This window comes from Vibrio sp. Vb1337 (genome assembly GCF_033338715.1).
GTDB classification, from domain to species: Bacteria; Pseudomonadota; Gammaproteobacteria; order Enterobacterales; family Vibrionaceae; genus Vibrio; species Vibrio alginolyticus.
The window spans coordinates 1-57,671 of the sequence record NZ_JAWOTD010000001.1 but is presented as its reverse complement, the minus strand read 5'-3'; the positions used below and the strand labels follow the sequence as shown (position 1 = coordinate 57,671).

General features: G+C 44.3%; 44 protein-coding genes (1 of these 44 running past the window's edge). 22 read left to right on the top strand and 22 right to left on the bottom strand.

What is annotated here, in order from left to right; translation table 11 throughout:
* The 4 genes from R7E42_RS00220 to R7E42_RS00205 form a co-directional block, all read left to right on the top strand.
* Positions 1-879: the 3' portion of a J domain-containing protein gene (locus R7E42_RS00220; RefSeq protein WP_318072249.1), read on the top strand. 96 nt of this gene lie to the left of the window's left edge; only the last 879 of its 975 coding nucleotides appear in the window; its start codon lies off the left edge, out of view; its stop codon occupies positions 877-879.
* A 177-nt stretch (positions 880-1,056) separates the two neighbouring features.
* Positions 1,057-1,239 (top strand): hypothetical protein, encoded by a 183-nt coding sequence (locus R7E42_RS00215; protein ID WP_005377960.1) that lies wholly within the window; start codon positions 1,057-1,059, stop codon positions 1,237-1,239.
* A 411-nt stretch (positions 1,240-1,650) separates the two neighbouring features.
* Positions 1,651-2,043 carry a SulA-like leucine-rich domain-containing protein gene (locus R7E42_RS00210; RefSeq protein ID WP_005377962.1) on the top strand — a complete coding sequence of 131 codons (393 nt, stop codon included), beginning with the start codon at positions 1,651-1,653 and terminating at the stop codon, positions 2,041-2,043.
* Between the two features lie 204 nt (positions 2,044-2,247).
* The gene (locus R7E42_RS00205; protein WP_318072248.1) at positions 2,248-3,351 is read left to right on the top strand and encodes a phosphoribosylaminoimidazolesuccinocarboxamide synthase; all 1,104 of its coding nucleotides are present in this window, start codon (positions 2,248-2,250) and stop codon (positions 3,349-3,351) included.
* Positions 3,352-3,429: 78 nt separating this feature from the next.
* Here R7E42_RS00205 and R7E42_RS00200 read toward each other — a convergent pair whose 3' ends face one another.
* The 3 genes from R7E42_RS00200 to R7E42_RS00190 all read right to left on the bottom strand — a co-directional run bounded on the left by R7E42_RS00200 (position 3,430) and on the right by R7E42_RS00190 (position 8,453).
* Positions 3,430-5,103: an alkaline phosphatase D family protein gene (locus tag R7E42_RS00200; RefSeq protein WP_138939964.1), complete on the bottom strand. Its 1,674-nt coding sequence runs from the start codon at positions 5,101-5,103 to the stop codon at positions 3,430-3,432.
* A 329-nt stretch (positions 5,104-5,432) separates the two neighbouring features.
* Positions 5,433-5,810: a hypothetical protein gene (locus tag R7E42_RS00195; protein WP_005388859.1), complete on the bottom strand. Its 378-nt coding sequence runs from the start codon at positions 5,808-5,810 to the stop codon at positions 5,433-5,435.
* A 288-nt stretch (positions 5,811-6,098) separates the two neighbouring features.
* Positions 6,099-8,453, bottom strand: coding sequence for a helicase-related protein (locus R7E42_RS00190; protein WP_318072247.1), 2,355 nt, complete (start codon positions 8,451-8,453; stop codon positions 6,099-6,101).
* A gap of 213 nt (positions 8,454-8,666) precedes the next feature.
* Here R7E42_RS00190 and R7E42_RS00185 point away from each other — a divergent pair, with 213 nt between their 5' ends.
* The 3 genes from R7E42_RS00185 to R7E42_RS00175 all read left to right on the top strand — a co-directional run bounded on the left by R7E42_RS00185 (position 8,667) and on the right by R7E42_RS00175 (position 12,833).
* Positions 8,667-10,355 carry an NAD-dependent malic enzyme gene (locus R7E42_RS00185; protein ID WP_005377977.1) on the top strand — a complete coding sequence of 563 codons (1,689 nt, stop codon included), beginning with the start codon at positions 8,667-8,669 and terminating at the stop codon, positions 10,353-10,355.
* Positions 10,356-10,509: 154 nt separating this feature from the next.
* Positions 10,510-11,244 (top strand): vancomycin high temperature exclusion protein, encoded by a 735-nt coding sequence (locus tag R7E42_RS00180; protein ID WP_149191894.1) that lies wholly within the window; start codon positions 10,510-10,512, stop codon positions 11,242-11,244.
* 218 nt (positions 11,245-11,462) lie between these two features.
* Entirely contained in the window at positions 11,463-12,833 is a 1,371-nt protein-coding gene (locus tag R7E42_RS00175) for an SLC13 family permease (RefSeq protein ID WP_017634863.1), read from the top strand.
* Positions 12,834-12,994: 161 nt separating this feature from the next.
* Here the strand turns inward: R7E42_RS00175 and R7E42_RS00170 are convergent, their stop codons facing one another.
* The gene (locus tag R7E42_RS00170) at positions 12,995-14,314 is read right to left on the bottom strand and encodes a GGDEF domain-containing protein (protein WP_318072246.1); all 1,320 of its coding nucleotides are present in this window, start codon (positions 14,312-14,314) and stop codon (positions 12,995-12,997) included.
* A gap of 336 nt (positions 14,315-14,650) precedes the next feature.
* Between R7E42_RS00170 and R7E42_RS00165 the strand changes: the two genes are divergently transcribed.
* The gene (locus R7E42_RS00165; protein WP_005377984.1) at positions 14,651-15,475 is read left to right on the top strand and encodes a DUF2797 domain-containing protein; all 825 of its coding nucleotides are present in this window, start codon (positions 14,651-14,653) and stop codon (positions 15,473-15,475) included.
* Between the two features lie 90 nt (positions 15,476-15,565).
* Here R7E42_RS00165 and R7E42_RS00160 read toward each other — a convergent pair whose 3' ends face one another.
* Together R7E42_RS00160 and R7E42_RS00155 are read right to left on the bottom strand one after the other, a co-directional pair.
* Positions 15,566-16,801 carry a cysteine desulfurase-like protein gene (locus tag R7E42_RS00160; protein ID WP_318072245.1) on the bottom strand — a complete coding sequence of 412 codons (1,236 nt, stop codon included), beginning with the start codon at positions 16,799-16,801 and terminating at the stop codon, positions 15,566-15,568.
* Complete coding sequence (locus R7E42_RS00155; protein WP_005377989.1) at positions 16,785-17,441, bottom strand: 2OG-Fe dioxygenase family protein; 657 nt, start codon at positions 17,439-17,441, stop codon at positions 16,785-16,787. The genes R7E42_RS00160 and R7E42_RS00155 overlap by 17 nt, the downstream gene beginning before the upstream one ends.
* A gap of 359 nt (positions 17,442-17,800) precedes the next feature.
* Between R7E42_RS00155 and trxB the strand changes: the two genes are divergently transcribed.
* From trxB to cydC, 3 genes are all read left to right on the top strand, one after another.
* Complete coding sequence (trxB, locus tag R7E42_RS00150; RefSeq protein WP_005377991.1) at positions 17,801-18,760, top strand: thioredoxin-disulfide reductase; 960 nt, start codon at positions 17,801-17,803, stop codon at positions 18,758-18,760.
* 103 nt (positions 18,761-18,863) lie between these two features.
* On the top strand, positions 18,864-20,651 hold the full coding sequence (gene cydD / locus R7E42_RS00145) for a heme ABC transporter permease/ATP-binding protein CydD (RefSeq protein WP_318072244.1): 1,788 nt from the start codon (positions 18,864-18,866) through the stop codon (positions 20,649-20,651).
* Positions 20,644-22,365 carry a heme ABC transporter ATP-binding protein/permease CydC gene (gene cydC, locus R7E42_RS00140; protein ID WP_318072243.1) on the top strand — a complete coding sequence of 574 codons (1,722 nt, stop codon included), beginning with the start codon at positions 20,644-20,646 and terminating at the stop codon, positions 22,363-22,365. Before cydD ends, cydC begins: the two co-directional genes overlap by 8 nt.
* A 97-nt stretch (positions 22,366-22,462) precedes the next feature.
* Here the strand turns inward: cydC and R7E42_RS00135 are convergent, their stop codons facing one another.
* The 3 genes from R7E42_RS00135 to R7E42_RS00125 form a co-directional block, all read right to left on the bottom strand.
* Positions 22,463-23,794 carry a D-serine ammonia-lyase gene (locus tag R7E42_RS00135; RefSeq protein WP_318072242.1) on the bottom strand — a complete coding sequence of 444 codons (1,332 nt, stop codon included), beginning with the start codon at positions 23,792-23,794 and terminating at the stop codon, positions 22,463-22,465.
* A gap of 83 nt (positions 23,795-23,877) precedes the next feature.
* The gene (gene serC / locus R7E42_RS00130; RefSeq protein ID WP_213871581.1) at positions 23,878-24,972 is read right to left on the bottom strand and encodes a 3-phosphoserine/phosphohydroxythreonine transaminase; all 1,095 of its coding nucleotides are present in this window, start codon (positions 24,970-24,972) and stop codon (positions 23,878-23,880) included.
* 137 nt (positions 24,973-25,109) lie between these two features.
* The gene (locus R7E42_RS00125; protein ID WP_005389614.1) at positions 25,110-26,378 is read right to left on the bottom strand and encodes a DUF945 family protein; all 1,269 of its coding nucleotides are present in this window, start codon (positions 26,376-26,378) and stop codon (positions 25,110-25,112) included.
* A 186-nt stretch (positions 26,379-26,564) separates the two neighbouring features.
* On the opposite strand from R7E42_RS00125, the gene R7E42_RS00120 reads away from it, so the two are divergent.
* The 3 genes from R7E42_RS00120 to R7E42_RS00110 all read left to right on the top strand — a co-directional run bounded on the left by R7E42_RS00120 (position 26,565) and on the right by R7E42_RS00110 (position 29,839).
* Positions 26,565-28,505, top strand: coding sequence for an ATP-binding protein (locus R7E42_RS00120; protein ID WP_318072241.1), 1,941 nt, complete (start codon positions 26,565-26,567; stop codon positions 28,503-28,505).
* Positions 28,502-28,999 carry a response regulator gene (locus R7E42_RS00115; protein ID WP_005378005.1) on the top strand — a complete coding sequence of 166 codons (498 nt, stop codon included), beginning with the start codon at positions 28,502-28,504 and terminating at the stop codon, positions 28,997-28,999. The genes R7E42_RS00120 and R7E42_RS00115 overlap by 4 nt, the downstream gene beginning before the upstream one ends.
* A 291-nt stretch (positions 29,000-29,290) precedes the next feature.
* Positions 29,291-29,839: a hypothetical protein gene (locus R7E42_RS00110; RefSeq protein WP_005378006.1), complete on the top strand. Its 549-nt coding sequence runs from the start codon at positions 29,291-29,293 to the stop codon at positions 29,837-29,839.
* Between the two features lie 192 nt (positions 29,840-30,031).
* On the opposite strand, the gene R7E42_RS00105 is transcribed toward R7E42_RS00110, so the two are convergent.
* On the bottom strand, positions 30,032-30,619 hold the full coding sequence (locus R7E42_RS00105; protein ID WP_005378007.1) for a TfoX/Sxy family DNA transformation protein: 588 nt from the start codon (positions 30,617-30,619) through the stop codon (positions 30,032-30,034).
* A 369-nt stretch (positions 30,620-30,988) separates the two neighbouring features.
* Between R7E42_RS00105 and R7E42_RS00100 the strand changes: the two genes are divergently transcribed.
* The 5 genes from R7E42_RS00100 to R7E42_RS00080 all read left to right on the top strand — a co-directional run bounded on the left by R7E42_RS00100 (position 30,989) and on the right by R7E42_RS00080 (position 36,706).
* Positions 30,989-31,909, top strand: coding sequence for an HDOD domain-containing protein (locus tag R7E42_RS00100; protein ID WP_005378009.1), 921 nt, complete (start codon positions 30,989-30,991; stop codon positions 31,907-31,909).
* A 146-nt stretch (positions 31,910-32,055) separates the two neighbouring features.
* The gene (locus R7E42_RS00095) at positions 32,056-32,961 is read left to right on the top strand and encodes a lysine exporter LysO family protein (protein WP_033905125.1); all 906 of its coding nucleotides are present in this window, start codon (positions 32,056-32,058) and stop codon (positions 32,959-32,961) included.
* 208 nt (positions 32,962-33,169) lie between these two features.
* Positions 33,170-33,682: a hypothetical protein gene (locus tag R7E42_RS00090; protein WP_017634875.1), complete on the top strand. Its 513-nt coding sequence runs from the start codon at positions 33,170-33,172 to the stop codon at positions 33,680-33,682.
* 211 nt (positions 33,683-33,893) lie between these two features.
* The gene (panP, locus tag R7E42_RS00085; protein WP_213871580.1) at positions 33,894-35,540 is read left to right on the top strand and encodes a pyridoxal-dependent aspartate 1-decarboxylase PanP; all 1,647 of its coding nucleotides are present in this window, start codon (positions 33,894-33,896) and stop codon (positions 35,538-35,540) included.
* 311 nt (positions 35,541-35,851) lie between these two features.
* Entirely contained in the window at positions 35,852-36,706 is an 855-nt protein-coding gene (locus tag R7E42_RS00080) for a MurR/RpiR family transcriptional regulator (RefSeq protein WP_005378021.1), read from the top strand.
* 76 nt (positions 36,707-36,782) lie between these two features.
* Here the strand turns inward: R7E42_RS00080 and R7E42_RS00075 are convergent, their stop codons facing one another.
* Complete coding sequence (locus R7E42_RS00075) at positions 36,783-38,027, bottom strand: iron-containing alcohol dehydrogenase (protein ID WP_017820842.1); 1,245 nt, start codon at positions 38,025-38,027, stop codon at positions 36,783-36,785.
* 377 nt (positions 38,028-38,404) lie between these two features.
* Between R7E42_RS00075 and R7E42_RS00070 the strand changes: the two genes are divergently transcribed.
* Both R7E42_RS00070 and R7E42_RS00065 read left to right on the top strand, forming a co-directional pair.
* The gene (locus R7E42_RS00070; RefSeq protein ID WP_005378026.1) at positions 38,405-38,671 is read left to right on the top strand and encodes a GrxA family glutaredoxin; all 267 of its coding nucleotides are present in this window, start codon (positions 38,405-38,407) and stop codon (positions 38,669-38,671) included.
* Between the two features lie 175 nt (positions 38,672-38,846).
* Complete coding sequence (locus R7E42_RS00065; protein WP_005378028.1) at positions 38,847-40,529, top strand: aspartate:alanine antiporter; 1,683 nt, start codon at positions 38,847-38,849, stop codon at positions 40,527-40,529.
* Positions 40,530-40,607: 78 nt separating this feature from the next.
* Here the strand turns inward: R7E42_RS00065 and fabV are convergent, their stop codons facing one another.
* The 8 genes from fabV to R7E42_RS00025 all read right to left on the bottom strand — a co-directional run bounded on the left by fabV (position 40,608) and on the right by R7E42_RS00025 (position 52,968).
* Positions 40,608-41,810: an enoyl-ACP reductase FabV gene (fabV, locus tag R7E42_RS00060; protein WP_005388648.1), complete on the bottom strand. Its 1,203-nt coding sequence runs from the start codon at positions 41,808-41,810 to the stop codon at positions 40,608-40,610.
* A 174-nt stretch (positions 41,811-41,984) separates the two neighbouring features.
* Positions 41,985-44,267: an acyl-CoA dehydrogenase gene (locus R7E42_RS00055; RefSeq protein ID WP_318070523.1), complete on the bottom strand. Its 2,283-nt coding sequence runs from the start codon at positions 44,265-44,267 to the stop codon at positions 41,985-41,987.
* A gap of 71 nt (positions 44,268-44,338) precedes the next feature.
* Entirely contained in the window at positions 44,339-44,974 is a 636-nt protein-coding gene (locus R7E42_RS00050) for a TetR/AcrR family transcriptional regulator (RefSeq protein ID WP_005378033.1), read from the bottom strand.
* Between the two features lie 718 nt (positions 44,975-45,692).
* On the bottom strand, positions 45,693-46,844 hold the full coding sequence (gene nhaA / locus R7E42_RS00045) for a Na+/H+ antiporter NhaA (RefSeq protein ID WP_005378034.1): 1,152 nt from the start codon (positions 46,842-46,844) through the stop codon (positions 45,693-45,695).
* 330 nt (positions 46,845-47,174) lie between these two features.
* A complete protein-coding gene (locus R7E42_RS00040; RefSeq protein WP_005378036.1) occupies positions 47,175-48,299 on the bottom strand; it encodes a lipocalin-like domain-containing protein in 1,125 nt (374 codons plus the stop codon).
* Entirely contained in the window at positions 48,299-50,752 is a 2,454-nt protein-coding gene (locus R7E42_RS00035; protein WP_005378038.1) for an ABC transporter permease, read from the bottom strand. Before R7E42_RS00035 ends, R7E42_RS00040 begins: the two co-directional genes overlap by 1 nt.
* A complete protein-coding gene (locus R7E42_RS00030) occupies positions 50,733-51,404 on the bottom strand; it encodes an ABC transporter ATP-binding protein (RefSeq protein ID WP_005378040.1) in 672 nt (223 codons plus the stop codon). Before R7E42_RS00030 ends, R7E42_RS00035 begins: the two co-directional genes overlap by 20 nt.
* 187 nt (positions 51,405-51,591) lie before the next feature.
* Positions 51,592-52,968 (bottom strand): MATE family efflux transporter, encoded by a 1,377-nt coding sequence (locus R7E42_RS00025; protein ID WP_005378048.1) that lies wholly within the window; start codon positions 52,966-52,968, stop codon positions 51,592-51,594.
* Between the two features lie 94 nt (positions 52,969-53,062).
* Here R7E42_RS00025 and R7E42_RS00020 point away from each other — a divergent pair, with 94 nt between their 5' ends.
* A complete protein-coding gene (locus R7E42_RS00020) occupies positions 53,063-54,514 on the top strand; it encodes a DUF2867 domain-containing protein (protein ID WP_064353822.1) in 1,452 nt (483 codons plus the stop codon).
* 30 nt (positions 54,515-54,544) lie between these two features.
* Here the strand turns inward: R7E42_RS00020 and R7E42_RS00015 are convergent, their stop codons facing one another.
* The 3 genes from R7E42_RS00015 to rsuA form a co-directional block, all read right to left on the bottom strand.
* Positions 54,545-55,207: a DUF2913 family protein gene (locus tag R7E42_RS00015; protein ID WP_005378053.1), complete on the bottom strand. Its 663-nt coding sequence runs from the start codon at positions 55,205-55,207 to the stop codon at positions 54,545-54,547.
* Positions 55,207-56,409 (bottom strand): Bcr/CflA family multidrug efflux MFS transporter, encoded by a 1,203-nt coding sequence (locus tag R7E42_RS00010; RefSeq protein ID WP_213903546.1) that lies wholly within the window; start codon positions 56,407-56,409, stop codon positions 55,207-55,209. Before R7E42_RS00010 ends, R7E42_RS00015 begins: the two co-directional genes overlap by 1 nt.
* A gap of 437 nt (positions 56,410-56,846) precedes the next feature.
* Positions 56,847-57,548, bottom strand: coding sequence for a 16S rRNA pseudouridine(516) synthase RsuA (rsuA, locus tag R7E42_RS00005; RefSeq protein ID WP_213987220.1), 702 nt, complete (start codon positions 57,546-57,548; stop codon positions 56,847-56,849).
* Positions 57,549-57,671: the final 123 nt, after the last annotated feature.

The window sequence follows — 57,671 nt, the reverse complement described above, 5'->3', positions numbered from 1 at the left end:
TACGAGTACGCACAACAATTATTGGCATCAAACGAAGCTGAAGCCTCACCAGAAACGCGCTACTGGCTAGAGCAATCCGCCAACCAAGGTTACCTCCCTGCACAAAAACAGCTCGCGAACGACTTTGCTAAAGGGATAAATGGCGAAAAAAATGAAACACAAGCGTTATATTGGCTAACCTCTATCGCACTCAATGACCCAACCGATCGTGGCTTTCTTCTCGCCGATTTTATTCAGCGCAATCCAGATAAGGTCACAACTTCTCAATTGACTGAAGCCTTGTATCAAATGGCTTCTCAGCATAATCCAGCAGCAGAACAAGCTTATAATCAACTGTTAGAGCAGCGCTTCAACCAACTGCGAGCTAAACAAGTCTCGCAAATAAAGTCGCTCGATAAAAAGGCTGAGCAAGCACAGGAAGAGAAAAGCACAGTTGCAAACCCCAAAGTAGAACACTCGCAGTTTTTATGGCTGATCTGGCTAGCGGCGATACTCATCATCAGCGGCTTAAGTTTTCTCGTAATCAAGAAACTTAAGCAGAATAGAAAAGCGCTTGAAACCAAAGAGGAAAGCCAAAATCAACGAATGGCGAAAAAAATAAAAGAGCTAGAGTTTACGAACAAGCAACTGAAACGCCAGCTAGAGAAAGTATTCAAAGAATTTAAGAAATCCAAAACCCAGGCAGAGAACCATAAGCTAAGCGTCGCGTGTGCTATGTTTGGCTACACACCACAACACATCCCTGATTTACAAGCAATCAAGCTACGCTATAGACAGCTATCAAAGCTTTATCATCCTGACACAAGAGGCAGTGAAGAAGAAATGAAGCGACTCAATCATGCCTTTAAGCTCGTCTCACAAAATGTTACAAAACAGTAAAAATAGGTCAGGATACTTTGGCTAGCATGCTTTTAGACCTATATAATCAAGCGCCGCAATCGATCTCCCTCTCAAACAAATTAACAGACATTTAACTTAAGTCGCGCTTTTATGCCATAATGCCCGGCGCAAAATAACACCTAACGACTCAAATTAATCTAGGTGGGGAGAAAATCAATGTTCACTGAAGAAGGCACCTGTGATTGGTGTAAAAAACCTAGCCTTGTAACTCGTCACGATTATTTAGATGGCAAGCACCACTACTCATGTAAAGCTTGCTACGATATGGCGAAAATCGACGTGCGCCTATTTAACCAAGGCGAATTACAAATGCGCGAACGCTTGCAACGAGCGAGCTAAGCAAGACGGAATCAACGGAACTGATTTTCAAAGGCGCCTTTTAAGGCGCTTTTTTGATCGGCCAAGCCCTATTTCCAATCTCTATCTCGTATTCCCTCCTATCTTACATAGCACGTCGCATCGGTTATCAGCCCTCTCCCACTGTATACAAACCATTGTCCGTGAAAAACACCTGTATATACAGTAGTAAACCCCTGTATGTCTCTCGTCCAGTTTTCTACTCACCTCACATTTTTAAATTGATGTTAGACATATCAAAAATGAAAAACAACCACATAAATTCAATTACTTAGAATCAAATCCTTTTATTTCCTTCTCAAAAAACCGCAAATAACTTTTGAGAAACTGGTTGATCAGGTCACCAAAACAAACTACTGTATACACATACAGCATGTATAAAGGAACAGTAAGATGCAGTTACAAAGTCAATCTCATACATACTCTCGTTACAACGTATTGGCACAAGCAACTAAGCCCATGGCCGTTTCGGATCAGCTTCTATCTAAGCTGGCTGTTTTATCGCAGCAGAAACAATGGATTTTGTTTACAGCAGACTGCCCTCGTCCAGACTTTGAACAACTCACTGCTTCTAATATTTGCTGTAAAAACGTTATTCAAATGAAGCCCTCTCAACAGCTTTCAGAAGTCGAGATCGTGATCAAAGCCATCCGATCAGGCAATGCCAGTGCTGTTGTTGCATCAAATAAAATTGCACTTATGAATCAATCTATGTTGCGCGACATGGCGCAGCGCTATCAGTGTGAAGTCTTTTTCGTCGAAGGCAGAGTTAATAAGTACCACTAATAAGTTCGACGTTATCCATCCTGCATCTCGCCTCCTTTTTAAGGGGGCATTTTTTTGTATTAAAGAAAACAAGCAAACGTTTGCTTTTTCTCTGGCGAGTTAAAATAGTTCTGGTATGATGCCCACATTCGATTTATTCAGCGCCCACATTTTGCTGAATATCTTCTCTTTCTGACGTTTGATTAAGATGATAGGAATGTCGCAATGAGCCTTGCTAATCAAGTACTTGCCGTCAATGACGACCTGCCAATTCGCACCCATAAACCCGTTCATAGTGGAAAAGTTCGTTCAGTTTACTGGTTAACTGAAGAAGACAGCGCCCGACTGATCAAAGAAAAAGGATACGATGTCGCTCCAGATGCGCCTTTGGCTATCATGGTGATTAGCGACCGAATCTCTGCATTCGATTGTATTTGGCATGCTGAAGGTGGTCTTAATGGTGTCCCGGGTAAAGGGGCTGCGCTTAATGCGATTTCTAATCACTGGTTCAAACTGTTCAAAGAAAATGGCTTAGCAGATAGCCATATTCTAGACATTCCTCACCCTTTTGTTTGGATTGTACAAAAAGCCAAACCGGTAAAAATCGAAGCCATCTGCCGCAAATACATCACGGGTTCGATGTGGCGCGCTTACGCAAATGGCGAGCGCGAGTTTTGTGGAATCCAACTTCCTGAAGGGTTAGGAAAAGACAAAGCACTGCCAGAGTTGCTAATGACCCCATCCACAAAAGGCATTCTAAAAGGCATTCCCGGTGTGCCAGAAGCGGATGACGTAAATATTACTCGTCAAAACATCGTAGACAACTACGAAGCATTTAACTTCTCAAGCGCTGGCGATATCGCACTCTACGAAAAATTGCTGAAAGAAGGCTTTAACGTTATCAGCCAAGCGTTAGAAGAAATCGACCAAATCTTTGTCGATACCAAATTCGAATTTGGTTATGTTCATGATGCTGCTGGCAATGAAAAGCTGATTTACATGGATGAAGTGGGTACACCAGACTCGTCTCGTATATGGGATGCTAAAGAGTACCAAGCAGGTCACATCGTAGAGAACTCAAAAGAAGGTTTCCGCCAGTTCCTACTTAACCACTTCCCTGACCCAGATATCTTGCTAGACAAAGAACGTATGCCAGAGCGTGAAGCACTCGCTCGTGATAATGCTTTACCCGTCGAATCTTTGATGGCGATTTCGAGCACCTACATTGGTATTGCCGAGAAGATTACAGGCAAGCCGATTCATTTGAGTGAGAATCCGAAAGCGGAAATCATCGAAGTTCTGAGCAAAGAATACGGATTGATTGACTAGCACTGTCGCTAGATTGCTAAACGCTTTCCAATAAAAAGTCCGCACTAGCTTGCGGACTTTTTTCATATTAGGTTCAGTTTAGCTGATGTTTAACGTAGTGCCATCTGTTGTAAAGGCTGACTTAGTCGTCACCTGATATGTTTTGTCTTTAATCGTTGATACGAAATACCAGGTCGACTCTGCCTTGTCGGGCGTAAAAGTAACGCGCATAAAGCCACGCTGTTTGATGTCTGCCCACTGTAATTCTGACACTAAGTGCGGCAGCGTGTATTCCATTTGAGCGATCGCAACAGGGTCTAACGCGAGGTAGGCCTCTAACCCAGGGGAACTCACAGAGCTAGTCGCAAACTCTACCCCGATAGGATGCTTAGATATGTCTTTAAGCTCACTTGCCCATGCGTTGTGCGTATCTCCTGCCAAACAGACAAAGTTACCACTGCTGGCTTTGGCCAGTTGATAAACGCTCTCTCGCTCAACGTAGTAACCATCCCATGCATCTAGGTTATATGGCAAAGCAATGGTATCTAAACTTGGGTCAGAGAGATAACCCGTAATCGCAGAGTTTACCGCTAATAACGCCTCTGTTTTTTGTTCTTCAGTGGCAGTAAACAATTGAAACATCGCGGTCATAACCGAACTTGGCAACTCCATACGAGACATTAACACTTGTTGCCCTAGCACATTCCAAGTTGCGTCGTGCGTACTGAACACATCCATCAGCCAAGCGAGTTGGTCAGCGCCTAACAGCTCTCGGTCTTGACTGCGCGACTGAGCAACTAAACCGCCAATAGCTTCCATCGTTGGTGAGCTGAGCGAGAAATAATCCAACGGTTTATCACGCCCCACAAGTCGCGTGTCGAGCATCATCAAATTGACTAAACTTCCAAACGAAAACTGACGGTAAATCAGCATGTTTGAGAAAGTGTTTTCACGAACGGGCAACCATTCTGTCCACGCGGCAGCCGCAGCTGCACGACGATCATTAAAACTGCCTTCCTCTTCTTGATGGTTTTCCGCACCATTTTTCCAAGTATCATTTGCAAGCTCATGGTCATCCCAGACAGCAATCATTGGTAGGCTCGCATGTAACGCTTGCAGATCAGCATCTTGGCGATATTGCGCATACCGTTTTCGGTAATCATCTAAGGTAATGCATTCAGTGCCTTTGCTTGGCTCTCGCCCTAGTGCCTCAGCATCTTCATTAGCGTAGCCACCAGCACCATACTCATATATGTAATCACCGAGATGAAGCACCACATCAAACGGGTCTTGCTCATGTTGATTTAAAATCTCTCGGTACACATGGAAATAGCCAGCAGGATAGTTTGCACAAGAAACAACCGCCATGGATGCCTTTTCTACACCATCTTCTGGTAATGTTTGAGTTTGCCCGACTTCGCTAGTGACATCACCAACCATGAATCGATAGTAGTAACGAGAATTTGCGTTGAGATTTTGAACATCGACTTTTACCGTGAAATCTCGGCTCGTGTCTGTGGCAAAAGTGCCACTTTGCACGATATCAGTAAAATTTTCGTTAGATGAAACTTGCCAGCTTACATCTGCGTAGCTCGCTGAGGTTGTAACACGAGTCCAAATGATTACTTGTGTTTGAGTAGGATCTCCACTCGCCACTCCGTGCTCAAAGGTAACCGCAACAGATTCACTAGCATCGCTACCACAGCCCACCAGCCCGGTAACAATCGCCGTTGAAGAGGCAGCTTTCATAAAGTCTCGACGAGACAAAGACATATTGACTTCCTTTCTTATTGTGTTTGTTTTTATGCCCAAATGACGTGGTGACTCAATCATCCTTGTGTGCCAATAAGGGACGTTAATTCGAACTTACAGTACCAACCACTTAGTCGGTAATTTGTCCTAAAAACACAAAGTTAGAAGCTAGTTATGACAATTGCATTTCCAAACGTTACATTTTTGTTAATTTAAGTGCAAATACTCTATATTCATCACACTTCCAAGACCTGTGACAAAAACCTCAAAATAAAAAAGCGACCTACTTTGAGGTCGCTTTTCATTGCACTATTGTTAAGTGGTACATCGATGAAGTGGAAATGCTCAGCCTAAAACTTGATGTTAAGGACATCTTGTTCTGACGTATCCACCTTCAACTGACTGCGAGATTCTATGTACTCGATTTGCTGAACATCGAGCGAATATGGCATAACGACTCGCAATTCATTGATCCCTTCATGTTTAGCTAGCTGGGTTAAGCGGACCAAATTGGATTCATCACTTTTACGAGAAGACATCGATTTTAATGCGGCATCCCACAACCGATCTTCAGGCTTGCGCAATTCCGCAATGTTCTGTTTCCACATCAAACCGAAAATAGGCGCGATGGTGGCAAATGCCTCTAAAAAGGTCCATTTTTTACTACCTGTCGCTCCTAAAAAGCTAGTGTAGTCGAATTCAATGCACGTCTTTCCTTGTTGATCCATTCTATGCCCCCGACACTCGAAAATGAGATATACCAAATATCGTTCAACTGTTTTGATATAGCAATGGGATATAAAACATTCGTCTTTTATGCCCTAATTTACATACAAAAGGAAATATTAAAACCAGCTTTGTAACAACTGATGTACAGCTTCGCCATATATAAGCATTCAATTGATTAATATTTCAATTAAGAAACTAAAAACAACACGCAAGTAACGCTATCAATATGAAATTATTATAGATTCACCAAGAAAATATCAATTCTTGTCACAACGTCATCCGCCGACCTACTTTACATCAATCACTCGACTGGCCTTTTTATACTGTATCTTCCAACCCGCCCAACGTGGCAGCTCCCAACGCTTCGGGTCTCCCTTACGGTTTCCCTCTCGATAAACGACCTGTACCAGCTTGCGAGACGCGTAATACTCGACATCTAGTTGGAGTTCTGGCAGCAAAAGTTCTAAAGGGTACTGCTCCGTGAAATCGTCGTATTCCCATTCTGGAACACCGTTAAATGTTAAGTCTTCTGGTTCAAACAACGCCATATCATCGATGTTTTCAACGCCTAATGTTTCCAACTGATCCTTTAACCAGCTAGAAAATGTCAAGGAGGCCAAGTCGTTAACCTCTTCTCCTTCGACATTAAGGCCCAATGCGTTGTAGAGTTTCCAGTGTTGGATTTGCTGTTTTCTTTGAGAAGCAAAACCTGGTAACAGTGTCTCGTCTTCTATCATTTCGACAATAGAATGAACAGCAACATCACCTTTTAACGCTTGATGTTCAGTACAGATTGTTCGCCCGGCGTAGACCAAGTGCATTGTTGCTCTTGGCGTATCTTCTTCATAATTCGTCTCACCTTGTTGCCACTCCCCAAATTCAAGTTCGCGTAATAATGTCAGCGGGATAGGCATCATAACCGATGCGAGGTTCAGTGTTTGCTTAACGCCTCGTCCTGGCACGCTATGGCTGTCTAGCACGATTGCCGCTTCTTCTTTGTCAGGAAAGCGGCTGTTACGCCCAACCAGCATCTCGACTACGCCATTTCCTAGAGCATCCCTTCGACGAGCTCGTCGGACAAACACAAGCTCAGGGTGCAATGAGGCGATGGAGAAAAAGAGCGCTTCACGTTTATATCGAGAGGCAACGTCAAGTTCCGGTAATTCAAATACTTCTCGCATTTGTTTCGCTAAACCTTGTGCCTCTTCGAGTGCGCTGGCATCAATGACAATGCCCGGAAGTCGCTCCCCCCGAACCAAACGGATCAACAAAGAGGCATCACATCCGTATGGCTCCTCTTGAGATAGAAGCTCAGCAACTTCACCACTTTGTCGCTGATAGAGCTGCGCAGGCACAGATAAGGCGGCAGCCAAATCAATCATTGCTTCCTTCTCTGGCTTCGCTTGAATTCTGGTAACGAGATCGGCAAACAGTGCATCAATGGGTAGTGGATATACTTTTCTCCCGTGCTGCGTGACATTGCCATCCTCATCAATCGCTTCCATGGATAACAGCGTCGAATGAGATGCCTCTAGCGACTTTTCTGGAATTGAGTCGAGAAAATCGAGTGTTGAGAGACGGTACCCACAACAAGCCGCTGCCAGCATGGGCTCGACGAGCTCTTCTCTGTGTAATTCTGGAGGTGTCACCAACTCTAAAGGCGCGCGCTCACCATATAGACGAATACAAGCCCCTTCGGTAACGCGACCTGCTCGCCCCATTCGCTGCGCGGCACTGGCCTTAGAAATGTTGGTTAATGTCAGTGCTGTACGTCCATTTCGTTGTACAGTTCTGCGCTCTAAACCACTATCGATTACCACACGGATATTAGGAATGGTCAGAGAGGTTTCCGCGACGTTGGTTGCCAATACGACTTTCCGTTGCTTTTGTACCGTCAGCGCACGATGTCGTTCTTCATCACTGACCGAGGCATGAAGTTTAACCACCATGACATCACTGCTGCTTTGTAGCATCTGCGCGCATTGGGCGATCTCTTTACGTCCTGGGAGAAAAACAAGAATATCGCCATCTTCATCTTCCAGTGCTTCTTTTACCGATCCGACAACCTCCTGTTCACATCCCTTTTTGTTCGGTAAATAGCGGCTGTCTGTGGAACGATGTGTCACCGTGACTGGAAAGCAACGTCCCTCCGAACGCAGACGCTTAGCATTCAGGTAACGAGCAAGCTTTTCGCCTTCTAAGGTAGCAGAAGTGACGATCAATCGATGTTGATTTTCTTGCTTCAAAATGGCGGTTAATAGATCAATATCCCAGCGTCGCTCGTGAAATTCGTCCACTATCACGACATCAAAGTCTGCTAGCTTGTTTTCCGAAAACCAACGCAGTGCAACCCCCGGAGTCACAAATACAACTTCGGTTTTTTCATCAAAGTAGGCATGAAGCTTGATCGCGTAACCGACTTTGCGACCTATTGGCTCTCCAGATTGCTCCGCAAGAAATTCAGCCAGCGAGGTACAAGCAATTCGACGTGGTTCAATAACCAGAACGCGTCCGTGTTTTGCCGCCCACATGGGCAAGCGGGTAGATTTACCCGACCCGGTTTCGGCTTCCACCACAAGATGGTTAAGGCTTACATGATGGTCAAACTCAGCTTGCAGGCTGTCGATAGGTAGTTGAAACATAGAAATTGGATTTGATTTGATGATGCAAAACATTATACCCAAGTAAAAAAATCCTGCTTTAGGTATCTCTAAACAACCAATATTGCCGATATTTTCGTCGGTCTCTGAATTTTTTTGCGACATTACATTGATGTGCATCAACGCATGTTTACAACTAAATAGTGAACCCGTTAAAATTTGGTGCGCATCCTTCAACCCTACATAAGGCACCCAATGAACAACGATAAACGCCCACTATATATTCCATATGCGGGTCCGGCTCTTTTAGCAACCCCTCTTTTGAACAAAGGCAGTGCATTCTCTGCTGAAGAACGTAGTTCATTCAACTTAGAAGGTCTGCTTCCAGAGTCGACCGAAACTATCCAAGAGCAGGTGGAACGTGCCTACCAGCAATACAAAAGTTTCGAAAGCGATATGGATAAACACATTTATCTGCGTAATATCCAAGACACCAACGAAACATTGTATTACCGCCTAGTGCAAAATCACATTTCTGAGATGATGCCTATCATCTACACGCCGACTGTTGGCGCAGCATGTGAAAACTTCTCTAACATTTACCGTCGTGGTCGCGGTCTGTTCATTTCATACCCGAACCGTGACCGTATTGACGACTTGCTGAACAACGCAGCAAACCACAACGTTAAAGTGATTGTTGTGACAGATGGCGAACGTATCCTTGGCTTGGGTGACCAAGGTATCGGCGGCATGGGTATTCCTATCGGTAAACTGTCACTATATACCGCGTGTGGTGGTATCAGCCCTGCTTACACGCTACCAATCGTGCTTGATGTGGGTACCAATAACCCGCAACGCTTAGCTGATCCGATGTACATGGGTTGGCGTCATCCTCGTATTACGGGTGCAGAATACGATGCATTTGTAGAAGAGTTTATCCAAGCGGTACAGCGCCGTTGGCCTGATGCTTTGATCCAGTTCGAAGACTTTGCTCAGAAAAATGCGATGCCTCTTCTTGAGCGTTACAAAGACCGCGTGTGTTGCTTCAATGATGATATTCAGGGTACTGCTGCTGTTACTGTTGGCTCTCTACTTGCAGCTTGTAAAGCAGCAGGAACTCAGCTTTCTAAACAACGTATTACCTTCCTAGGCGCAGGGTCTGCTGGTTGTGGTATCGCAGAAGCGATCATCGCACAAATGGTATCGGAAGGAATTTCTGACGAGCAAGCTCGCTCACAAGTTTACATGGTTGACCGTTGGGGTCTGTTACAAGAAGGCATGCCTAACCTTCTTGATTTCCAACAACGCTTGGTGCAAAAGCATACCAATACGAAAGAGTGGGAAAATGAAGGAAATGGCTTCTCACTACTCGATGTTATGCGTAACGCCAAGCCAACGGTATTAATTGGTGTTTCTGGTGCGCCTGGCCTATTTAGCCAAGAAGTCATCGAAGAAATGCATAAACACTGTAAGCGTCCGATTGTCTTCCCACTGTCGAACCCAACAAGCCGCGTGGAAGCGACACCGAACGACATCATTCGTTGGACAAATGGTGAAGCACTGGTTGCAACAGGTAGCCCATTTGAGCCAGTGGTTCATGAAGGTCGCACTTACCCTATTGCACAATGTAACAACAGCTACATCTTCCCAGGCATTGGCCTTGGTGTACTTGCTGTCAATGCAAAACGTGTCACTGACGAGATGCTAATGGAATCAAGCCGTGCGCTCGCAACATGTTCTCCTCTAGCAATCAACGGTCGTGGGGCTCTACTTCCACCACTAGAAGAGATCCACTTAGTATCGAAAAAAATCGCATTTGCCGTTGGTAAAAAGGCAATTGAACAAGGTGTCGCATTAGAAATTACTGATGAAGCATTGAACGTGGCGATTGAACAGTCGTTCTGGCAACCTGTTTACCGCCGCTACAAACGCACTGCGTTCTAAGCTTGAGACAATTCGTTTAATAATTAGCCCCTACCATGTAGGGGCTTTTATTTTTTTATCATCCTAACCAGATTTTGGCATAAATGGGCTTCTCTCTTTTTGTTTCTATCAGATATGATGAGAACTACATTTTTAGTTAAGGATATAAAACGTTTTGTTGTTTTCTCGCATAAGATCAAAGTGGAAGCTGAAATTTTCCTGGAAGCGATTTGCTTTGATTTTGTCGATCTCTGCACTTAGTCTGCTTGTTTCTGTTGTTGCCATCGACCGATGGGTAGTTTTACAAGCCAAAGAGAGCATTTTCACTGAATACGAGCAAATCCCTCAACATGAGGTTGCCGTAGTTCTTGGTACCAGTAAGTACATCGGAAAGATCCTCAACACTTACTACACTCATCGCATTAATGCGGCGATTGAGCTTTACAACCAAGGCAAAGTAAAACAGTTTTTATTGAGTGGCGATAACGCCCACCGTTCATACAACGAACCGTGGACAATGAAACGCGATTTACTTAAAGCAGGCGTGCCTGAAGAAGTGATTCACCTTGATTATGCTGGCTTTCGTACCTTAGATTCGATTGTACGAGCGAAAAAAATTTTTGCTTCGGAGCGATTTCTGATTGTGACTCAGCGCTTTCACTGTGAACGCGCACTGTTCATCGCTGATGCTTACAGCATTGATGCACAGTGTCTCGCGGTAGCAGGGCCGACGGCCAACAAGCAAAAAACATCGATGCGTGTTCGAGAACTGCTAGCCCGTGTGAAAGCGTTTTTAGACCTGTACATTATCAATACGCAGCCTAAGTTTCTTGGCCCTCAAGAACCTATCGTTGCAGTAAAAGAGCCAAATAAAGCAGCTAACGAGCCTCTTCAAGTCCCCGTCGAATAGAGGAATAACGTGGCTCACAAGCCTAGTAACATTTCTATAAAACAAATGGGTAGTTTTCTACCCATTTCCAATTCTCAACATCACACTTTCTAATTTGCTCTACGATTCAGGCAAAACTCTTTTTCGCATTCAAAGTAACATTTCATCAATAAATAACTACAAGTCAGTTACTTTGCCATAAAAAACCGACAAAAGGCAATGCAAAAGGAGCACTACCCATGACCGCACTCGCTGTGACATTGAAGAATTGGTTCTTCACTCGCAACAGCATGATTTTGAACGCGAATATCCTATTGTTCATTATCTTGTTTAATACCTTACCCTTTGAACCACAAGTAGTAACCGGCCTGAGCATCTTAGTTTTTGTTGCTATTTTGTGGCTAACCGAAGCGATTCACGTCAGCATCACTGCGCTGCTCATACCACTACTTGCGGTATTTTTGGGTGTGTTCAACACTCAAGCCGCACTGAATAACTTTTCCAACTCCATCATTTTTCTATTTTTGGGTGGTTTTGCACTAGCTGCGGCTCTACATAAACAAAAGTTAGATCAAGCGATTGCAGATAAAGTACTATTGCTGGCAAGAGGAAAAATGTCTGTCGCTGTATTCATGCTATTTGGTGTGAGTGCTGGCCTGTCAATGTGGATTTCAAACACCGCCACCGCCGCGATGATGTTACCGCTTGTGCTGGGTGTGATGACAAAGCTAGACGCCAAGAAAAACCACAACACCTTTTTGTTTGTTCTACTCGGTATCGCTTACAGTGCTTCAATTGGTGGTATTGCAACACTGGTTGGTAGCCCACCAAACGCAATTGCAGCCGCTGAAGTTGGCCTAAGCTTCACTGAATGGATGAAGTTTGGTGTACCTATTTCCCTAGTATTAATGCCAATCGCTATCCTCGTATTGTACACGATGACTAAGCCTGACCTTAGCCACAAGTTTGACCTTGACCATCAACCAGTCGAATGGACAAACGGCAAAATGATTACGTTGGCGATTTTCTTACTGACCGTAACTTTGTGGATATTCAGTAAGCCTATTAACGCTATGCTGGGTGGCTTCGCGAAGTTCGATACTCTTGTAGCCATTGGCGCCATCCTTCTACTTGGTGCTTCTCGCGCCGTCGAGTGGAAAGATATTGAGAAAACAACCGACTGGGGTGTGTTAATCCTATTTGGTGGTGGTATCTGTCTGAGTAACGTCCTAAAAGCAACCGGAACAAGCGTATTTTTGGCTCATAGCTTGTCAGGCTTCCTTGAGCAAGCCGGTATTCTCTTAACGATTCTTGCAGTGGTTGCTTTTGTTGTCTTCTTGACTGAGTTTGCGAGTAACACCGCCAGTGCTGCGCTACTTGTCCCTGTATTTGCGACCATTGCAGAAGCCTTAGGCATGTCTCCGGTTATTCTTTCTGCACTGATTGCCGTCGCTGCATCTTGTGCATTTATGTTACCAGTTGCAACACCTCCAAACGCGATTGTGTTCGGTACGGGTCATATCAAGCAAAAAGAAATGATGCGAATTGGTTTCGTATTAAACATTGCGTGTATTGCTGCACTAACGCTTTTCGCTTGGTTGTTCTGGTAAAAATAGCAAGTTCGATTAGCACTACACTGCTGCTCACGGTAATCGTATCGATAACCCAAACTTCCCCCCCTAAGTGGTGTTCAGCAGTTTCCCTCTTGGTGGCCAGTTGGCCACCTTTTTTCTTTCCTTTCAGTGAACGGCTATCAGGCTTGCTTCTTTTCTCAAGCAAGTAAACCATAATGAGCTTCCACTCGGTTGCGGCCATTGCGCTTCGCCTGATACAACACTTCGTCAGCTCTCGCCATGGTTTCTGAGACGCGTTCATTCTGCATTTGGGCAACGCCAATACTGCAAGTTAATGAATCACCGTGCACCCACAAATGATCCTCCACATTTTTGCGAATCATTTCTGCCTTCTCTAACGCTTGTTCAATATTGGTATCAGGGCAAAATACGACAAACTCTTCGCCGCCCCAACGAACGAGTCGATCGTCTGAGTAAATAGAAGTCGCTACCACCATGACAAATTCGCGCAATATGTCATCCCCCATTTGGTGCCCAAATTTGTCGTTCACCTTTTTAAACTTATCCAAGTCCAAATAGAGAATACTGAAGGTGTTATGCCCCCAGCGAACCTGACGAGATTGTTGTTCCAGCCAGTGTTGCACAGCATATCGGTTCATCGCGCCCGTCAAAGCATCTCGATGCGCTAACTCTGCAAACTCATAGTTTTGAGCTCGCAAAGTATCATTCACCTTTTCCAAATGACGGTGACGCTTTTGCGCTTTTTCATAAGCCACTCTATTTTTTCGTAACTCATGCAGTGAAAAAGCCAGTCCAAGCGCCATCCAAGAGAGTAATAATGCATACAACAATGTTTCTTGCGCAAGGTAAGCGCCTTCAAACTCAATTTTATCAATCACAATTCTATGTTTACCAAGTGCCGCACCAGACCCAGTTGCAATATCAATACGTGTGATGTTTGAAAATTCAGGTGCAGAGTGTTCAATCGCGACTCCGTTATCTGCTAACCACCAGGTCATCACCTGAGGATTTTTAATCGGAATTTCGACAATATCGATCGAACCCGACGGAGAAAACTGCATGCCATTATATTTAATGGTGTACTCGTCGTCCGGCTTGGAATACTCAGAATTATAATTGCGAAGATACAAACGTAGGTCGTGGCTAGTGTTAGCCCCTATTCCTGCCTCTTCATATCGCACCTTCAATCGAATCGTATGGTAGTTGGAAAGGTCAATACCCTGTGTTGGCGTTGCTGAATCGGTATAAACCGAGATTCCGCAGTAAGGCCAAGCATACGAGCTCTGCTTTAGTTCACAGCTAAGAACTAGGCTTTGCCGATCGTATGTGATATCAGCCTCACTCACACCTCCTTCACTGGCATCTTTAGTTGCATAGATATTGAAATGCTCAGGTGTAATGGTCAGCTTTCGCGTATCGCCAAGCACACTATAAAGGGCAACCAAACTGATAGTGCAAATAGAAAGAGCAAAGATAAAGTTATGGATCCACTTCATGGGCAAGTGACCTGCTGAGATTATATGCAATACGTGAGGTTCAATAATTTCAAAAAATGAAATCAAGGTGATTTATCAAGAAATAAAATCACTTTCTCATTCAATTCTTAGTTTCGACACATAGTAACGGATTTTGAACCGTTATCACGTTTTAAAATTTCTAAAAAGTGCAGCTCAACTTCTATTTGCGAAGCATTTCACAGCCATAATTTTTAGAAAATAAAACACGATGCATAATAATTTAGTGCAAGACATTTACTTTAAAGCTCCTGTCAACCCTGCATCTCTTCTCCACTTCAGTATATACTGTGCAAAAACACAATAATGAGTAATGTCATGTCATTAATTGCAACTGGCACGCTAAACAAAATGCGTGCTTCTCTGGACGGTGCCGTCAACTACCGTCTTCCTGTCGGTGAGGAAGAAATCGACTTAACTCCGTTTCTGGGTAAAACGCTCACACTGACTCACACTGGCAATATTTTTTGTTGCTCATGTGGAAAGAAAACGAAAAAGAGTTATTCGCAAGGCCACTGTTTTGTATGCATGAAAAAGCTAGCAAGCTGCGACATGTGTATCATGAAGCCAGAGACCTGCCACTACGATCAAGGGACTTGTCGCGAACCACAATGGGGTGAAGAGAATTGCATGGTGGATCACTTTGTCTACCTGTCCAACACATCCAGCTTAAAAGTTGGTATTACTCGTCATACTCAAATCCCGACTCGTTGGATTGACCAAGGCGCGACTCAGGGCTTGCCAATTTTTAAAGTAAAAACTCGCCATATCTCCGGTTTAATTGAAGTTGAACTGGCGAAACATATCGCAGACAAGACCAATTGGCGCACACTGCTAAAAGGTGACGGTGAACCTATGGCATTGCAGGACCGTTTTGCTGAGCTATTGCCTTTAGTCGAAGAGAAAATTGCCGAGATAAAACAGCAATTCGGCGAAGATGCCATTGAAGTATTAAACGAAAGCATTACCGACCTTAGCTACCCGGTACAACAGCACCCAACGAAGATCACTTCGCATAACTTCGATAAAAACCCGGTTGTTACTGGCACTTTGCAAGGCATCAAAGGTCAATACCTCATCTTTGATACCGGCGTTATTAATGTAAGAAAATTCACTTCCTATGAAGTTGAAGTTAGTGAGTAATCGCTTGCAGAACGCGTTGATTCAAATAAAAATGAAAAAAGCTCGAGTTTGACTCGAGCTTTTGTTTTTCTATTAGGAAGAAATCGTTAGTTATGCGTCAAGGATGCTTTCTAGCACATCGAATAACATATCGACTTCTTCTATTGTGTTGTAATGCATACAACCAATTCGCACTACACCACCCGATTCTTCTAAACCAAGTTGACGAACTAAGCCCAACGCATAAAAGTGACCATTCCATACACAAATGTTATGTTCACCCAGTGTTTTCGCGATGAACTCTGGAGAATATCGGTCAAACGTTAGCGCAAAAGTTGGCGTGCGGAGTTGGCTATCTTCCTTTGCGATACCGAATAGATTGACACCATCTAATGCATTCAAACGCTGCAAGAAACGCTCACTCAAGCGCTGCTCATGTTGTTCATACAGTTGGTAGCTTTGCTCCAATCGTTGGCGAAGAGGTAAACCGACTTCACCAAATTGAGCCAGATACTCAACCGCAGAAACGACACCAGCAAGACCTTCAAAACTTTGCGTTCCTGTTTCAAATCGACCAGGGCCTATATTAGTGGCAGGCTCGACTTTGTAAGGGCGAATACTGTGGAGCCACTGATCGGCTATGTAAGCAATACCAACGTGTGGTCCGAAAAACTTGTAAGCTGAGCAAGCTAAAAAGTCACAACCTAACGCTTGAACATCAACCAAATGATGAGGCGCATAATGGACGGCATCCACATAAGCTTGTGCCCCAACATTGTGCGCCATGCTGACTACTTGCTGTACATCCACAATAGAGCCCGTCGTGTTCGATGCATAAGTCACAGCGACAAGGCGCGTTTTATCAGAAAGAAGGCGGCTTAAATGCTCCATATCAAGCGTACAATCTTCTTCGTTGATACGAACTTGATGAACCGTAACGCCTTTATCTTCTGCCGCTTGCTGCCAGCTGGATACATTTGAATAGTGATCCAAAGCGGAGACAATGATCTCATCTCCTGCTTGCCAATCTCGACTAATCGCGCGACTAAGCTGAAAGGTTAGTGAGGTCATATTGGCACCGAAGACAATATTGCCAGATGAAGGGGCATTAAGTAGAGCCTGAGCCGACTCACGCGCATTTTGCATTACGTCAACGGTCACTTGGCTAGAAAAATAATGCCCGCCTAAGTTAGCGTTGAAACGACCTAAATACCCAACCATGCTGTCTAGTACTGGTTGAGGCACTTGTGAGCCACCTGGACCATCAAAAAACGTCACGGGCTTGTCGTTGTGGTATTGAGCCAACGCCGGAAATTGCTCTCTGATCTGATTAAGATTGAAGTTCATTACGCTTATCCGTAGCAGTAAGTACAAATACATCCATATGGCCCGCTTCGTCATCAATAACAGAGCGGATTGGGCACGCGTTATGCCACAGCTTGCTATCAGCCAAGATTGCGACCTCTCCGGTTTCTAGCACTTTACGGAAAAATGGGGCTTGGTTATGGCTGCTGTACAGCATGATGTCGCCACCGATGATGTTATGGCGTCCCACACCAACCATTGCAATATGATCAAAACCGTCTTGGTGCACACCTTCAGGTGCTACTTGGGTTTCTTCTTCCAGTGCCCTGATACGGATTTGGTGAATTTCTATTTCTTGACCGTTTGGCAGATGATTCGCATTGACAAACAATTCACACATTTCTCGAAATCCATCGCTGGTAAGAATATCCTTCTCAATTGGCTCGAATTGTCTTACTACATCACCTTGAAATCGGTTGATATCAGAGGATTGAACAAAGCTATTTTTATTTAAGTCGATGACTTTGCCGTTATCAAAGCCAACCACAGAATAACGTCGTAGTCGATACTGACCATCTGCATGTTCGGTACGAGGCAGTTCTTCAAACGATGGGGAAAGCTGCTCAATTGCTGCCATGCTGAGCTGTGTTAAATGTAGAGTATTCTCACGTGAATGTAACATCATTTGCTCCTTTAATGAGGCACATTAATTAACATTTAATTTACACACTAGGTTACGCAAATATTCTGCAATTACCAGCTTTTAACGTTGATAGCTTCAACAAAACGACGAAAACAACATAACAAACCAAACCAAACCACAAAAACAGAGCCATGTTTCAGTTTTACGCTTTGACAATATTTGAAACTAGGCTTCTCTACTACGAATAGAATTTTATGCTAGAAGTCAACGTTCTCAATCAATATTTAGTGGGTTCTAATCTATAACCAATTATTCGATCACAATCGTTGTTTATGCTTTTAAAGCACTAAGAATTTCCATACAATCGAGGGAAATGTTACGCCCTTTTTGGAGCCATAATGAGCGACGTAAAACACTGTAAATTATTAATTCTTGGTTCTGGTCCTGCAGGATACACAGCTGCCGTCTACGCAGCGCGTGCAAACTTAAACCCTGTGCTTGTGACGGGAATGCAACAAGGTGGTCAGCTAACCACCACAACTGAAGTTGAAAACTGGCCAGGCGATGCTGAGGGACTGACAGGTCCAGCATTGATGGATCGCATGAAAGAACACGCCGAGCGTTTTGAAACTGAAATCGTATTTGATCACATCAATGAAGTAGAGCTATCACAACGCCCATTTCGTTTAAAAGGCGACTCAGGTGAGTACACTTGTGATGCCTTAATCATATCTACCGGCGCATCAGCAAAATACCTTGGCCTTGAGTCTGAAGAAGCATTTAAAGGTCGCGGCGTTTCTGCTTGTGCAACCTGTGACGGTTTCTTCTACCGTAATCAGAAAGTTGCAGTTGTGGGCGGTGGTAACACGGCTGTTGAAGAAGCGCTATACCTATCTAACATTGCGTCAGAAGTTCACCTGATCCACCGCCGCGATTCATTCCGCGCAGAGAAGATCCTTGTGAAACGTCTGATGGATAAAGTTGAAAGCGGTAATATCGTTCTTCATACCGATCGCACTCTCGATGAAGTACTGGGTGACGATATGGGCGTAACGGGCGTCCGCATTAAAGACGTGAACAGCGGTGCGACAGAAGATATCGATGTAATGGGTGCATTCATCGCAATTGGTCACCAGCCAAACACACAAATCTTTGAAGGCCAAGTAGACATGAAAGATGGCTACATCATCGTTCAATCAGGTCTTGAAGGCAACGCAACACAAACTAGTATCGAAGGTGTATTTGCAGCTGGCGACGTAATGGACCACAACTACCGTCAAGCGATCACCTCTGCAGGTACAGGTTGTATGGCTGCATTAGATGCTGAACGTTTCTTAGACTCACTTGGTGACAAATAACTTTTCACATTTGTGTCATATCCTTAAAGCCCAGCGGTATTCCCGCTGGGTTTTCTTTTGTATACTACCGCCTCATTAAAACAATTATCATTAAGCCTTCACGATGGATAAGAAAAAGCAAAGCAGCTTGAATAAGTGGCTGAAGCAACAAAGTAAGTTAGCCAAGCGCTGGCTTATGATTGCGATAGGCCTAGGCGTACTTTCAAGCGTGTTTTTATTGGCTCAAGCAGCCCTGCTCGCCTCCATTCTGCACCAGTTAATCATTGACCAAGTCGACAAAGCCGAGCTCATTTGGCATTTTGTTGGGCTCGGTGGCACGGTTATCGGTCGAGCTGTTTGTACCTGGGGTCGAGAGCTTGCCGGTTACCGTTGCGGGGAGCAAATTCGAGTTTATATTCGCCAACTCATTTTAGATAAAGTTCATAAGCTTGGGCCAGCTTACATCAAAGGCAAACCTGCTGGCAGTTGGGCAACGCTCATCTTAGAGCAGGTAGAAGATATGCAAGATTTCTTCTCACGCTACTTGCCTCAAATGTCATTATCGGTACTAGTGCCTTTCATCATTTTGGTTGTCGTATTCCCAGTAAACTGGGCAGCAGGCTTGATCTTCCTGGTCACTGCACCACTAGTGCCTATTTTCATGGCACTGGTTGGGATGAAAGCCGCAGAAGCAAACCGTAAAAACTTTAAAGCGATGCAGCGTTTGTCGGGTCACTTTTATGACCGCTTGCAAGCAATGACAACCATTCGCTTATTCGATAGAACAAAATCTGAAACTGAGACGCTAAAGGGGGCTTCAGAAGTCTTTCGTACTCGTACCATGGACGTTCTGAAAATCGCGTTTCTGTCTTCTGCGGTGTTAGAGTTTTTCACTTCCATTTCTATCGCAATTACCGCTGTCTACTTTGGCTTTAGTTATATCGGGGAGCTGGACTTCGGCTACTACGACACAGGTGTTACGCTCTTTGCTGGTTTGTTCATTCTGATTCTTGCTCCAGAGTTTTATCAGCCATTACGTGATTTGGGCACGTTCTATCATGCGAAACAGCAAGCGGTTGGCGCAGCAGAAAGCATTGTCGAGTTTCTGGATTTGGAAGTCGATCAAATCAAAGATGGTACCCAAGCGTTAGATAAAAACAGCCCTATCCATATTGAAGCGGACCAGTTAACCATTTTTAGTCCGGAAGGTAAGCAGCTCGCAGGTCCCCTATCCTTCTCTCTTGAAGCCAACAAAAGTACGGCTTTAGTTGGACCAAGTGGCGCAGGTAAAACAAGTTTGGTAAACACAATCCTCGGTTTCATGCCTTATCAAGGTAGCTTAAAAATTAATGGCTGCGAATTGTCGCAACTGGATCTAGCCACATGGCGAGAGGCAGTAAGCTGGATTGGTCAAAACCCGATGCTATTACACGGTAGCATTCGAGATAACATCACACTAGGTAAGCACAATATTCAGGATGCAGACGTACATTCTGTGTTGAATGACTCTCACGCTGCTGAATTTGTTGAAATGCATGGGTTGGATTATCCGATATCTGATCGTTCTGGTGGTTTATCTGTCGGCCAAGCGCAGCGTTTAGCACTGGCTCGCGCCATGCTACAAAATGGTCGTTTTTGGTTATTAGATGAACCAACCGCAAGCTTAGATGCTCGCAGTGAAAAACTCGTGATGGAAGGCATTAACAAGTATGCGCATGCCACAACGAATTTGATGATTACTCACCAACTTGCGCCTTTACAAAACGTATCGCAAATTCTTGTTATGCAGGACGGTCAGATTGTTCAACGTGGTGATTACGCCACACTGTCGACAGAAGATGGCTTATTTAAAGACATGTTGGAAGCGAACCTCGCACAACGTGAAACAGACAAGGGGAACTTAGATGCGTGATTTACTCCCTTATCTTAAACTCTATAAGAAACACTGGTTTGGTCTTTCGCTAGGTATGCTACTGGCATTTCTGACCTTAGCGGCGTCTATTGGCTTATTAACGCTATCAGGTTGGTTTATTTCAGCCGCAGCGGTGGCAGGCTTGACGGTTGCTCGTGAGACCTTCAACTACATGTTACCAGGTGCCGGGGTACGCGGCGCTGCAATGGCTCGAACCGCAGGTCGATGGGGAGAACGTGTCGTTAGCCACAATGCAACGTTCAAGCTGCTTACCGATCTACGTATCTTCTTCTTTAAGCAACTTGCACCACTGATTCCGGGTCGTGTTTCTACGATGCGTGATGCCGATCTGCTCAACCGCCTAGTAGCGGACGTAGATGCGATGGATCACGTTTACCTTCGACTTATCAGCCCTGTCGTGATTGGTGTTTTTGGCATATTGAGTTTAACGGCTGTCCTGGCTTTCTTTGATTGGCATCTCGCCCTACTGCTTGGCTCGATTCTTACCGTCATGTTGTTTGTATGGCCAGTACTGTTCTATAAACTGGGTAAAAACAATGGCGAGAAGCTCACTCATCATAAAGCGCAATTGCGAGTGGCGACACTGGACTGGCTTCAAGGCTACAGCGAACTGAGTATCTTTGGAGCAGAAGAACGTTATCGTAATCTCATTCTAGAGAAGCAGAAGCAGTTGCTGTCTAACCAATTTGTGAACGCGAACTTAACGGGCATGGCTTCAGGCCTGCTTATGCTGGTGAACGGCATTACACTGGTTGTGATGCTTTGGTTTGCTGCAGACGGCGTAGGTGGTCGTGCTCCTGATCCTTGGATTGCGCTGTTTGCGTTTGCAACCATGGCGAGCTTTGAGATTCTGATGCCTATCGCGGGCGCATTCCAGTATCTCGGTCAAACGTTGACCTCTGCTCGTCGTTTAAATGAAGTAATTTTGGCTGAACCTGACGTTGTCTTCCCTGAGCAGTCGAAACATAAAGACACAACGTTAGACATTGAATTCGACAACATAGATTTTACTTACCCTGACGGTCAGCAAAAGGTGCTGAAAGACTTGTCACTCTCACTACCGTTGGGCACTAAAACTGCAATTGTAGGTCAAACAGGTTCAGGTAAATCAACACTGATTCAGCTTCTTTGCCGCTACTGGGATGTTAACCAAGGTGAAGTTCGAATCGGTGGTACAAAACTGCGAGATTGGAGCGAGTCGGACCTGCGGGCAGCAATGACTGTGGTCAGTCAACGCGTAGATGTACTAAACGGGACACTACGTGACAACTTACTCATGGCCGCTCCGGATGCAAGTGATGAGCAACTGTCTACTATTTTACAAAAAGTCGAGCTTGGCGGACTTCTTGAAGAGCCGGGGTTAGACGCTTGGTTAGGCGACGGCGGTCGTCAGTTATCTGGTGGTGAGAAACGTCGAATCGGTATTGCTCGAGCATTGCTACGTGATGCCCCAATCCTACTCTTAGATGAACCGACTGAAGGCCTCGATAAGCGTACGGAACAAAAAGTGATGGCGCTTTTCAATGAACACTTTGCTAATAAGACAGTAGTATTCATTACACACCGACTGATAGAGCTAGAAAGTATGGATAGCATCTGTTTGATGGAACAAGGTGAGATCATCGAACAAGGCGACCATCCAACGCTACTCGCTCAAAAAGGTCGTTACTACCAGCTATTACAATCTCTATAATTCGATTTTCAGTGACGAGAAGGGCTCATCAAACGATGAGCCCTTTTGTTATTCCTGTATTATTAGTTACCTAATTAAGCACGTATACAGTGCTGATTTACCGACCAGATTTTTTGAGATAAGCCGCCATTTCATCTTCCGGAACCATGCCCCCACCTGTTGCCCAAACAAGATGTGTTGCGTTTTTGAGTTTTTCTTCGTCAAATTTCATTCGAGACTGGTAAGCATGGTTATTCGAGACGTGCACTGCACCAATCATACCGGCTAATGCAGAAGGCTCTAGATTAATACCTTCCAGTTCACTTAACTCACCCAAGTGGTGATACATACGAGCGTCATCAATGGTGTAAAAACCATCAAGTAGCCTTTCCATCGCTCTTCCGACAAATCCCGAGGCACGCCCGACTGCCAAACCATCAGCTGCGGTGATGTTATCGATACCCAAATCTTGTACCGAAATATCGTCATGCAAGCCTGTATGTACGCCCAACAGCATGCACGGTGAGTGCGTTGGCTCTGCGAAAATACAGTGGACATGCTCGCCAAAGGCTACCTTCAAGCCAAATGCCACGCCACCAGGCCCGCCGCCAACACCACAAGGAAGATAAACAAACAATGGATGATGCTCATCAACAACGATTCCCAAGTCATCAAACTGCTGCTTAAGACGCTCACCCGCAACAGAGTAACCTAGAAACAGCGTCCGTGAGTTTTCATCATCGATAAAGAAACAGTTGGGATCTTTTTCTGCCTCTTTACGACCTTGCTCGACAGCAATACTATAATCTTCTTGGTGCTCTACGACATTAACACCATGTGACCGGAGCTTATTTTTCTTCCATTCCCGCGCATCCGCAGACATGTGGACTGAAACTGAAAAACCCAGCTTCGCACTCATGATACCGATGGACATACCAAGATTGCCGGTTGAGCCAACCGCAATACTATACTGCTTAAAAAACTGCCGATACTCATTGCTGAACAATTTGCTGTAATCATCGCTTTCACAGAGCAAGCCGGCTTCAAACGCCAACTTTTCTGCATGAGTGAGCACTTCATAAATACCACCTCTCGCTTTGATCGAACCAGAAATTGGCAAATGACTGTCTTTTTTGAGCATTAAATGGCCCAATATTGGTGTGTCGTATTGCTGCTCCAAACGCACTTTCATATTGGGAATATCCACCACTGGGGACTCAATAATGCCACGCGACGTTTCCGTTTCGGGAAACGCTTTCATCAAATAAGGCGCAAATCGTGTTAGCCGTTCACTCGCCGCTTGAATATCTTTTTCATCTAACCCGACATGAGGTAAGCCTTCCTCCAAGGAAGTGATATGGGGGTTGAACCAACAAACCTCTTCAAGATCAATAAGTGCTGCCAAGAGTGGGAACTGCTTAGTCAGCGCTTCGATATTTGCCTTGGTCATTTTACCTTCCTGGAATGATGTGAGTTGAGATAAACAAAAGCGCCGCAATAGCGACGCTTTGGAGAACAACTATCAGTTTGAGTTTACGCGTAGTTTTTCTCAAACTCTTGCATGAAGTCTACTAACGCTTGAACGCCTTCTAGCGGCATTGCGTTATAAATGGATGCTCGCATACCACCAACTGCTCGGTGACCTTTTAGCGCTTTCAGCCCTTTAGAGTCTGCTAACTCAAGGAAGGTTGCATCCAGTTCAGGCTTAGCAAGTTGAAATGGCACGTTCATCAAAGAACGGTTCGCTGAGTGCACGCCATTACGGTAGAAATCAGACTGATCGATGTAATCATACAGTAGCGCGGCTTTAGCACGGTTCACTTGCTCAATTGCTTTTACTCCACCCTGTGCCTTCAGCCATTTGAAAACAAGACCAGACAAGTACCATGCAAAGGTTGGTGGCGTGTTGAACATTGATTCTTTTTCTGCCAAAACAGTGTAATCCAAAATACTTGGTAGTACCTGCTTCGCCATACCTAATAAATCATCGCGCACGATAGCAATAGCAATGCCGGAAGGACCAATATTTTTCTGAGCGCCCGCGTAAATCACACCGTATTTCGACACATCAATTTCACGAGAAAGAATTGTCGAAGACATGTCAGCAACAATCGGTTTGTCGGTGATAGGAAGATCGTTAATCTCAATACCATCAATGGTCTCATTTGGACAGAAGTGAACGTAAGCCGCTTCTGGAGCAATTTTCCATTCACTTGCAGGTAGAACCGCGACTTTCCCGTTGATTTCTGTTCTTGCATCAAACACGTCTGGTTCGCAGTATTTTTTCGCTTCAGCTACCGCGCTTTCAGCCCAATAACCACCATCGATGTAAGTTGCCGTATCGGCATCACCAAGTAAGTTTAGAGGAACAGCAGCAAACTGAGCACGAGCACCACCTTGGCAGAACAGCACTTTATAGTTGTCCGGAATATTCAGAAGATCACGTAAATCCTGCTCGGCTTCTTCTGCAACTTTGATGAACTCTTTGCTTCGGTGGCTGATTTCCATGACCGAAGTACCAAGGCCTTGCCAATCGATTAGTTCCTGTTGTGCTTGCTGCATAACTGCTTTAGGCAGACCTGCTGGCCCTGCACTGAAGTTAAATACGTTGTCCGTATTTTGTTCCATGATGCTCATTGCTCCTGCTATGTAAATATTACGAAATTAATATCACGTTTTCGCAGTGATAAAAACAAGAAAAGAGGTCTTACGACCTCTTTTTAAAGACTAAGCGTTGAATTGGAACAAATTCGCAACAACACGAATTACTGTTGTTGCATCAAAGCAGGCATAAGTAGAGCCACCAATGGGAACTCATGCCCATTTTCGAACTTCAATTTGCCTTCACCAATTTCTGCTTTTAATTGATAACCGCCCTCTACTTTTTCGATCAACTCCATAATAAGGAGCTCATCAATCCCTTCTTGAATAAATGGGTAATGCGTTACTAATTCATCAGAGAAGTAAGTGCTAAGTTCACCAGTAGTGGCCGTCACCAACTTCATTGGATCTTGAGTAATATGCTCAGTACCTTCAGGGATGGATAGTTGCCACTCATTGTGGAACTTGCCGTCACCGAACGCGAGTGAAAGCTCGTTCACGGATAAATCAAAACCTTTGCTAAACAGCGTATCGACATGCGGCAATAAATTCGCAATTTCCTGCTCATCTAACATAGGAGAGCTTTGATAGATAGACATAATTTGATCAAAAGACTGGCTATCCACATCTGCAATTGAGAAATCCAACTTAAAGTTATCGACATCCGTCCCATCAGTTAAACGTAGTTTCTTAGCATCTAGGTTTAATTGACTGTTCAGCTTATCACCAGACTCACTCATCGTAGTGTTACCACGGTAGCTCGCATTTTCAATCAAAAAGACAGGCGTTAAGTTCGCATCAACCACATCTAGCTTCTCTAGAGAGAAAGATTGCTCGCCTAACCAGTAGCCTTTTGCTTGCTTTCCTTTACCTTGCCCTGTCAATGCATTCAGATGAAGCTCTTCACCGTTTTCAAAATCCACTTGAACAGAAGGAACGGAAACTTGGTAATTGAGATCACCCAATACCGTCACATCACCTGTTACTTTTGCAGGGCTTGTAGAAACAGAAACACCTTGCGCTTCGTTACGATAATGCCAACTGTCTAGGTCGAGGATAAATGCTGTATTGCCATTTAGTTGAGTCTGGCTATGCATCGTGAGAGGCAAAAAGTCATTGTCCACCAATTTTGAATCTGCTGTTAGGCTTGTTAGACCGTGGCTAACATCACTGGTTACGTCAAACGTCGTTGGCATACCATCACGCTCTAGCTGCGTTTTAAGCTCAGGATCAACAACTGAATAACGAGTCAGCACGACTGAAGACAAATAGCCACGCTGATACTCGACCACTTCGCCTTTAATCATTTCATCATTCATATTGGTAATACCATCTTCAATGATGGACTGACCAATTTGTCCGACAGCCAATGGCCAACACAGCGCTAATGAGATAGCACCACCAATGGCGCCGATTTTTTTAAGATTTTGCATAACGTCACTTATTAGATATTTTCGGTCAGTCTACCCCAAACCACCTGCGGAGAAAACATTGAGACAAATCAGACTATTGATGCTTATTCTAGTCCATTAATCAGGAATCATACTTGGCTCCCACTCATCATGCCCTTTTATTGTTAAAGTTTGCGTGGCGAAGTTTTAACCGGAGCTAAAACATCTGTGAATCGTTATGCTGTGTTGTGTCTCGACAACAACCCAATCAGTGCTGAACAGTTTCGATTGGAGCTGTCTGCCTTTTCAAGTAAGTTTGATATATTTTCTGTCGAATCGATAGAAGAGGCTCAAAGCGCTTTAGAGTATCTAGAAGAAAGAGAACAGACTGTTGCTTTAGTTATAGCGAGCCATCACGCTCATTTTAACGGCGTGGATTTTCTTATTGGTTTAGACCGGATGCCACATACCGAGCAAGCAAGAAAAATTCTTATTAGCTGCTCGTCTGATATAGAGGCAATTCTCACTGCCGTTAATGAAGGCAGGCTCGACCACTGCCTCACTAAACCTTTGCCAGATCACGTCTTATTTAACACAGTGCAAAAAGAGCTGACCCAATTTATATTGCGAAACGGTAAAGAAGACCTGCTAAGTTACAGTCAGATATTGGATCATCACAGCTTGTTGCGAGCGCACATCAATAATCAGATGAGCCATTATCAAGCCGGATTCTTACACGACTACCACTCGATGTCTGATACCGAGTTAGCCGAGCAAGTGATCTCCGCTCTCCAGCAATTTTTCAAAGATAATGACGAAACAAGAGCGTGCCGTACATACTCACCTGAACACTTATTAACCGTGGAAGGCGAGCCAAATTGCTTTTTGTGGTTTATCACCGAAGGTGAAGTGGCTCTGTACAAGCGCGATGAGCAAGGCATGCAGCGAGAGGTTGTACGCCATAACAAAGGGAATATTGTCGGAGGCATGTCGTTTGTTACTGGGGAATGTTCTTTCTCGACAGCTCTAACACTAACCAAAACAGAAGTTATCAAACTCGATCGCAACGTATTCAATAAAGTGATGCAAAGCGACTCAAACTTACTGCCTCTTTTTACAAACTTGCTCTTACGCCACTTCAACCGCCGATTGCAAAGAAGCATCAACACCAAACTGCAACTTCAAAAAACGCTCGAATCTTTAGAATCAGCCCACCAGCAGCTCATTGAAAGAGAAAAAATGGCGATGCTTGGTCAATTGGTTGCGGGAGTGGCCCACGAACTAAACAATCCAGTAGCCGCGATATTAAGGGGCGTAGAGAATTTAACGCATACACTAGAACGATTACTTAACGATGCGCCCAGTTCCGATATACAAAGCAAAGGCATTGAATTACTGAGCAAAGCGCAAATCTCAAAACCCGCTTCAACCGCCGAGCTCAGATCACGCGTAAAAGCGCTTAGCCATATACTTCCAGACAGAGCATTAGCAAAGAAAGTGGTGAGCCTTGGTTTAGAATCCGATCACGAGCTACTTACCCAACTAACGAGAAAGCAGCAAGCGTCTTATCATGCTCTCAATACACTAGAACAATACCACAAAGCAGGTTCTACACTTCGCTCAATTAATGTCTGTGCAGCACGAATTGCTGATATGGTAAAAAGCCTGAAAGGATATGCTCGGTCAGATGATGAAACCCTGCACTATGCTGATATTCATGAAGGTATTGAAGACACCTTGGTGATTTTCGAGAACAAATTAAAAATGCACCAAGTTTCAACCGACTATGCAAACTTGCCTTCCATCCTTTGTCAACCGATCGCACTCCAACAGGTGTGGACGAACTTGGTCTCTAACGCCATTGACGCATTTCCAGAGAAAGGTGTGTTAAACATACAAACACGCCTTGTAGAAAAAGAGCACACACATTATGCCGTTATCTCATTTGAAGATAATGGATGTGGCATTCCTGAATCGCAAAGAGACGCCATTTTCGAGCTGAACTTCACCACAAAAAAAGAAGGTAATTTTGGCTTAGGCATCGGGCTGTCCATCTGCCAGCAAATCGTAACAGCACACAGAGGGTGGATTGACGTCGAATCAGAGATCGGCCAGTTCACACGAATGACCGTCTGGTTACCAGTCATCGAAGAAGGAGATGAAACATGACCAAGTATCTAATTTTATGTGTCGATGACGAACGAGAAGTCTTGGATAGCGTGCTCCAAGATCTTGCTCCCTTCGAGGAGAACTTTGTCGTCGAAGGAGCGGAATCGGTGACTGAAGCTCGGCAAGTGATTGAGGAGATGGCGGAAGAAGAAGTTCAGCTTGCGCTCATTTTATGTGACCACATTATGCCGGAACAAACTGGGATCAGCTTCTTAATCGAACTCAGTCAAAATGGTGACACAAAAGCAGCGCGCAAAGTTTTACTCACAGGACAAGCTGGTTTGGAAGACACCGTAGAAGCCGTAAATAACGCGAGTCTCGATTATTACATTGCCAAACCTTGGAAAGGCGAAGCATTGAGAAAAGCAATCGTGTCTCAGCTTACCGCGTTTGTGATTGAGAATGATGATAACCTGCTATCCTGGACTCAAATCCTTGATTCTGAGGCAATCCTCAACGCCATGGCAGAAAGAAGAGCAAGCTTTGGCGAGTAATAAAGTGTTTGGTTCTAACTTGAACTCAACGATGCTCATTGCACCACCTAACCTCGCATAGTCGAATGAGGTTAGAAAAACATCGTTACTTGTCCGAGTGAAATTCTCGGACACTACGTATATGGCGCAGTTTTTGCTTAAACCAAGGAACTATTAAGTTAATTGACAAAACATCGACACATTTTTGTTGGTCGTCGACCTTCCTTTTTATTATGATGTCGGACAAATCAGATTACGGTTCAAGTGGTTGCTTGAATCCATGGAAATAATGAACAAGGTTTATCGTTAGTTATGCGTAAAACACTATTAGCCGCTGCCTTACTAGTGGCATCAAGCCATGCCCTAGCTGCAAACGATCGCAATGCGCCAGCAACTATGAGCAACTTTAGCTACGACTATTTCGAAGCACGTATTGGCGCAAGTCCTGTGACATTTGGTGCTGGATTCAGCAAATCAATTCACCCGAACGCGCATGTTATTGCTCGTATTGACTCTGAGTTTGAAAGTGATTTTGACTCAGCTGCAGGCTTTGGCTTCCATTCTCCGCTAAACAACTGGGCAGATCTTACTGGTGAAATGCTAATGCGCGTTGTGCAACCTTCGAATGAGAGCAGCACAGATGTTGGTATGGAGCTGAACTTAGGTGTTCGCCAATGGTTGGGCCCTCAATTAGAAGTAGGCGGCAAAGTCGGCTACGTTTCTATCGATAACGATGACGATTGGACTGGCTCTGCCTACGCTCGATTCCACTCAACAGAGCTTTTCTCTTTGGGTGCTGAAGCACGTATCAACGATTTTTACGGTGATCAGGTAATGTTCACTACGCGTTTTAAGTTTTAAGATTTGTACTGTAAGAAAAGAGCAAATTCAAAAACAAAAACCGAGGTCTCTGCCTCGGTTTTTTTGTCTAATTTAATGACTAACTCAATGAAGTGGTAAAAAACTTCAACGTCCTTTTTCCGCTTTTCACACTTGCCTTTACGACCCGCTAACTCCATCGAAACAAGTCAATCATTGTGCGATCAGCTTCGCTTAGTCACACAGTGCCAATAACTGTTTTTTACGCGGCTCTTGGATCAGTTTCCAATGTACGCCATCAGTTGCACCAGCAAATTTCCACAGTAGCTTTACATCAACATCATTACCGTAAGCCGTTTTAACTTTGTTGAAGACTTTTACAGGTCCAAGTTCTAAAAAGGTTTCTACGTCATCAACACCGGCTTTCTTGACCATACGTTCAAGGGTTAGTTGCATGTTGGGTAAGTCTCTTAAGCGTCTACTGGCAGAGGACTTTTGATATTTCCGTTCCTTAATTGAGTATTCAATTGATTTTTGTACCAGTTCATCAAGCCCTACATATCCGGATTCGAATAAATCGGTTACATCATAATAATTTACGGTTGCCGTCGTCTGTTTTTTGACGTGCTTATACTTCTCACAGCTCAGTTGAGTAAACACTTCATCTAGCCCATTACCACCACGTAAGTAGCAGCAATCATTGCTGACAAGCGCAAACATAGCATCATCGGTGAATAAACCAATACCACCGAACATAGAACGTTTTTGGTACTCACTGAAGGTGCGTACATATTTAAAAAAAGCTTGGTCTGTCATGTCCATTGACCTCTTTAATCTGAATAAATTACCCCGATTAGCGATGTCACCAGATAAACAGCAGCTTATAGCGAATTATAAATGTCGATTTGTTGGCGATATTTTTGTGAGTTGTGCTCACCAACTTGCTTAATCATACTTAACGTTGAAAAATAAGTTAGGACATAGGTCACATATAAAAAAGTATAAATTCTGCATACGTGATTAGTTTCACACTTATTGTTCGTGTGGTGATATTTTTTTGACGCATAGCATGCCTAAAACGCGCCATCATTATGATCTCGCTGGCAATTACGGGCACATAATACGCATTTAATTGATAAAGAATACGCTGTAAGGGTACACTGTACGAAAGATCTCAAGTACAGCGTCACAATGGAACATTTATCATTTTTTTGGCTGCCAAATAATAAAGATAAGCTTATAAACGCACTGGAATCCGAGTTTGCTCAGCTGGTAGAACAGTCCATCGCCACGGGTAAGATTTCGTTACCTCCTATTCCTGATGTCGTGCTTAAAATTCAGCAGTTATGTGTCGAAGAACACACCACGATTGCCGATGTTGCTAACTGTTTATTGGAAGATCCCGGATTAGCAGCGGTCGTTTTACGAGTCGCTAACTCTGTGATTTTCAATCGCAGAAATATCACCTGCAACGACTTAACTACAGCGGTATCTCGTCTCGGAATACTTCGTGTACGTGATATTGTTACCGCACAAGCGATCGAGCAACTTAAACACTCAGTTAATCTCACTAAAGAATGCAATGCCATCTTGGTGAAGAGTGCGGCGATATCTCGTGAGCTCGGTGCCGTCATGGTGATGTTGGTTCAATCGTTTCGTAGCCACGAGCCAGGCACTTATGGTCATCTAGAGCAAGAAAAGGCGTTATTGGTCGGTCTATTAGCCGATATAGGGCTATTTTGCCTAATTAATGAGTACCACTTGTACTTAGATAGGGGCAATTACCTAGACCCAGATATTGCATTGCAGATCTTCCAAACACGTTGTTCTGCCACAAGTAAACTGGTACTTGAGCGTTGGGGGTTTGACAACGACTTCAGAGAAGTATCCTCAAACGAAAAATACGAATTAACGCGACCAGAAGTGAGTTATCTCGACATCGCTAGAATTGCGCATCATTTATTGATGTTCCGCAATCACGATGAACGCATTGACGAACATGAAGTTGAATTCAACTTAACTGGTGCAGAAGTCTTGTATGAACTTAGTAACATGAGTGATACTGACTTCAATGATCAAATCCGTGCTGTACTCAATGCTAGCGGTTTGTAATTTATCGCTTTCTGATAATACCTTATCCGTGATAAAACGATTCGCTCAAGGCTGAGCTGTGTGTGGTGAAATGTCTTTAATTTCAACCGATAGATAATTTGATTTATGCGTGTTGATGTTATCTCAAAAAGGAATCATTGAGCTTTATGTTTTCAGGGATGCTATTTATTTTCGCTCCGCTTGTGGTGGGGTATCTAATTCCTATATCTCGATCTTCGTTATTGGAGAAGATCAATCAGTCAACGTCCTACCTTATTTACGTCATTTTGTCGTTGATGGGTCTTAGTTTGGCGGCGCTCGATAATTTAAGCAGCAACTTACAAAGTATTCTCCTCTATGCGAGTACGTTTTTTTTGTGTCTAAGTGCCTGCAACCTGTTGGCTCTGCCTATTATTGATAAAATTGTTCCACTCCAGACCAATCAGAATCAAAAGAAACTACCGTTATCTTCGATGGCTTTAGAGTCTGTTAAGCTTATCGTGGTCGTTGGCGGAGGGTTAGTGGTTGGCCTGCTGTTACCCATTGATTTGAGTTGGGTAGATACAGCAAGCGAATGGATACTCTTTCTACTTCTATTTTTTATTGGTATTCAGCTGCGCAATAGTGGACTTACTCTGCGTCAAATCCTATTAAATAAACAAGGAATGGCCATTGCGGCTGTTGTCATCGCAACATGTATGCTTGGTGGCGTTCTTGCAGCGGTGCTTTTGGATCTTCCTCTTTATCAAGCACTCGCAATGGCTTCAGGTTTTGGCTGGTATTCACTCGCAGGTATTTTAATGGGTGACGCTTTTGGTCCGGTATTTGGTGGCGCGTCGTTCTTGATTGAATTGATGAGAGAGTTAGTCGCACTGGTTGCCATTCCTCTCTTTATTCGTAGCTATCCGTGCACCGCAATTGGTTACGCCGGTGCAACAGCAATGGACTTCACCCTACCCGTTATTCAAACCACCGGTGGTGTGCGTTGTGTTCCTGTTGCTATCGTTAGCGGCTTTATTTTGAGTTTATTGGTACCAGTTATGATGCTTTTCTTTGTATCACTTGCTAGCTAGATCTCAGGTTTTCGCTTTAACATCCATTACAATACGGCAAAAATTTAAATACCCAGTTAACGTCAAAGTGGTCAATATTTTTTGGCAAGACCCCTCTTTCTTTTCGTCATTCAGCCCAACGATTTGTCACGACCAAATAGAAAGAAGGGAGAAACATCAACTGATGTGCATTGCGTTAATAAAGGGATAACAACCAGAAGGAAGAAGAATGAAACGCTTTGTCGTTGCAGCGCTCCTCGCTACAAGCTCAACTTTTACGCTTGCCGCAGATCAACAATGTCTTGCTAGCAAATACGATGGCTACGTCGATGCCTCACTACAGTGGTATCAAGATCTTGTTGATTTGACGGTTACCCAATATCCAGATCTGAAAGAAGTTAGTCAATGGTTCTTGGATGGACGTAAACATCACTTTGAATTAAACCGCGAAGCGGTTCACTACTTTCTAGAGAACGACCCTAGCCGCGTTGCGACGGAACAGCCAATCGAAGCATGGTTAAAACTAGAGCAACATGACGTTAAGCAGTTAGCGACCCGAAGCGATAAGTTAGGTGAAGTTGCAAAACAGACATTTAGCGACCGTCAATCAACTAACCACCCAAAAAACTACGAGCTTCGTTCAGCATTCGCTGATCTGCTTAGTCATCCCCAACAAATTGATACCGCACTTAATAAGTACAATCAGTCAATAGAAAAGATTGAAAAGCAGAAATGTGACTAAGATTGCTCACATTAGTCGTTGATTAGCATTCGATAACATCAGAGTGTTTTAACGTACTCAATCTAGAATTTTTTAATGTGAATATCGTAACCTTCACCTAAAATTTTCATTTCTACAACTTGGGTTTCAACAATTAAAACGGGACTTTGCGCCCGTTTTAGTTTAGATTGTGCCGCTCGCATTACCAAAATAACTACAAAGATTCTTTGCTATGGTTAAGGAACAAAAAACCGCTGATGTTAGCTTTGAGAGCTTGCTAAAGATCTTCACTGTCCCAGAAGGTCCGGACTCAACGTTAACTAAAATTGACGAGAGCCTCTCGCGAAATCTAAATCAATTTCTTCGTGAACACATCGTGGCAGAAGAAAAGCCTTTACGCGAAATCGAAAAAGACTTTTCTTCTGCTCAGATTCCTGAGCAGCCAGAGTTCGTGTCAGATCATACAGAGCACTTACTCGACACTTTGGTGTCGCACTCAGTTCACACATCTTCACCAAGCTTCATTGGTCATATGACATCGGCACTGCCTTATTTCTTGATGCCACTGTCAAAGATCATGATCGCCTTAAACCAAAACCTGGTAAAAATAGAGACTTCCAAAGCCTTTACGCCACTTGAGCGTCAAGTTTTGGGTATGCTGCATCGCTTGATATATGGTCAGAATGATACGTTTTACAATCAGTGGATGCACAGTGCAAACCACTCATTAGGCGCATTTTGTTCCGGCGGCACCATTGCCAATATCACTGCGCTTTGGGTAGCACGTAACAAAGCGTTAAGAGCCAATGGCTCATTTAAAGGCGTGGAAAAGGAAGGCCTTTTTAAAGCCATGAAGCACTATGGCTATGATGGCTTAGCGGTGCTAGTGTCTGAGCGTGGTCACTACTCCCTTAAGAAAGCAGCCGATGTATTAGGGCTAGGCCAGGAGGGTTTGGTTGCGGTTAAAACCGATACCAACAACCGCATTGTTATCGACGACCTGAAAGCGAAAATTGTTGAGCTCGAAAAACAAAACATCAAGCCTATTGCTGTTATTGGTGTGGCTGGCACAACAGAGACAGGTAATGTTGATCCATTGCCTGAAATCGCTGAAGTCTGCCAAGCTCACAGCTGTCACTTCCATGTGGATGCCGCATGGGGTGGCGCAACACTTATGTCTAACCATCACCGTCACCTTCTTAAAGGTGTGGAAATGGCAGACTCAGTAACTATTGATGCGCACAAGCAGCTCTACATCCCGATGGGCGCTGGTATGGTTCTGTTCAAAGACCCTGACGCAATGAAATCCATAGAGCATCACGCTCAATATATATTGCGCAAAGGTTCAAAAGACCTAGGCAGCCATACACTAGAAGGCTCACGTTCGGGCATGGCGATGTTGGTCTACGCCGCAATGCACATCATAAGTCGCCCAGGTTACGAGCTTCTGATTGACCAAAGCATTGAAAAAGCTCGATACTTTGCGGATTTAATCAAACAGCAAGATGATTTCGAGTTAGTTTCTGAACCAGAGCTTTGTCTGCTCACATACCGTTATTTGCCGCCATTCATCCGTGAAGTATTAGCACAAGCAGAAGGCTCACAAAAAGAACAGCTGAATGAGCTGATCAATGAGTTAACACAGTTTATTCAAAAGCGTCAGCGCGAAACGGGCAAATCGTTCGTTTCACGTACAAGACTGAACCCAGACCAATGGCAACGCATGAATACGATAGTGTTTCGAGTGGTTTTGGCAAATCCACTGACCACAAAAGAAATTTTGAGCTCAGTGCTTGATGAACAACGCGAAATCGCCAAGCAAGCACCAAATTTGATGAAAAGAATTCAACAGCTGGTTGTTGATATTCAATCGTCTTAACGGCCAGTTCGAGTTACATCAATTTGAAATTTTTTTTCGTTTTGATGTAACTCAAACATCATTATCGTGCGACTAGCGCAACAAAACTTCGTTTACACATCCAATTCTGTAGTTTTTACAACATTTTGTTTGAGGCCTGTCAAATTCTCACTAAATAGTACCCGTTATTGGTTTAGACTGATTGAAGATCAGGTTTATACTGATTCTATGGCGCTGGTTGTTTTCGTTAACGCCCCACTCTACTCCGGAATCTTCGTGTTTCCTTTCGTTAGCAGAGCCAGCGAGTTGTTCTCTATACCCTCGTGAACACTATGAATACATTAGAAAAAATTCAAAAAAACCTGGAGAATTTCAGTAAGTCAGAGCGCAAAGTTGCGGAAGTAATTATGGCGTCTCCACAAACTGCAATTCATTCAAGCATTGCAACGCTGGCTAAAATGGCCGACGTTAGTGAGCCCACTGTAAACCGCTTCTGTCGTCGTCTGGACACCAAGGGCTTTCCAGATTTTAAGCTTCACTTGGCACAGAGCCTAGCCAACGGCACCCCTTACGTTAACCGTAATGTGGAAGAAGACGATGGCCCAGACGCGTACACCCATAAGATTTTCGAATCGACGATGGCGTGTTTAGATGTCGCGAAAAATAGCCTAGATCCAATGCAAGTGAACCGTGCGGTCGATTTGCTAACGCAAGCGAAGCGCATTTCATTCTTTGGCCTTGGTGCATCATCTTCTGTTGCCCGAGACGCACAAAACAAGTTTATTCGCTTTAATATTCCAATTACTTGTTTTGAAGATATTGTTATGCAGCGCATGAGTTGTATCAACTGCAGTGATAATGATGTTGTGGTTCTTATTTCTCATACCGGTCGAACAAAGAGTCAGGTAGAAATAGCGAACCTTGCTCGTGAAAATGGCGCAACGGTTATTGCGATTACAGCGAAGGATTCTCCTCTAGAAAAGGCAAGCTCGCTGGCCATCACGCTCGATATTCCAGAAGATACCGACGTTTACATGCCAATGGCAAGCCGAGTTGTACAAATGACAGTGATTGATGTGCTAGCAACTGGCTTCACTCTTCGCCGTGGTACAGGTTTCCGTGAGAACCTAAAACGCGTAAAAGATGCGTTGAAAGACAGTCGCTATGACAAATTAAGCCAGTACTAAGCACTAAAGCTTAGTCAATACTTTATCTAGGGGAGCTCAAGGCTCCCCTTTTGTTTTAATGCTGCTAAGGGAGCAATCACCCTAAGTCGTTGACACTCGATAAGTCCGTTCTTGATTCCAGTACTTCAACAGAACTGACATGTTGTGCACTCTCAGCTGCGCACTCTCCGCTACAATCACAGACTTGCTGCAATATGTGTATCAAACGTTCCTGATTAAGAGGTAAAGGATTCCCTTTGATTGCCATTGATTTAAGCGCATCATTCGCCACTTGCTCAAAAGAGGTTTGGCATACTCCAAATTGAGCCAGTAGCGGTAACGCTAACTTATCTAGCACCATATTTACCCAAAGAATTCCATCGTGTTCGTTAGCATTTACTCGCTCAGTGACTAATTGGGCCAGCTTGCGATAACGACTTATCACATCATTCCTACCCGCGAGTTTAGCGGCGTTAATGTTCTCCTGCATCACGTGCGGAGCTAGGCGAGCCGTAATAACGCTATGGGGGGCGTCTAACTTGCCTCCTAACGCCGATGCTAACCCATGAGCGGCACCTAATTTGGCATTAGTAATCGCCATACCACCAAGCAATGCAGCGAACGATAAATCAGAGCGCGCCTTATGATTATCTTGCTTACAAGCGGCAATCACTGAACGGCTTAAACGGCGTAGCCCCTCTTCGCAGACCATATCAGTAAGAGGGTTTGGCTCACCACACACATATGCTTCCATTAAATGAGTGAACGCATCCATTGCGCCACGTCCAGATGTGTATTGGTCGGTCCCGTAAGTAAGTGTCGGGTCTACAATGGCAACGTCTGCGAGCATATCAGGGCTTCGAAGACTCACTTTCACTTTATCTTGTCCAGATTTCAGCACAGCATTTCTGGTCACTTCTGAACCGGTGCTTGCTGTCGTAGGAATTGCAATAAAATGAAGAGGCTTTGCTTTTAAAGGGACGCTTCTTCCTACCACTTCTACGTAATCGTAAACATTGCCTTGATTGGGAATAATGGCGGCTAAGGCTTTGCCCATATCGATGACGCTGCCACCACCTATCGCAACCACCATATCAGGTTGGAATTTTCTACCGAGCACTGCGGTCTCTTCTACCATCGTGATGTATGGTTCACCAACGATAGCTACGTGCTGGTAACGCATATTTTGAGCTTTAAGATATTGGATAATGGGGGCGGCTCGTTGGGTATCCTGCCCAGTAACCAGCAAAACACTGTAGCCAAATTGGTTAATAACGGATAATGAAGATTGAAGTGCACCTTCACCAAATATAATCCTTGTTGCAGTCATAAACTGAAACATACACACCCTCCCAAAAGAATATACCCAAATAACCTCTCGCCCTCTGATTTAACACTTATGTAAGAGTTGAAGTTATTTGCGTATAGCCAAAATAGATTGCTATTTTTTTAAACAAAAAAAATTGACCAATTCCACCTTGCCATCATTAACCCTTTAGAATGTATGTTTTTTATGCGTCACTTCACATACTTCAGAGCCGTAAAATAAGAACGCGCGTTTAGTTTTTATTCGATAGATTTCACCTATAGAACCAAGAGGTAATTGCCGCTTTATTTCCGTATCTGGATCGGGCATAGTTACTCCAACAAAAGAAAGCGCACTCAGCCGCTATGTTTTGTACGCTTTCAAAAAAGAATAGATTTAGGAGAAATAAGATTATGTTCGTTGTTATCTTTGGTCGCCCTGCATGTCCTTTCTGTGTTCGTGCAAAAGAGCACGCAGAAACGCTAAAAGCAAAACGTGATGACTTCAACTACCGTTACGTTGATATTCACGCTGAAGGTATTTCTAAAGCAGATCTTGAGAAAACAGTTGGTAAACCAGTTGAAACCGTTCCTCAGATCTTTATCGACCAAGAGCACATCGGTGGCTGCGACGAGTTCGAAGCATACGCGAAAGAGCACCTAGGTCTATTTGACGAGTAATAAAGACTGTTTTCAAAAAAGCCGCTTCATGCGGCTTTTTTATTATTTTTCAGCTGGTTATTACGTTAAGTCAACTAATGGTAAAACCTAAAAAAATTCACTTATCTTTTTGCTATATTTAGTTACAATTCACAGTTCTTAATCTTTTTTGGCACACACTCTACCGAGCCACACAGTGAACATAGACGTCGTATACCTTCTCGAGCAAAACCCTATCCTTCTAATCTTCGTCGTATTAGCCATTGGCCTTGCCATCGGAAAAATTCGATTTGGCAAATTACAACTAGGTAACTCTATTGGCGTTCTTATTACCTCTTTGGTAATGGGCCACCTTGGTTTCTCATTTAATGCAGAAGCTTTAACCATTGGCTTTATGCTGTTTATCTACTGCGTTGGCATTGAAGCTGGACCAAACTTTTTTGGTATATTCTTCAGAGATGGTAAGCATTATTTTATTTTAAGCATGACTGTTCTCGTGTCTGCGGTCAGCTTAACGTATGGCTTGAGTCACTATTTCGGCCTCGATTTTGGCTTATCCGCCGGTATGATGGCAGGCGCATTGACCGCAACGCCAGTACTGGTTGGTGCACAAGATGCTCTTAACTCTGGCCTTGCGACTATACCGCGGAATATGGAATTTTCTCTGGTATTAGAAAATCTATCCGTAGGCTACGCGATGGCTTATCTGGTCGGCTTAATTAGCATGATCATGTTTGCTAAATTGTTGCCAAAACTGCAAAAACAAAACCTTTCTGATTCCGCGCAGCAAATCGCACAAGAGCGTGGCCTTGGAAATTCAAGCCAGAGAAAAGTGTATTTACCCATTATTCGAGCTTACCGAGTGGGCCCAGAGCTAATTGACTGGACTGATGGTAAAAACTTGCGAGAACTGGGTATTTATCGTCAAACTGGCTGTTACATTGAACGAATCCGTCGCAATGGTATTCTCGCCCACCCAGATGGTGATGCTATCTTGCAAGAGGGAGATGAAATTGCACTGGTTGGCTTCCCTGACAGCCATGCTCGCTTAGATCCTAGCTTCCGTAATGGTAAAGAAGTATTCGACCGTAACTTGCTTGATTTGCGCATCGTTGAAGAAGAAATCGTCGTAAAAAGTGACGCTATCGCTGGTAAGCGTTTATCGGATTTGAATTTGTCTGAGTTTGGCTGTTTCTTAAACCGCGTAGTTCGCGCTCAGATTGAAATGCCTATGGACTTAGACATTGTGCTCGCTAAAGGGGACGTCCTTCAAGTGAGCGGCGAGAAAAGCCGAGTACATGGACTGGCGGAAAAAATCGGTTTCATCTCGATCCACAGTCAAATGGCCGATTTGCTCGCTTTTTGTAGCTTCTTTATTTTGGGTATTCTGTTTGGCCTCATCACAATGACGTTCGGTCAGGTGTCTTTCAGTTTGGGTAATGCGGTGGGTCTTCTGTTGTCCGGTATTACGCTTGGTTTCTTACGAGCAAATCACCCTACTTTCGGTTATGTCCCACAAGGGGCGCTGAATATGGTCAAAGATCTAGGGTTAATGTTCTTTATGGTCGGAATTGGTCTAAGTGCAGGTGGAAAGATGTTCGAGCACCTAACGCAAGTAGGACCAAAAGTCATTGGTTTGGCATTTATTGTCAGTGTTGTGCCTGTAGTTCTGGCTTACTTAGTTGGCGCACACGTACTCAAGATGAACCGTGCCCTGCTCTTCGGTGCCATTATTGGCGCCCGTACTTGCGCTCCGGCTATGGATGTCGTTAACGACTACGCTAAGTCCACCATCCCTGCCCTTGGTTATGCGGGTACCTATGCGATTGCGAATATTTTAATGACGTTAGCTGGTACGATTCTGATAATACTAAGTTAATACTCACTTTGACTATGAAATATAAAAAGGCGCTCAATGAGCGCCTTTTGTTTATTGGTTATCTAGTCTGTGATTCGATTAGATTTGAATGAAGTCTGCTTCAACTGCTGGATTCACATCCGCTTCGTAATCTACGCCTTCAACGCCGAAACCAAATAGTTTCAAGAACTCTTCTTTGTACTCAACGTAGTCAGTCAGCTCTTTTAGGTTCTCAGTCGTAATTTGAGGCCATAGCTCACGACAGTGCTGCTGAATGTCGTCACGAAGTTCCCAGTCATCCAGACGTAGGCGGTTCATCTCATCAACTTCTGCCGCGCTACCGTCTTCTTTGTATAGACGTTGGCTGAACATACGGTAGATTTGTTCCATACAGCCTTCGTGTACACCTTCTTCGCGCATTTTCTTGAATACCATTGCGATGTACAGTGGCATAACAGGAATTGCAGAACTCGCCTGAGTTACAACAGATTTAAGTACCGCAACATTGGCACTGCCGCCTGTTGCTGCTAACTTGTCGTTTAGCGCTTTCGCTGCACGGTCTAGGTCCATTTTTGCTTTACCTAGTGCACCATCCCAATAAATTGGCCAAGTTAGCTCAGTACCAATGTAGCTGTACGCGACGGTCTTACAACCTTCAGCAAGAACACCAGCATCAGACAACGCATTGATCCAAAGTTCCCAATCTTCACCGCCCATTACAGTGACAGTGTCTTTGATTTCTTCTTCTGTTGCAGGCTCAACGCTAGCTTCGATGATCACATCTTTGTTGGTATCAACAGCCGTTGATGTGTAAGTTTCACCGATAGGTTTAAGAGATGAACGAACTAATTCACCAGTTTCTGGCATTTTACGTACTGGAGATGCCAGTGAGTAAACCACCATATCGATTTGACCTAAGTCTTCTTTGATCAGCTCGATAGTTTTCTGTTTCGCTTCATTTGAGAAAGCGTCGCCGTTTAAGCTTTTTGCGTACAGACCTTCTTCACGCGCTAGCTTTTCAAAAGCAGCGGCATTGTAAAAACCTGCTGTACCTGGTTTCTTCTCAGTACCTTCTTTTTCGAAGAAAACACCGATAGTTGATGCACCGCCACCAAATGCCGCAGCGATACGAGAAGATAGACCGTAGCCACTTGATGCACCAACAACAAGAACACGCTTAGGTGCGTTTTTGATTGGACCTTGCGCTTTGGTGTACGCAATTTGTTCTTTTACGTTAGCTTCACAACCAACAGGGTGCGTTGTAGTACAGATAAATCCACGAATTCTAGGTTTGATGATCATATTCAACTTCCTTTAAAAAACCTTGTTAGGATAAAAGTTTCGTTGGGATTTCGCATCTAATTTCTGTAAAAATGCTCTTAAAAGGCAAGTGGTTGGAGCACTATCCCACCATCCACTCCCCAAGAATACAAAAAAGCACCTCATTGAGGTGCTTTTCTTAACATTAGTTGTCTATTATGCCGCCGGATTCAACTGCGACTTTTTTGGGCTATGAGTTCGCACTTCAGAAAAGTCATGACTAAAGTGGTCAACTTGAATCGCCTTGTAGCGCAATTTATCTGCAGCCATGATTTGATCAATTTCTTGCTCAGTTAACACGCCCGCTTCAAATGCTTGCTGCAAACGGTCATGCAGCAGACCTTTACGAGCCACTTTACCATCCTTCGCAGCCTTCATAAGTTTACGCTCCAAAGGTTTAATGTCGTACATTGCAAGGAATGCATTCTCCATTAAGCCTACGCTGTCATCCTCTGATTTTCCGATGTAGCACAGATGCGTGAGGCGATCACGTTGCGCGCCTGGTGTCATCATCGCTTCAGCCAAATTCACACACAGCTCATCACTTGGCTTATTGAAATGATTACCAAGCGGGAACAATAGCCCCTTAAGCACACCGCCAACGTATTTCACAGGGAAGTTGGTGTAAGCCTCATTTAATGACTTAGAAGCGTTATACAAACAGTGTTGAACAGCGTAATGAACGAAGTCTAGATCGCCTTGTTGACGGCCTTCATCTTCATACTTTTTCAAGGCAGCAGATGCCATGTATAGATAGCTTAATCCATCACCCAAACGTGCGGAGATCATTTCTTTACGCTTCAAGTCTCCACCTAAGGTTAACATCGCAAAGTCTGCACTTACTGCAAGTGCACGACTGAGACGAGTAATGTCTTTGTAGTATTGCTGCGTTGGGCCACTCATGTGCGCGTTAATAAATCGAGAACCAGTTAGTGCTGCACCAAATGCACCGAATGTATTACCGAGCGCGTGCTTGATGTGTTTAAAGAGTAAGTTGTCAAATTCTTTCGCACCTTGTTCAGAATCTGGATTCGCCGCGGCTTCCATTTCTTTTAGAACATATGGGTGACATCGAGTCGCACCTTGACCAAAAATCATCAGGTTACGAGTCAGAATATTCGCGCCTTCAACGGTGATAGCAACCGGGATACCAAGGTAATGTTTAGCAAGATAGTTCATTGGACCATCTTGAATCGCACGACCCGCGTGGATATCAAACGAATCATTTAGAATGGTACGCGCGATTTCCGTCATGTGGTACTTGGCAATCGCGGTTACAATCCCAGGTTTTTCTTTCATATCGAGAGAAGTCGTCGTTAGCGTACGCGTCGCTTCTAGTAGGTAAGTAAGACCACCAATGCGCCCCATCGCTTCTGCGACGCCTTCAAACTTACCGATCGACATTCCAAACTGTTTACGCACGTAAGCATAAGCACCTGTTGTACGTGTAGTAAGGTGACCAATCGCGGTGCCAAGCGCTGGGAGAGAGATACCGCGACCAGCAGAAAGACACTCAACCAGCATACGCCAACCTTTACCTGCATAATCAGCGCCACCGATCAACCAGTCCATAGGGATGAAGACATCTTCACCACGAGTAGGACCATTCATAAACGCAGACCCCAAAGGATCATGGCGTTCGCCTATCTCGACACCTTCATGGTCAGCGGGAATCAACGCACATGTAATGCCAACCTCTTTCTTGTCACCAAGTAGCCCTTCAGGATCCTGCAGTTTAAATGCTAACCCGAGCACTGTCGCAACTGGCGCAAGCGTTATGTAGCGTTTATTCCAACTAACTCGCACGCCAAGCACTTCTTTGCCTTCATGGGTGCCGTAACAAACCACGCCTTGATCAGGTATGCCACCTGCATCAGAACCCGCTTCAGGGCCAGTTAGGGCGAAACAAGGGATGTCTGTACCATCAGCTAAACGAGGCAACCAGTAATCTTTTTGCTCTTGCGTACCATAGTGCGATAGCAGCTCACCAGGGCCAAGAGAGTTCGGTACCATTACCGATACTGCGGTACTGATACTTCGAGTCGCAATACGAGAAACAATGGTTGAGTTCGCCAAAGCGGAAAATTCACGACCACCATATGCTTTCGAGATGATCAAAGAGAAAAATCGCTCTTTACGTAGGTACTTCCATACTTCAGGCGGTAAATCCCTGTCTTCTTTGACAATCTTCTGGTCATCAAGCATTTCTAGCAGGGTCTCAAGCTCATTATCCATAAATGACTGCTCTTCTGCCGTCAGTGTAGGCGTTGGATAATGATGCAATGTTGTGAAGTTTGGCTTGCCTGAGAATAGTTCGGCATCCCACCATACACTACCCGCTTCCATCGCCTCTTTCTCGGTGCTAGACAGAGGTGGCAATACTTTTTTGAACACTTTAAAAGCCGGGTCACTAATCCATTTTCTTCGTAGAGAGCTCATAGTTCAGATCCTTTTGTTCACGTAACCGCTCGGGGTATAATCTTATTATTGGTTTAACTTTCTTATTTGTCTTATGCCAACTGCTTTGCTGACATTCCTGCTGACAAATATGGAATCAGTAAATCGACGACAGATTTCACATCGACTTCCTTTTCAAACTTACTTTCTGCCAGCTCCGAAAGAGCTTGGCTTGAAGCCATCGTAAATACACAGGTCCCTAACGTGAAGTGCAGTCGCCAAAACAACTGTTCTTCACATAGTTCCGGGTTCGCCTTCATTATCGAGAAAGTGAAAAGGTTCAGTACCTCTTCGTATCTGGTGGTAATGAACCAGCGTAGATGACCTTGAACGTCTGTATAACCGCGGCCAATTAACAACATAAATAGCGCAGTACCATTTGGGCGCACATCATTTAATGTACGTAAAGGTAATCGCAATGACTCAAAGACATCGTCCATGTTGTAACTATCGCGCGTGTTTAGCTCAATTAATGAAGTCTTAATGCTCGGCATTAGTGCTTCTAAATACCTATCTAAAACCGCTCTAACCAGCGTTTTTTTATCGCCAAAGTGATAGTTTACCGATGCTAAGTTAACGTTAGCTTTACCTGTTATCGTTCTTAGCGAAGTATCATTAAAGCCATGTTCAGCAAAGAGTCCTTCTGCGACATCGAGTATTTTTTCTTTTGTTGATGTTCTCGGGGCCATTTTAATCACTCGTATTAAACAACTGTTTGAAAATATACTCCCGAAACTTAAGATTAACAAATGATTAACATCACACTTTAACCAATTGGTCTGACCAGACAGTAAAAGGTGTGATCTAATCTTTTGAAATTCAATCGAATACTCCAGTGAAGCTTGTCAGAAGAAAACGATCAAATTTCTCAGTCCAGCGCAATTGAAACGCTAACAATAGCCTTGGCGGCTCGGAGTGAGCGACGAGAGTATGAAATACATCTTCGGTTCTAGGGGAGATAAAATGAGAAACACAGAAGTTAGTAACTTCGCCAAGTTGGTAATCCATCTCGATTTTTCTATTACTTTCGGATGTGTAAGAAGCTAGAAAGCATTAAGTAGAAATTTTTTGAAAAAAAATGGAACTGTTTGGAAAAGGCTCGGTCTGAATATACGTAACAGTTAGGGCATTTGAAGTTTCACTGGCCGTCAAACTTGTTTCCATCTAATTGTTACGTTGCTGCTTTTTTCTTATTAACTCCTATGTTTGTATCCGCCCAGTCAAATTTTCGGCTGGGCTTTTTTTCGCCTATAGATTTACCAAGCGCCTCTTTCGATGATTTGCCCTAACTCCATCAGCTAGACCTTAGTTGGTCACAAAAGTAACCACCCTGAAGTGGTTGATGTGCCGATCTGCAAGACATAAAAAAGCCTCCCGAATGGGAGGCTTTACTAAACAGTGTGTATCTTACGCTTGCGCTTTCTTAGGCAAAGAAAAGTGCAGTAACGCGTAGCCAAGTAACGCGGCTGTCGTCGAGCCCATTAAGATACCTAGTCGAGCATAGGTATCAAACTCAGGGCTTACATTTCCAAACGCTAAAGAGGAAATGAATATAGACATTGTAAAACCGATACCACACAACACAGAGACCGCAAAGATATGCTTGAAGTTAATGCCTTCCGGTAACTTAGCTACACCCATTTTCACAGCTGCCCAACTAAAGGTGAAGATACCTAGAGGCTTACCAACCAGTAGTCCCAAAGCAATACCTAATGGCAGCATTGAAGTTAGGCCTGACATCGATACGCCTTCTAGCGAAATCCCCGCATTTGCAAATGCGAATAGAGGTAATATACCAAATGCCACGTATGGATGAAGTGCGTGCTCCATGTGCTTAAGTGGGGAATGTTCGCCCTGTTTACCCTTAAGAGGAATAGCAAAGCCGATCACTACGCCTGCAAGTGTTGCGTGAACACCAGATTTAAGTACCGCAAACCATAAGATCGCGCCGACTATCATGTATGGTGTCAGTTTCGTTACTTCCTTCGCATTCAACATGAACAGGACACCAGTCATGATGAAGCCAACAAGCAGCGCCATGCTAGAAAGATCACCTGTGTAAAACAGTGCAATAATAACAACCACGCCTAAATCGTCGATAATAGCGAGAGCTAACAAGAACACTTTAAGGCTTACTGGTACGCGCTTACCTAGTAGCGCCATGATACCTAGAGCAAATGCAATATCCGTCGCAGCTGGAATTGCCCAGCCAGAAACCGCCTCTGGGTCGTTAGCATTAAACGCAACGTAAATAAGAGCAGGCGCTAACATACCACCAACCGCTGCAATCGCAGGGAAAATTGCGGTTTCTTTTGATTTTAGCGCTCCTTCAAGTAGCTCTCGCTTCACTTCAAGGCCAATAAGTAAGAAGAAAACAGCCATTAGGCCGTCATTAATCCAGTGAGAAACTGACATACCGAATACATAAGTATGCAGTACAGATTGATAAGTTTCGCCCAGCGGTGAGTTAGCAATGGTCATCGCAATTGCCGCTGCAATTACGAGAAGAATACCACCTGCTGATTCCATTTTGAAAAAGTCACGAATGACATCGTTCATGGTTTCGTCCTTATATTTATTATCTTAATAAACGATTAACAAAGAGTGATAAGAGTGTATAGCTGTCGAAAACTTTAGAATAATCGCTTCTTCAGAGTATAAACTTCGGTTTTTTCGATGTTAAGTTTACTATACATCGTATTTTCCAACATAACACTCAATTTTGATCGGAGATCGTATTTGTTTTTGTCGCACCAAATATTTATCAAGATGATGAGAAAATCAGCATAACACGGCTTGTACCATCATGATAACCCCGTACTTTTGAGAAAAAGCCAGGAAGCTTCGCGCACTAAAAAACCACCCGTAGGGGGTGGTTTTCTTCACAACTCAATAGCCTGTCAGCTGCATAAAGCCCCAAGCTTCATTGGAGCCGGAAGCTAAAGTAGGCCCTTCCCAGTAAGGTATTACAAAGGGTAGCCACATATCTGACTTGATAATGCGGGTAGTCAAGTTAATTTGATGCTTCGGAATATTGATAATCCACTGCAAAGGTAACCTTCTTCCATTGGATAAACTGGTCACTTGCATTGGTTTAATACTGATATCATCGTCTGAGAGGTTGATGACTTTACCTGAGCGTGTCGACAACGTGCCAAATACGTGCGGTGTTTGCCCATGGTGACGATAACGGCTAACAGTTAATGCTCGACCATCATCTAAATTGAAAACAAACCAATCCCAGCCTTGTTGCCCCTCACCAATTAAGCCGCTGCCCCACTCTTTTTGCGCCCAAGCAGAACCCGTCACTGAGAATCGCTTACCATTTAAGCTTAAGCTGCCTTTTACTTTTAAAAATGGAGCACTGAAGCTGAAAGAAGCAACAGATTGCAACGCATGTTTAACTTGGAAGCCTTTGTCTCCATTCACCACAAAGGGGCCGTTTGTCATGGTATTGAGCTCAAGTCCAAACGTATCAGTATTCACATTCAAGTTGCCCGGGAAAGGCGTCGCACCGAGTGATCGCCAAGTCCAATTATCAATCCATAACCTGAAAGGACGATTGATCATACCAGCTTGGCCTATCCCACCTCTAGCTACCCGTTGCTCTTTCCATACATGCGAGCCATGACTGACGACAACATGTGAAATGTACAATTGAGGGTTCTGCCAACCGCTGGTTTCTCGCTCGTCCGTCGCAACCCTGAAATAGCTCCATTGAACATTGTAGATCTTGCCTTGCTCATCTTTTAGTTTCGCAAAGTAGTGCCACCATTCATGCTGATACTCGGGATGAAAGCGAAAGTCTGAGGGTAAAGAGACATGCTCATTAGGTAGTACAGGCTCGAAAATCGTTTGATTTTCACGCGTTAAGATAGAATCAAGTTCGCTTTCTCGTGTTGTTGTCGCCTCTAACCAAAAAGTTGAGTAAAAAGCAGCCCCAGTCAGAAAAGCGAACGTAACAACAATGAGCGTTGAAACCAACAAGCGTTTTTTAGAGCCCATTTTTTTCATTACAACGCGTCCCTTAATGACTTCATCGGTGTACTTTTGATCATTCTAATAACTGGCAATGCGCCAGCAACCATGATGGCAAGCATCGCCCAAGCAATGGTTTGAGCATACTCCCATGGAATCGTTTGAAGCTCTAGAGACCAGCCAAATGATTGCTTAATGATAATATCAACGATCAAATGTGCGAGCGCCAAGCCGAGCGGCACTGCAATAATCGCAGAAATGGCTCCGAAGACGAATAGCTGCAAACCACCTAATACGACAAGTTCTTTTCCGGACACACCCATGCACCTTAATAAGGAAAAATGCCGCTGCCGTGAAAGTTCTCCTGCCAACGTCGCAAAGAATAAACCAAACACGGCAATAATCAGCGTGATATTGCCCAAGGTTCCTGCTATCGCAAAGGTATGATCAAACACTCTCATTGCTTGGCTATAAATATTACCGTTATCAAACACACGATCTTGCGGGAGACGGAATACATTCTCTAAGCGATTTTTCAGCCCTTCTCCATTGACGTTATCTTTTAATACTACGCCAAGACCAACATTACCCGTACCTGCAAATGCATACAGCCAATTCCGGTGCGACATCATCACCTGGTTATATGGGTTTCCATAATCGTAGTAAACGCCTACGACTTGCCAATCACCACCAAGCGGTTCTTGCAAGTTAATGAAATCGCCAGGGCGGATATCCAGCTTCAAGGCCATCGACTCACTGACCATTAAGCTCTTGGTAGCGTGCAGTTGATACCAGTAATTTGGGACACCTAACTTGACGGTAAGTGAGTCTAACTCACCTTCAGAAGAGCCCGTACTTACAACTTGTAGAGCACCGTGCTCGGTCGGCATATCTTTTTCCCAGCGCCACCAAACCGAGTTCACCTCTGGCTGATTCTGGAGCCATGCGCTCATCCTAGCGGCTGAATTGTTGGTCGGATAGATGTACACATCAGCGGCTAATCGCTGATTTAGCCACTTATCGGTTGTATCTCGAAAGCTTCCGACCATTGTTTCTACACCAATGTTTGCCGCCAGCGCTAACATAAACGCCATCGTAGCCACACCGCGATAGCTCATGCTGGCTGCTGCATCAGCAAAAAACCAACGGACACGAACCCATCGCATGGTATAAGAAAAACTTTGGAACATATGCCACATAATAAATGGCATAAACAACGCCACACTAACCAACATCAGCGCAATAATTGCAAAGCCGGTTTCTTGTGTTTTCGGCGCCTGATATACCGCTATTGCAGCGACACAAAACGCACATGCCGCAAGCGCCTGCCAAGAGAACTCTCTTCCAGCAAATCGCATTAGCGACAGTCGAGAAGAAAGGCGGATTGGTTGTGACTTCAGCAAACGGATTAATGGCCACAGACACGATATCAACGCACCCATCGCTGCCATGATTAGGCTATATAAGCTAGATTGCCATGACCATCCTATGGTTAAACCTACGTTGGCATCATACAAATCACTCAGGCTCGAAGACACTGCTGGGATAAGTTCATTCGCTAAGATCAAGCCAAAAAAGTTACCACACGCCCACGCAATAAAGACGAGCAAAGACAACTCTAGCAATAAGGCTTGCGCTAACTGTGTTCCGTTAACACCAGTCTGTCTCAAAATACCTACCAAACGTTGTCGCTGGATGAAAGACAGAGACATCGCTTGATAAAAAATAAACAACCCGACCAAAAACGACAGCATTCCCATCGCGGTGAGATTCATATGGAATGCGTTAGTTAGCGACTCAAGCTCAGTACGCGTATTCCTAACGAGCGTCATTCCGTTTGGCAACATGTTTTTCAGTGCTATCAGCTTTTCCTCTGGCATTTCGCCACAAGAAATCGCAGACAAACCCGAGCTCCGCTTGAGCATACGCAACAACGATATATCAGTAACCAGCCGAGTACCCGAAAGCATCTTGTCCTTATCTACTTGAATAGGCCCAAGACGGCTTCCGTCATTCATCTCAATGAAGTCCCCATCCTGCCAACTCATGTAAGCGGCCAAATCTTGACTAACGAGAATAGGATAAGGAGGCTTCATTAGTGATAAAACAGGCATCTCACCTAGCGATTTTCCTTGTTGTAGTGGGATCATCGCGACAGGATCTATCCCCACCAACATCAGGCTCATATCGGTCTTGGCATCTAGATGCAGCACGTCAAACGGTGCACATTGGTTGAACCCAGCTCGACGTAACTGAATATAGAAACCTTGAGGAATTTTATTGGCAGAGTGCTTCGTTCGGATTCGGTATGGCAAAGGATTGGAGAAAAGCTTTTCCCCAGTAGCATAACTTTGTTTTGCATGCTGGTTGATAGAAGTAACACCAACAAGGAGGGACACGCCTAAAGTTAATCCCAGCCAGACAAGAATAATTTGTAGAGGGTAACGACGGTAATGACCGAGTAGTGCCTTAACTACGGGCCATAACATGTAGCTGCCCTCCTTGAAGTCGAATCTTTCCTTCCATATGGGCGGCCACTTTTTCACTGTGCGTCACTAACAGCAAAGTACACTCCAGTTGGCGAGCGAGACTCGTTAATAAGCGCATTACTGCTTCTGCGTTTCGCTCATCTAGACTACCAGTTGGCTCATCAGCAAGCAGGATTTTGGGTTCCATATAAAGGGCGCGAGCAATCGCCGCACGTTGTTGCTGACCACCAGACGCCTCTTCCGGATAACGTCCTAGCAATGGCATTAAGTCCAAAGCAGAAAGAATTTGACGCCACAACTCTTTATCTTCCGGCAGACCTTTTAACTGACGACAAAAACGAATATTGTCGGCAATATTAAGTGTAGGAAGCAGGTTGAATTGTTGGAAGATATTACCAATATTGTTGCGGCGATAAAGGGTTCTTAAATGCTCCGGTGCTTCATGCATAGCAAAATTTGGAAACTGCACTTCACCAGAGTCAGCAGTATCTAATCCGGCGATTAAATTCAGCAGAGTACTTTTACCCGAACCACTTTCTCCCATCAGAGCAACTTGGTCGCCTTGCTGCAATGTTAATTCTGCCCCTTGTAATACAGGGTGAAACTCTCCCCCGTCTACATAGCCTTTACATAGGTCTGACAGTTTTAACATTGATTATGCCGCTCGGATGGTGTTTAAAAATTGGGATCAGAATCTACACTAAAATCCTGTTAGTAGAAAGTATTTTGAATGCTTGATCACACTATGGAAGTACAAATGCAACTCGATTCACTTTCTGTTGCTAATTTTGTTGACGTTTTGAGCAGATTTTTGCAGCCAAAATAAACTCTGTTCCTCCTTACTGGCCAATCAGGTTTTTCATCCATTTTCGGCTAACCATTCTTGGCAAGCAAATCGCCCACTTCACAACTTCTTCCGTCAAAAAGAGTAAGTAAACCCATTGTGGGTCCCAATTGAGATAAATCGCTGCAAATGCTGCGAGTGGAATCCCGATCACCCACTGCGCCAAGATGTCTTGATACAAACAAAACTTAACATCACCGCCCGCGCGTAATACACCAACAATCGCCATCATCGGCACCGAGCGTAGCACGACACCCAACGCAAGAATCACCATAAACTGTTCAGCTAGCTCGCGAGTGTCTGTTGTCAGTGCACTAAACGCATTAAGGATCCATTGATTTGACACTATCAACAAGACGGCGACCACAAATGCGATAAGCACATTCAAAATGACCGTAGCCCATGCTTGATAATAAACGGGTTCAAAATTACGAGCGCCGAGCTGGTTCCCGACTAGAACTGCAGCCGCATTCGATAAACCAATCATCATCGCCAATGCGATCGACTCAACAGGTGTCATTACGGAAAGTGCCGCCAAACCTTGTACGCCTGCTTGCCCCATGATGGCGTGATAAGCAAACAGCCCACCAGCCCACGCCAAGAAGTTAAATGTGGTTGGCAAAGAGAGGCTCAAGAAACGCGTAATTTTATCTAAGACCAATCCTGCACGTATATCATCCCAACCAAATGCGATTATGTGTTTTTTCAACCATAGATAACCAAACAGGCAACCTACTTCGATAGCGCCACTGATTACCGTTGCGATCGCTGCTCCCGTAATCCCCAGAGCAGGAAAGCCTAATTGACCAAAAATTAAAACCCAGTTAAGAAACACATTAGATAAAATGCCTATACCACTAAAAAAAGTGCTTAAGCCTGGTTGGTGCATCGCCCTTAGGCCCACCGACATACTGGCCACACATGCAACAGCAAACATGCTAACCGACGAAATAATGAGATAGCTGGCCCCTAGCTCAATCACTTCTTGTGAATCGGTAGTCAAACTCATGATGGGCTGTGGAAAAACAACAAACAAAGCAACAGCAATCGCAGCAAACATCATTGCGATCATCCATGTTAAAGCGGTACTGCGACGCACCCCAACTTTATCGCCAGCCCCCCAATATTGAGCGGTTAACAATGCACCACCCGTTGTCACCCCAACTAACATAATGGTGGTGACGAAAGTCGCGCGCGCAGCAACTCCAACTGCGGCAATTTCTGCTTCACCAAGTTGACCAAGCATAAGAACATCGACGAGGCTTCGGCTTGAAAACATCATGCTTTGCAGTGTAATTGGTAACGCGATTGCAAATAAACGACGTAAGAATGCTTTATCTGCGTGTATTGAGAGTTGAGAAAGAAAAGTCACAAGCGCTCCAACGACAACTTATTGATAGAATGGGGAAAGTGTCTCATGATTATACTCTGTGGTGTTTATTCCACCAACGATAAAAGGACAGATAATGAAAAAGGTGTTGGTGCTAGGCGCCTCGGGTTACATTGGCTCTCAACTTCTTCCGTTACTTTTAGATAAAGGTTACGCCGTCACAGCAGCGGCGCGACATATTGATTATTTAGAGTCAAGAACTCAGCCTCACCCTAATTTAACGTTAAGGTATCTCGACTTGGCTGACGCAGAGACCACGAAGGCTGTAGTGAACGATTTTGATTTAGTATTTTTTCTCGTGCACGGGATGGCTCAAGGTGATGACTTTGTTGAGTACGAACTAAACCTTGCTTTGAACTTCAAATATGCGTTGGAACAAAGCTCCGTCGAGCATGTTATCTATTTGAGTGCCATTCAACCTCAAACCGGAAACTCTCGCCATTTAGCCGCTCGTAAAGCCACGGGAAAAATAATTCGACAGTCTGGTATTCCAGTAACTGAATTGCGTGCAGGCGTTATCATCGGCCCCGGCTCTGCCGCTTTCGAAATCATGCGTGACTTTGTCTACAACTTACCTATTTTGATCGCGCCTAAATGGGTCGACTCAAAAGCGAACCCTATCGCCTTGCCCAATCTCAACCACTATTTGTTGAAGTTAGCAGAAGCCCCCTATCCAGAAGAAAGTGAAATTTATGAAGTTGGAGGGCCAGATACACTTAGCTACCGCGAGCAGTTCAAAGTCATTTGCCGAATCACGAACAAGCCGTATCGGTTGTGGTCGACCCCGCTACTTACTCCGAAAATGGCATCGTACTGGCTAGGTTTAGTTACCTCAGTGCCAACTAGTATCGGTAAAGCATTACTTGCGGGCTTAGAGCACGACTACATTGCAGACTCTAAAGCGATTGAAGAACGATTTCCTCAAACGCTGATCAGCTACGAGCAAGCGGTAACTGATACCATTCAAGATGAAGGCACATTTGTACGCAGTAATGTCTGGGGGTTTGAACCCGCAGCGCTTCGTCGATGGCAACCAGGATATGGCTATTACCCAAAACAAGCTGGAGCGAGCATTAAAACCCAAGCCTCAGCGGCAGCATTATGGAAAGTGGCGCAAAAGATCGGGAGTCGCGAAAAAGGCTATTACTTTGCCAACATCTTGTGGCGTACACGTGAATGGCTCGATATCTTTTTTGGTGGCGGAAAACCGATTCGCGTTTCTCCTCCTGGACCAGAGCTTAAAGTCGGTGATTTTATTGACTCTTGGAAAGTGATTCGCTGCGATAATAATCAGTTTCTTTCACTGTTTTTTGGTATGAAAGGCCCAGGCCTTGGGCGTTTAGAAATTACCATCAAAGATCTCGGTGACGAACGAGAGCTGGATATTACCGCCTGGTGGCACCCGCAAGGGTTTCTTGGGCTGCTTTATTGGTTTGCAATGATGCCAGCCCATCTTTTCATATTTAAAGGCATGGTCAAAGCCATCGCGAAAGAAGCAAACCGTTTAGAAAACAAAAAGCCCCAATAACAGGGGCTTCTAAACACTCAAAATGTCACTTTAGTCAGCTTTGAACGAGAGTGGAATTTCGGCTAACTGGTTGCCTTCGTTTGCGGGAAAAATAAGGTACTCGCCATGGTATTTCACCATCGATTTGTAGTCTGTTACCTTATGTACCATAAAGCCCGCTTGCGCTGCTTTCTCAACAAACTCAGCATGATTGCCACGTACAAACCAACTCATTGGCTTTACGAGCAACTCGCCATCAAAACAGCTTTCGCATTGGTCTGCACATAACGCTAAAGAGTTTTGACCTTCAGTGAAGATTTGTACTTTGCCGCACCCAATCAGTTGCTCAGACGTTGAGACTTCCCAGCCTGCTTGCTCCATCAAATCAAGAAAAGACTCAATATCTGAATCTTTGAACACTTTGGAGTCTTCACCTTCAGGGAAGAATTGCGCATAAAAAGCAGAAATACGTTTAAAGATAAACAACAAACCAGCATCGTTCCCCTTTGAGCGACCTGCTTTTTGCCAACGCGTTAAGTCATCGCCTACCGTACGTCCGAAACGTTGTGATTTTAGCGCCTTTGTTACCCAACGCACTAAATAATGGTTATTCGCAACAGGGGCATTGGCTAACTTACCTGAGCGATGCTCTTGATCTAACTCTTCAAGTGCTGAGTTAACCAAGTTTTGAATTTCTTTGGTGTAATTCGACATTACGCCTTTCTTCCTAAAGTCCAATAAAACAGTGCTGAAAGCACAGAACAAGTAAACATCACGATGATCATCGGCCAAGCAACATTCCCGGGCAGTGATGCCACCAGCGCACCAACCAATGAACCGATACCGAATCTTAATGTCCCCGCTAGAGACGACGCCGTACCCGCCATTGATGGGTAACCACTTAAAAGCAGCGCCATCGCGTTACTACCTATCGTCGACAATGTACCGATAAACAGCACAACAAAAGGCACAATGCCCCATAATCCGAAGTCCATTAACCAACTTACGAATAAACCAATCCCCGCCAAAAGTTGCACGAACAACCCAAAACGAAGCATGGCATGGGAACCAACTTTCTTCACCAAGCGACCATTAATACTGGTCATGATGATCATCGCCACAATGTTCAAACCAAATAGGTAACCAAAGTGGTCTGGTCGAACACCATATAAATCAATATAAACAAACGAACCCGCCGTCAAAAATGCAAACATTCCGGAAAATGAAAACGCACCTGAGAGCATCAAACCGATCGCTTCAGGATTGGAGCATAATCTGGCGTAGTTTCTCAGCGTCGTGCGGAAACGAAGAGGCTGACGATTTTCAGGCTGTAACGTTTCAGGGATTTTCCAAAGTACGAGAAAAATCACAACTACAGCGAAAATAGCCAATACCCAAAAAATGGAACGCCAACCAAACCAAATCGCGAGATGGCCACCGATCATCGGTGCCACCAACGGCGCAATAGTAATGACCAGAGTAACGAAGGACATTGCGCGTGCAAAGTCTTCACGGTCAAACATGTCACGCACGACGGCTTGGATAATGACCGCCGCTGCCGCGCCAGCAAAACCTTGTGCCGTACGTACATAGGTCAGCGCATCAATGCCATTTGTTGTCGCACTCACAACAGCAGCCAAGCCGAAGAAAAGTACGCCTAAAATCAACACAGGTCTGCGACCAAAGCTATCGGCAAGCGGCCCGTGAATTAACTGGCCGATCGCAAAACCCGCGGTATAAGCCGTCAACGTAATCTGAACCGCGCCAGGCGCGACCCCCAAATCTTTCGCAATTGTCGGCATCGCAGGCAAATACATATCGATCGCCAAAGGCGTCAAAGCACCAATCGCTCCTAGTACCAGAAACAATAGAAAACTGATTTGGGATTGCGGAGCACTTTGAGCTTTTTCTGTCATTCTTTTACCTCTTGTTGGAGCCCTACCGTCAATACTTGCAGAACAAAGTGAAAATAACGGACGGTTCTCATATCGCCGAATGCAGAAGTCAAAGACCTGTTCTATCCAACGTTCGAGAATCATAAGGGCAAATATGTACCAAGGTGTGACCTTGACGAACTCGACATAGAAAAGCATGTGAAAGCGAAATGTGTTTATGGGAAACAAACACAATGCAGTAAAAATGATGGCGTTGACACCATCATTCCATTCACCGTAGCCGAAGGCTTTGCAATAAGAGTATGCATGCCTCAGCTAAATGCAAAGGCATATCACTGAGATGAGTAAGCACACCGGAATTGTCTAGGCACTAATTTTGGTAGGAAAATTTATTTTGAGCCAATTCCTACCAAAATACTAGTTCCTATTAGGAACTAAAGAATTTCCCATGCCGACAATTAATTCCAAATAGAATCAATTTCTTCTTGCGTGAGGTAGCGATAATCACCTGGTTCTAGTGCCTCATCAAGTCCGATAGAACCAATACGCTCACGATGTAAGTACTCAACTTTATTTCCTAACGCCGCGAACATACGTTTCACTTGGTGATACTTACCTTCCACGATAGTTAACAATACTTCATTCTCGGCCTCGTTCACGATTTCCAAACGAGCAGGCAATGTTGCTTCTGATTCATTGCGCAAAATGATGCCTTGTTCGAGCTTTTCCGCATAATCAGGCTGAATAGCATCGACGAGCCAAACACGGTACGTTTTCTCACACTTATGCTTAGGTGAGGTAATACGGTGAGACCACTTACCATCATCCGTAATCAACACTAAACCAGTTGTGTCGACATCTAATCGGCCCGCAAAGTGAAGGTTTTCAATTTTAGGCTCATCAAGCAATGCGAATGCAGTTTGGTTGTAGCCATCTTCATGTGAACAAACAAAGTCAGCAGGCTTATACAACATAATGTAACGAGGACCAGGAGCACCAATAACACGGTCTTCCCACATCACTTCCGCACCTTCAGGTACTTTAAGTGCACCACTTTTTTGAACCTCACCGTCTACGGTGATGTCTCCACTTTTGATGATCTTTGTTGCCTGTTTGCGTGTTGCACCCAGAGCGTCACACAAATATTTATCTAAACGCATGAATACCTCATTGAATTATACCCAAGTGATCTCTAAATCTTGGTTTAAAGGTCACTTGGGTATAAAAGTCAGGTATTATAGCGTTCCTCGTTCGAATAGTTGAGCAATTTCACATATTTTCAT

Bases quoted from the DNA above. Each gene is read 5' to 3' on its own strand.
- R7E42_RS00215 (WP_005377960.1), top strand. From the start codon at position 1,057: ATGTTCACTGAAGAAGGCACCTGTGATTGGTGTAAAAAACCTAGCCTT.
- R7E42_RS00210 (WP_005377962.1), top strand. From the start codon at position 1,651: ATGCAGTTACAAAGTCAATCTCATACATACTCTCGTTACAACGTATTG.
- R7E42_RS00205 (WP_318072248.1), top strand. From the start codon at position 2,248: ATGAGCCTTGCTAATCAAGTACTTGCCGTCAATGACGACCTGCCAATT.
- R7E42_RS00200 (WP_138939964.1), bottom strand. From the start codon at position 5,103: ATGTCTTTGTCTCGTCGAGACTTTATGAAAGCTGCCTCTTCAACGGCG.
- R7E42_RS00195 (WP_005388859.1), bottom strand. From the start codon at position 5,810: ATGGATCAACAAGGAAAGACGTGCATTGAATTCGACTACACTAGCTTT.
- R7E42_RS00190 (WP_318072247.1), bottom strand. From the start codon at position 8,453: ATGTTTCAACTACCTATCGACAGCCTGCAAGCTGAGTTTGACCATCAT.
- R7E42_RS00185 (WP_005377977.1), top strand. From the start codon at position 8,667: ATGAACAACGATAAACGCCCACTATATATTCCATATGCGGGTCCGGCT.
- R7E42_RS00175 (WP_017634863.1), top strand. From the start codon at position 11,463: ATGACCGCACTCGCTGTGACATTGAAGAATTGGTTCTTCACTCGCAAC.
- R7E42_RS00170 (WP_318072246.1), bottom strand. From the start codon at position 14,314: ATGAAGTGGATCCATAACTTTATCTTTGCTCTTTCTATTTGCACTATC.
- R7E42_RS00165 (WP_005377984.1), top strand. From the start codon at position 14,651: ATGTCATTAATTGCAACTGGCACGCTAAACAAAATGCGTGCTTCTCTG.
- R7E42_RS00160 (WP_318072245.1), bottom strand. From the start codon at position 16,801: ATGAACTTCAATCTTAATCAGATCAGAGAGCAATTTCCGGCGTTGGCT.
- R7E42_RS00155 (WP_005377989.1), bottom strand. From the start codon at position 17,441: ATGTTACATTCACGTGAGAATACTCTACATTTAACACAGCTCAGCATG.
- trxB (WP_005377991.1), top strand. From the start codon at position 17,801: ATGAGCGACGTAAAACACTGTAAATTATTAATTCTTGGTTCTGGTCCT.
- cydD (WP_318072244.1), top strand. From the start codon at position 18,864: ATGGATAAGAAAAAGCAAAGCAGCTTGAATAAGTGGCTGAAGCAACAA.
- cydC (WP_318072243.1), top strand. From the start codon at position 20,644: ATGCGTGATTTACTCCCTTATCTTAAACTCTATAAGAAACACTGGTTT.
- R7E42_RS00135 (WP_318072242.1), bottom strand. From the start codon at position 23,794: ATGACCAAGGCAAATATCGAAGCGCTGACTAAGCAGTTCCCACTCTTG.
- serC (WP_213871581.1), bottom strand. From the start codon at position 24,972: ATGGAACAAAATACGGACAACGTATTTAACTTCAGTGCAGGGCCAGCA.
- R7E42_RS00125 (WP_005389614.1), bottom strand. From the start codon at position 26,378: ATGCAAAATCTTAAAAAAATCGGCGCCATTGGTGGTGCTATCTCATTA.
- R7E42_RS00115 (WP_005378005.1), top strand. From the start codon at position 28,502: ATGACCAAGTATCTAATTTTATGTGTCGATGACGAACGAGAAGTCTTG.
- R7E42_RS00110 (WP_005378006.1), top strand. From the start codon at position 29,291: ATGCGTAAAACACTATTAGCCGCTGCCTTACTAGTGGCATCAAGCCAT.
- R7E42_RS00105 (WP_005378007.1), bottom strand. From the start codon at position 30,619: ATGGACATGACAGACCAAGCTTTTTTTAAATATGTACGCACCTTCAGT.
- R7E42_RS00100 (WP_005378009.1), top strand. From the start codon at position 30,989: ATGGAACATTTATCATTTTTTTGGCTGCCAAATAATAAAGATAAGCTT.
- R7E42_RS00095 (WP_033905125.1), top strand. From the start codon at position 32,056: ATGTTTTCAGGGATGCTATTTATTTTCGCTCCGCTTGTGGTGGGGTAT.
- R7E42_RS00090 (WP_017634875.1), top strand. From the start codon at position 33,170: ATGAAACGCTTTGTCGTTGCAGCGCTCCTCGCTACAAGCTCAACTTTT.
- panP (WP_213871580.1), top strand. From the start codon at position 33,894: ATGGTTAAGGAACAAAAAACCGCTGATGTTAGCTTTGAGAGCTTGCTA.
- R7E42_RS00080 (WP_005378021.1), top strand. From the start codon at position 35,852: ATGAATACATTAGAAAAAATTCAAAAAAACCTGGAGAATTTCAGTAAG.
- R7E42_RS00075 (WP_017820842.1), bottom strand. From the start codon at position 38,027: ATGTTTCAGTTTATGACTGCAACAAGGATTATATTTGGTGAAGGTGCA.
- R7E42_RS00070 (WP_005378026.1), top strand. From the start codon at position 38,405: ATGTTCGTTGTTATCTTTGGTCGCCCTGCATGTCCTTTCTGTGTTCGT.
- fabV (WP_005388648.1), bottom strand. From the start codon at position 41,810: ATGATCATCAAACCTAGAATTCGTGGATTTATCTGTACTACAACGCAC.
- R7E42_RS00055 (WP_318070523.1), bottom strand. From the start codon at position 44,267: ATGAGCTCTCTACGAAGAAAATGGATTAGTGACCCGGCTTTTAAAGTG.
- R7E42_RS00050 (WP_005378033.1), bottom strand. From the start codon at position 44,974: ATGGCCCCGAGAACATCAACAAAAGAAAAAATACTCGATGTCGCAGAA.
- nhaA (WP_005378034.1), bottom strand. From the start codon at position 46,844: ATGAACGATGTCATTCGTGACTTTTTCAAAATGGAATCAGCAGGTGGT.
- R7E42_RS00040 (WP_005378036.1), bottom strand. From the start codon at position 48,299: ATGAAAAAAATGGGCTCTAAAAAACGCTTGTTGGTTTCAACGCTCATT.
- R7E42_RS00035 (WP_005378038.1), bottom strand. From the start codon at position 50,752: ATGTTATGGCCCGTAGTTAAGGCACTACTCGGTCATTACCGTCGTTAC.
- R7E42_RS00030 (WP_005378040.1), bottom strand. From the start codon at position 51,404: ATGTTAAAACTGTCAGACCTATGTAAAGGCTATGTAGACGGGGGAGAG.
- R7E42_RS00020 (WP_064353822.1), top strand. From the start codon at position 53,063: ATGAAAAAGGTGTTGGTGCTAGGCGCCTCGGGTTACATTGGCTCTCAA.
- R7E42_RS00015 (WP_005378053.1), bottom strand. From the start codon at position 55,207: ATGTCGAATTACACCAAAGAAATTCAAAACTTGGTTAACTCAGCACTT.
- R7E42_RS00010 (WP_213903546.1), bottom strand. From the start codon at position 56,409: ATGACAGAAAAAGCTCAAAGTGCTCCGCAATCCCAAATCAGTTTTCTA.
- rsuA (WP_213987220.1), bottom strand. From the start codon at position 57,548: ATGCGTTTAGATAAATATTTGTGTGACGCTCTGGGTGCAACACGCAAA.